Source organism: Paenibacillus hunanensis, from assembly GCF_014645615.1.
Classification (GTDB): Bacteria; Bacillota; Bacilli; order Paenibacillales; family Paenibacillaceae; genus Saccharibacillus; species Saccharibacillus hunanensis.
This window is the reverse complement of sequence record NZ_BMMB01000007.1, coordinates 57,672-115,342: the sequence shown is the minus strand read 5'-3', so window position 1 is coordinate 115,342 and position 57,671 is coordinate 57,672. Positions and strand designations below refer to the sequence as shown.

The 57,671-nt window shown below is 46.0% G+C and carries 53 protein-coding genes and 1 tRNA gene (2 of these 54 cut by a window edge); 14 read left to right on the top strand and 40 right to left on the bottom strand.

Going from position 1 to position 57,671, the window contains the following annotated elements; all coding sequences use genetic code 11:
* The 4 genes from IEX62_RS16030 to IEX62_RS24035 form a co-directional block, all read right to left on the bottom strand.
* A protein-coding gene (locus IEX62_RS16030; protein WP_188776551.1) for a type 2 periplasmic-binding domain-containing protein crosses the window boundary here: on the bottom strand, positions 1–106 show its beginning. It extends 674 nt beyond the left edge of the window; 106 of the gene's 780 nt are visible here — the first part of the coding sequence; it begins with the start codon at positions 104–106; its stop codon lies off the left edge, out of view.
* 522 nt (positions 107–628) lie between these two features.
* Complete coding sequence (gene fumC, locus IEX62_RS16025) at positions 629–2,017, bottom strand: class II fumarate hydratase (protein ID WP_188776550.1); 1,389 nt, start codon at positions 2,015–2,017, stop codon at positions 629–631.
* Positions 2,018–2,301: 284 nt separating this feature from the next.
* Positions 2,302–3,006: a uracil-DNA glycosylase gene (locus tag IEX62_RS16020; protein ID WP_188776549.1), complete on the bottom strand. Its 705-nt coding sequence runs from the start codon at positions 3,004–3,006 to the stop codon at positions 2,302–2,304.
* A gap of 348 nt (positions 3,007–3,354) precedes the next feature.
* Positions 3,355–4,236 (bottom strand): methyl-accepting chemotaxis protein, encoded by an 882-nt coding sequence (locus IEX62_RS24035; protein ID WP_188776548.1) that lies wholly within the window; start codon positions 4,234–4,236, stop codon positions 3,355–3,357.
* Positions 4,237–5,103: 867 nt separating this feature from the next.
* Between IEX62_RS24035 and fsa the strand changes: the two genes are divergently transcribed.
* From fsa to IEX62_RS16000, 3 genes are all read left to right on the top strand, one after another.
* Positions 5,104–5,784, top strand: a complete 681-nt coding sequence (gene fsa, locus IEX62_RS16010; RefSeq protein ID WP_188776547.1) for a fructose-6-phosphate aldolase — start codon at positions 5,104–5,106, stop codon at positions 5,782–5,784.
* Positions 5,785–6,012: 228 nt separating this feature from the next.
* Positions 6,013–6,444: a MarR family winged helix-turn-helix transcriptional regulator gene (locus tag IEX62_RS16005; protein WP_188776546.1), complete on the top strand. Its 432-nt coding sequence runs from the start codon at positions 6,013–6,015 to the stop codon at positions 6,442–6,444.
* A 57-nt stretch (positions 6,445–6,501) separates the two neighbouring features.
* On the top strand, positions 6,502–7,911 hold the full coding sequence (locus IEX62_RS16000; RefSeq protein ID WP_229685852.1) for an MFS transporter: 1,410 nt from the start codon (positions 6,502–6,504) through the stop codon (positions 7,909–7,911).
* 168 nt (positions 7,912–8,079) lie between these two features.
* Here IEX62_RS16000 and IEX62_RS15995 read toward each other — a convergent pair whose 3' ends face one another.
* Positions 8,080–8,532: a GyrI-like domain-containing protein gene (locus IEX62_RS15995; RefSeq protein WP_188776545.1), complete on the bottom strand. Its 453-nt coding sequence runs from the start codon at positions 8,530–8,532 to the stop codon at positions 8,080–8,082.
* A gap of 618 nt (positions 8,533–9,150) precedes the next feature.
* The gene (yicI, locus tag IEX62_RS15990; protein ID WP_188776544.1) at positions 9,151–11,469 is read right to left on the bottom strand and encodes an alpha-xylosidase; all 2,319 of its coding nucleotides are present in this window, start codon (positions 11,467–11,469) and stop codon (positions 9,151–9,153) included.
* A 317-nt stretch (positions 11,470–11,786) separates the two neighbouring features.
* Here yicI and IEX62_RS15985 point away from each other — a divergent pair, with 317 nt between their 5' ends.
* On the top strand, positions 11,787–12,728 hold the full coding sequence (locus IEX62_RS15985) for a helix-turn-helix transcriptional regulator (RefSeq protein ID WP_188776543.1): 942 nt from the start codon (positions 11,787–11,789) through the stop codon (positions 12,726–12,728).
* Between the two features lie 300 nt (positions 12,729–13,028).
* Here the strand turns inward: IEX62_RS15985 and helD are convergent, their stop codons facing one another.
* From helD to IEX62_RS15930, 11 genes are all read right to left on the bottom strand, one after another.
* On the bottom strand, positions 13,029–15,386 hold the full coding sequence (gene helD, locus IEX62_RS15980) for an RNA polymerase recycling motor HelD (protein WP_188776542.1): 2,358 nt from the start codon (positions 15,384–15,386) through the stop codon (positions 13,029–13,031).
* A 191-nt stretch (positions 15,387–15,577) separates the two neighbouring features.
* Positions 15,578–16,321 carry a type I methionyl aminopeptidase gene (map, locus tag IEX62_RS15975; protein ID WP_188776541.1) on the bottom strand — a complete coding sequence of 248 codons (744 nt, stop codon included), beginning with the start codon at positions 16,319–16,321 and terminating at the stop codon, positions 15,578–15,580.
* 361 nt (positions 16,322–16,682) lie between these two features.
* The gene (locus tag IEX62_RS15970) at positions 16,683–17,015 is read right to left on the bottom strand and encodes a four-helix bundle copper-binding protein (RefSeq protein WP_188776540.1); all 333 of its coding nucleotides are present in this window, start codon (positions 17,013–17,015) and stop codon (positions 16,683–16,685) included.
* Positions 17,016–17,099: 84 nt separating this feature from the next.
* Positions 17,100–17,543, bottom strand: a complete 444-nt coding sequence (locus IEX62_RS15965; RefSeq protein WP_188776539.1) for a MarR family winged helix-turn-helix transcriptional regulator — start codon at positions 17,541–17,543, stop codon at positions 17,100–17,102.
* Positions 17,544–17,627: 84 nt separating this feature from the next.
* Positions 17,628–18,773 carry an FUSC family protein gene (locus IEX62_RS15960; RefSeq protein WP_188776538.1) on the bottom strand — a complete coding sequence of 382 codons (1,146 nt, stop codon included), beginning with the start codon at positions 18,771–18,773 and terminating at the stop codon, positions 17,628–17,630.
* A gap of 199 nt (positions 18,774–18,972) precedes the next feature.
* Positions 18,973–19,482 (bottom strand): DUF2062 domain-containing protein, encoded by a 510-nt coding sequence (locus IEX62_RS15955; protein ID WP_188776537.1) that lies wholly within the window; start codon positions 19,480–19,482, stop codon positions 18,973–18,975.
* Between the two features lie 300 nt (positions 19,483–19,782).
* Positions 19,783–20,538 carry a glycerophosphodiester phosphodiesterase gene (locus IEX62_RS15950; RefSeq protein ID WP_188776536.1) on the bottom strand — a complete coding sequence of 252 codons (756 nt, stop codon included), beginning with the start codon at positions 20,536–20,538 and terminating at the stop codon, positions 19,783–19,785.
* A gap of 235 nt (positions 20,539–20,773) precedes the next feature.
* Positions 20,774–22,216, bottom strand: coding sequence for a serine hydrolase domain-containing protein (locus IEX62_RS15945; protein ID WP_188776535.1), 1,443 nt, complete (start codon positions 22,214–22,216; stop codon positions 20,774–20,776).
* A gap of 287 nt (positions 22,217–22,503) precedes the next feature.
* On the bottom strand, positions 22,504–22,701 hold the full coding sequence (locus IEX62_RS15940) for a hypothetical protein (protein WP_188776534.1): 198 nt from the start codon (positions 22,699–22,701) through the stop codon (positions 22,504–22,506).
* Positions 22,702–22,731: 30 nt separating this feature from the next.
* Positions 22,732–23,292: a DUF1572 family protein gene (locus IEX62_RS15935; RefSeq protein ID WP_188776533.1), complete on the bottom strand. Its 561-nt coding sequence runs from the start codon at positions 23,290–23,292 to the stop codon at positions 22,732–22,734.
* Between the two features lie 169 nt (positions 23,293–23,461).
* Positions 23,462–25,426, bottom strand: coding sequence for a bifunctional 2',3'-cyclic-nucleotide 2'-phosphodiesterase/3'-nucleotidase (locus IEX62_RS15930; protein ID WP_188776532.1), 1,965 nt, complete (start codon positions 25,424–25,426; stop codon positions 23,462–23,464).
* Positions 25,427–25,755: 329 nt separating this feature from the next.
* On the opposite strand from IEX62_RS15930, the gene IEX62_RS15925 reads away from it, so the two are divergent.
* The 4 genes from IEX62_RS15925 to phnE (IEX62_RS15910) all read left to right on the top strand — a co-directional run bounded on the left by IEX62_RS15925 (position 25,756) and on the right by phnE (IEX62_RS15910) (position 29,307).
* Positions 25,756–26,700, top strand: coding sequence for a phosphate/phosphite/phosphonate ABC transporter substrate-binding protein (locus IEX62_RS15925; RefSeq protein WP_188776531.1), 945 nt, complete (start codon positions 25,756–25,758; stop codon positions 26,698–26,700).
* Positions 26,701–26,885: 185 nt separating this feature from the next.
* Positions 26,886–27,719, top strand: a complete 834-nt coding sequence (gene phnC / locus IEX62_RS15920) for a phosphonate ABC transporter ATP-binding protein (protein WP_188776799.1) — start codon at positions 26,886–26,888, stop codon at positions 27,717–27,719.
* A complete protein-coding gene (gene phnE, locus IEX62_RS15915; protein ID WP_188776530.1) occupies positions 27,716–28,513 on the top strand; it encodes a phosphonate ABC transporter, permease protein PhnE in 798 nt (265 codons plus the stop codon). The genes phnC and phnE (IEX62_RS15915) overlap by 4 nt, the downstream gene beginning before the upstream one ends.
* Entirely contained in the window at positions 28,510–29,307 is a 798-nt protein-coding gene (gene phnE / locus IEX62_RS15910; protein WP_188776529.1) for a phosphonate ABC transporter, permease protein PhnE, read from the top strand. The genes phnE (IEX62_RS15915) and phnE (IEX62_RS15910) overlap by 4 nt, the downstream gene beginning before the upstream one ends.
* A 151-nt stretch (positions 29,308–29,458) precedes the next feature.
* On the opposite strand, the gene IEX62_RS15905 is transcribed toward phnE (IEX62_RS15910), so the two are convergent.
* The gene (locus IEX62_RS15905) at positions 29,459–30,184 is read right to left on the bottom strand and encodes a class I SAM-dependent methyltransferase (protein WP_188776528.1); all 726 of its coding nucleotides are present in this window, start codon (positions 30,182–30,184) and stop codon (positions 29,459–29,461) included.
* 335 nt (positions 30,185–30,519) lie between these two features.
* On the opposite strand from IEX62_RS15905, the gene IEX62_RS15900 reads away from it, so the two are divergent.
* On the top strand, positions 30,520–30,816 hold the full coding sequence (locus tag IEX62_RS15900; protein WP_188776527.1) for a hypothetical protein: 297 nt from the start codon (positions 30,520–30,522) through the stop codon (positions 30,814–30,816).
* 67 nt (positions 30,817–30,883) lie between these two features.
* On the opposite strand, the gene IEX62_RS15895 is transcribed toward IEX62_RS15900, so the two are convergent.
* The 6 genes from IEX62_RS15895 to IEX62_RS15870 all read right to left on the bottom strand — a co-directional run bounded on the left by IEX62_RS15895 (position 30,884) and on the right by IEX62_RS15870 (position 37,187).
* Complete coding sequence (locus IEX62_RS15895) at positions 30,884–31,381, bottom strand: tetratricopeptide repeat protein (RefSeq protein WP_308422651.1); 498 nt, start codon at positions 31,379–31,381, stop codon at positions 30,884–30,886.
* A gap of 119 nt (positions 31,382–31,500) precedes the next feature.
* Positions 31,501–32,502: an ABC transporter substrate-binding protein gene (locus IEX62_RS15890; RefSeq protein ID WP_188776526.1), complete on the bottom strand. Its 1,002-nt coding sequence runs from the start codon at positions 32,500–32,502 to the stop codon at positions 31,501–31,503.
* Between the two features lie 371 nt (positions 32,503–32,873).
* Positions 32,874–33,440 carry an SMI1/KNR4 family protein gene (locus IEX62_RS15885; protein WP_229685850.1) on the bottom strand — a complete coding sequence of 189 codons (567 nt, stop codon included), beginning with the start codon at positions 33,438–33,440 and terminating at the stop codon, positions 32,874–32,876.
* A gap of 292 nt (positions 33,441–33,732) precedes the next feature.
* Positions 33,733–35,460, bottom strand: a complete 1,728-nt coding sequence (locus IEX62_RS15880) for a helix-turn-helix domain-containing protein (protein ID WP_188776525.1) — start codon at positions 35,458–35,460, stop codon at positions 33,733–33,735.
* A 317-nt stretch (positions 35,461–35,777) separates the two neighbouring features.
* The gene (locus IEX62_RS15875; protein ID WP_188776524.1) at positions 35,778–36,317 is read right to left on the bottom strand and encodes a ribonuclease; all 540 of its coding nucleotides are present in this window, start codon (positions 36,315–36,317) and stop codon (positions 35,778–35,780) included.
* Positions 36,318–36,521: 204 nt separating this feature from the next.
* The gene (locus IEX62_RS15870; RefSeq protein ID WP_188776523.1) at positions 36,522–37,187 is read right to left on the bottom strand and encodes a P-loop nucleotide/nucleoside kinase family protein; all 666 of its coding nucleotides are present in this window, start codon (positions 37,185–37,187) and stop codon (positions 36,522–36,524) included.
* 356 nt (positions 37,188–37,543) lie between these two features.
* On the opposite strand from IEX62_RS15870, the gene IEX62_RS15865 reads away from it, so the two are divergent.
* The 3 genes from IEX62_RS15865 to IEX62_RS15855 all read left to right on the top strand — a co-directional run bounded on the left by IEX62_RS15865 (position 37,544) and on the right by IEX62_RS15855 (position 40,885).
* Positions 37,544–38,341, top strand: a complete 798-nt coding sequence (locus tag IEX62_RS15865) for an IclR family transcriptional regulator (protein WP_188776522.1) — start codon at positions 37,544–37,546, stop codon at positions 38,339–38,341.
* A gap of 68 nt (positions 38,342–38,409) precedes the next feature.
* Positions 38,410–39,054 carry a bifunctional 2-keto-4-hydroxyglutarate aldolase/2-keto-3-deoxy-6-phosphogluconate aldolase gene (locus tag IEX62_RS15860; RefSeq protein ID WP_188776521.1) on the top strand — a complete coding sequence of 215 codons (645 nt, stop codon included), beginning with the start codon at positions 38,410–38,412 and terminating at the stop codon, positions 39,052–39,054.
* Between the two features lie 487 nt (positions 39,055–39,541).
* Positions 39,542–40,885 carry an MFS transporter gene (locus tag IEX62_RS15855; protein ID WP_188776520.1) on the top strand — a complete coding sequence of 448 codons (1,344 nt, stop codon included), beginning with the start codon at positions 39,542–39,544 and terminating at the stop codon, positions 40,883–40,885.
* Positions 40,886–41,039: 154 nt separating this feature from the next.
* Here IEX62_RS15855 and IEX62_RS15850 read toward each other — a convergent pair whose 3' ends face one another.
* From IEX62_RS15850 to IEX62_RS15805, 10 genes are all read right to left on the bottom strand, one after another.
* Positions 41,040–41,327: a barstar family protein gene (locus tag IEX62_RS15850; protein WP_188776519.1), complete on the bottom strand. Its 288-nt coding sequence runs from the start codon at positions 41,325–41,327 to the stop codon at positions 41,040–41,042.
* A gap of 319 nt (positions 41,328–41,646) precedes the next feature.
* Positions 41,647–42,090: a ribonuclease gene (locus tag IEX62_RS15845; protein ID WP_188776518.1), complete on the bottom strand. Its 444-nt coding sequence runs from the start codon at positions 42,088–42,090 to the stop codon at positions 41,647–41,649.
* 377 nt (positions 42,091–42,467) lie between these two features.
* On the bottom strand, positions 42,468–42,776 hold the full coding sequence (locus tag IEX62_RS15840; protein ID WP_229685848.1) for a barstar family protein: 309 nt from the start codon (positions 42,774–42,776) through the stop codon (positions 42,468–42,470).
* A gap of 417 nt (positions 42,777–43,193) precedes the next feature.
* Positions 43,194–44,312 (bottom strand): glycerol dehydrogenase, encoded by a 1,119-nt coding sequence (locus IEX62_RS15835; RefSeq protein WP_188776517.1) that lies wholly within the window; start codon positions 44,310–44,312, stop codon positions 43,194–43,196.
* 268 nt (positions 44,313–44,580) lie between these two features.
* Positions 44,581–44,901: a cupin domain-containing protein gene (locus IEX62_RS15830; protein WP_188776795.1), complete on the bottom strand. Its 321-nt coding sequence runs from the start codon at positions 44,899–44,901 to the stop codon at positions 44,581–44,583.
* 324 nt (positions 44,902–45,225) lie between these two features.
* Positions 45,226–45,309 (bottom strand) — tRNA-Leu (locus IEX62_RS15825).
* 472 nt (positions 45,310–45,781) lie between these two features.
* A complete protein-coding gene (locus IEX62_RS15820) occupies positions 45,782–46,492 on the bottom strand; it encodes an HAD family hydrolase (protein ID WP_188776794.1) in 711 nt (236 codons plus the stop codon).
* 105 nt (positions 46,493–46,597) lie between these two features.
* Positions 46,598–47,635, bottom strand: a complete 1,038-nt coding sequence (locus tag IEX62_RS15815; RefSeq protein ID WP_188776516.1) for a zinc-dependent alcohol dehydrogenase — start codon at positions 47,633–47,635, stop codon at positions 46,598–46,600.
* Between the two features lie 21 nt (positions 47,636–47,656).
* On the bottom strand, positions 47,657–48,898 hold the full coding sequence (locus IEX62_RS15810) for an aspartate aminotransferase family protein (protein ID WP_188776515.1): 1,242 nt from the start codon (positions 48,896–48,898) through the stop codon (positions 47,657–47,659).
* Between the two features lie 702 nt (positions 48,899–49,600).
* The gene (locus IEX62_RS15805; RefSeq protein ID WP_188776514.1) at positions 49,601–50,803 is read right to left on the bottom strand and encodes an MFS transporter; all 1,203 of its coding nucleotides are present in this window, start codon (positions 50,801–50,803) and stop codon (positions 49,601–49,603) included.
* A 126-nt stretch (positions 50,804–50,929) separates the two neighbouring features.
* Here IEX62_RS15805 and IEX62_RS15800 point away from each other — a divergent pair, with 126 nt between their 5' ends.
* Both IEX62_RS15800 and IEX62_RS15795 read left to right on the top strand, forming a co-directional pair.
* The gene (locus tag IEX62_RS15800; protein WP_373289148.1) at positions 50,930–51,574 is read left to right on the top strand and encodes a DUF1349 domain-containing protein; all 645 of its coding nucleotides are present in this window, start codon (positions 50,930–50,932) and stop codon (positions 51,572–51,574) included.
* Positions 51,575–52,068: 494 nt separating this feature from the next.
* The gene (locus IEX62_RS15795) at positions 52,069–52,548 is read left to right on the top strand and encodes a YhjD family protein (protein WP_188776513.1); all 480 of its coding nucleotides are present in this window, start codon (positions 52,069–52,071) and stop codon (positions 52,546–52,548) included.
* 561 nt (positions 52,549–53,109) lie between these two features.
* On the opposite strand, the gene IEX62_RS15790 is transcribed toward IEX62_RS15795, so the two are convergent.
* The 6 genes from IEX62_RS15790 to IEX62_RS15765 form a co-directional block, all read right to left on the bottom strand.
* The gene (locus tag IEX62_RS15790) at positions 53,110–53,358 is read right to left on the bottom strand and encodes a hypothetical protein (RefSeq protein WP_188776512.1); all 249 of its coding nucleotides are present in this window, start codon (positions 53,356–53,358) and stop codon (positions 53,110–53,112) included.
* 247 nt (positions 53,359–53,605) lie between these two features.
* Positions 53,606–53,935, bottom strand: a complete 330-nt coding sequence (locus tag IEX62_RS15785; RefSeq protein WP_188776511.1) for a hypothetical protein — start codon at positions 53,933–53,935, stop codon at positions 53,606–53,608.
* Between the two features lie 340 nt (positions 53,936–54,275).
* A complete protein-coding gene (locus tag IEX62_RS15780) occupies positions 54,276–54,845 on the bottom strand; it encodes a xanthine phosphoribosyltransferase (RefSeq protein ID WP_188776792.1) in 570 nt (189 codons plus the stop codon).
* A 229-nt stretch (positions 54,846–55,074) separates the two neighbouring features.
* The gene (locus IEX62_RS15775; RefSeq protein WP_188776510.1) at positions 55,075–56,253 is read right to left on the bottom strand and encodes a glycosyltransferase family 4 protein; all 1,179 of its coding nucleotides are present in this window, start codon (positions 56,251–56,253) and stop codon (positions 55,075–55,077) included.
* Between the two features lie 174 nt (positions 56,254–56,427).
* On the bottom strand, positions 56,428–57,252 hold the full coding sequence (locus IEX62_RS15770; RefSeq protein WP_188776509.1) for a Cof-type HAD-IIB family hydrolase: 825 nt from the start codon (positions 57,250–57,252) through the stop codon (positions 56,428–56,430).
* A 58-nt stretch (positions 57,253–57,310) separates the two neighbouring features.
* On the bottom strand, positions 57,311–57,671 hold the end of the coding sequence (locus tag IEX62_RS15765) for a pseudouridine synthase (RefSeq protein WP_188776508.1). 401 nt of this gene lie beyond the right edge of the window; only the last 361 of its 762 coding nucleotides appear in the window; its start codon lies beyond the right edge, outside the window — the gene reads right to left on this strand; it ends in the stop codon at positions 57,311–57,313.

Here is a 57,671-nt window from a genome sequence, read left to right as displayed (position 1 = left end):
CCCCACTATAGCTGCCTTCCTCTCCTGCTAAAAGCAGAGCCAAAACGGAAGGATCATGCCTTAGCTGCTCGCTCAAATGGGACAGATGCTCCGAAAAGATACTCATCAAACTCCTCCTTCTATGGCGCATAGGCCAATACATATGAGCCGAAATCGATCCGACCCTTGATCTATATGGCGTCCTTCTTCTATATTCTGCTCTGGCTCGCCAGGTACAGCACCGTATTTTATTAGTACAAATGAAGCTGTGTTGTATACGTATTGCTTACCGGAGTTTATATAGATGGGCGCTTGCATGTCGCGACTCATCACACCAATTTTATTTACTTCCCTTAATTGATAATGATTATCATCTTCAATTAATAAAGTCATTGTATAGCACGTTTCACCTTTTGGCAAGAGATTGTGAGCAGATTGTGTCCCGATAGGAGTTCAAGTCCATCTTTGCGTTACTCATTTTGTAACAAAATAAACAGGCAAGCCCGACGATTGTAATGGATACCCTCATCAGACCTGCCTGTTTACTTGCTTATTATTTTCATTTGTGAATCAAGCTAAGCCTCATTTGGAAATATGGCGATGTGTATAGACAATAGGCACGTCTCCATATCCTCCTGTTGAGGATCAATTAAGCTTTAGGGTGAATCATTTTGGAAGGTACAACATATTCGTCGAATTGCTCCTCTGTCAGCAGACCACTTTGCAGTGCTGCTTCACGCAGAGACAAGCCTTCCTTATGTGCATGCTTGGCGATTTTCGCAGCATTTTCATAACCGATGTACGGATTCAATGCCGTAACGAGCATCAGTGAATTGTCCAGATTGAACTGGATTTTGTCCACATTCGCTTCGATCCCTACCGCACAATGATCATTAAACGAAATGATCGAATCGGCTAGCAGGCGTACGGATTGCAGGAAGTTGTAGATAATTACTGGCTTGAATACGTTCAGCTCAAAATTACCCTGACTCGCTGCAAAGCCGATTGTAGCATCATTCCCCATAACCTGAGTAACGACCATAGTCATCGCTTCGGATTGAGTTGGATTGACTTTACCTGGCATGATCGAGCTACCTGGCTCATTGGCAGGGATCGTCAGCTCTCCTAGACCGCTACGAGGGCCGCTTGCCAGCCAGCGCACATCATTGGCAATCTTCATCAGATCGGCTGCCAGCGCCTTCAGAGCGCCGTGTGCGTACACTACTTCGTCATGACTGGTGAGTGCATGGAATTTGTTTGGAGCGGAGACGAACATTTTACCCGTCATATCAGCGATCTTCTCAGCAACGAGGCGACCAAAGTCTGGATGAGCATTAATGCCTGTCCCTACTGCTGTACCGCCGATCGCTAGCTCCTTCATTTCGCTGGAGCTGTGCAGAATCATACGGCTAGTTTTGTGCAGCATCGCTTCCCAGCCGCTAATTTCCTGACCAAGTGTGAGCGGCGTTGCATCCTGTAGATGGGTACGACCGATCTTGATCAGGTTCATAAATTCCTTGGATTTGTTCATCAATGTATCCTGTAGCTTGGTGATCGCAGGCAGCAGATCATTTTCAACTGCCAGTACACCTGCTACATGGAGTGCAGTCGGGAATGTATCATTGGAGCTTTGCGACATGTTCACATCGTCGTTTGGATGCAGACGATCGCTTTTGCCTGCTTGCTCCAGCAGTTGATTACCACGATGAGCGATAACTTCATTGACGTTCATATTGGACTGTGTGCCGCTTCCAGTTTGCCATACGACAAGCGGGAAGTGCTCATTCCATTGTCCTGTCATAATCTCGTCAGCTGCTTTTACAATTGCATCTGCTTTATCCGCAGACAGCTTACCAAGCTGCTCATTCGCCAGTGCTGCTGCCTTTTTCAGCATTGCAAAAGCATAGATCACCTCAACCGGCATTTTTTCGCCACCGATTTTGAAGTTTTCTTTACTGCGCTGGGTTTGTGCTCCCCACAGCTTATCGGCAGGAACCTGAATTTCACCAATCGTATCTTTCTCTACACGGTATTCCACTGAACAAGTCCTCCTTATAGGTCGAATCGACTATTATCGTACCACGGATCAAGGCTTCGTTAAACCTTTATAATTGTAACGCTTACAAGGTATAAAAATCCACCTGTTTTCGTTAAAATAGATGGATCTTGCTTAGCGTATCGGATTCACTATACGATTGACTATCCAGACTATAATCGCGCTGTATCGCACTATTGATAACGCGAACATGCTGTATACGATCCCATCGTACTGCTTCATTATCCTACATATGTAGCTTCATTTGCCATTGAGTATTAGCGCCTTTAACGCGGCGAATGACTTCTTTCCAATGGCTGTGCAGGCACGCACCAATCGATCGGCTCCATCCCCTGCTGCTGTAAAAAGGCATTAGCACGCGAAAATGGACGACTCCCGAAAAATCCACGATGAGCAGATAGCGGGCTTGGATGCGGAGACTGAATAATAAAATGACGACTACGGTCGATATTCGCCCCTTTGCGCTGAGCATGACTGCCCCACAAAATAAACACAGCAGGCGTTTCACGCTGATTAACCGCCTCCACTACCCGATCAGTAAAGGCTTCCCAGCCCTTGTTCTGATGTGATGCTGCCTGTCCACGACGCACGGTAAGTACAGCATTTAGCAGCAGGACGCCCTGCTCTGCCCAGTGCACAAGCGAGCCATGTCGTGGCGCTGTGCAGCCCATGTCCTCGTGTAGCTCTTGGTAAATGTTTTGCAGGGAAGGTGGAATAGCCACACCCGGCTTGACCGAAAAGCTGAGCCCATGCGCTTGCCCTGGTCCATGATAAGGATCTTGTCCCAAAATGACCACCTTCACCTCTGACAACGGTGTATAATGAAGCGCATTATAGATGTCATACATGTCTGGATAGATCGTCGTCGAGCGATACTCTTGCGCAAGGAAACGTCGTAATTCCTGATAATACGGCTTCTCTAGCTCAGGCTCAAGCACCTCTGCCCAATCATTATGAAAAATTTTGCTCATACGAAGCGCTCCCTTCTCTCCATTTTAAGAACCATACTCATTCCTCTTATTCATCCATACTATTCTCTGTTTCCATTATCAAAAAAACGAACGTCTCTGTCAAAAATAGTACATATTCGCAGTACAAGCATACCAGGTATAACACGCATAGACATAGCAAACAGGCATAGCATACAGCTACTCACTTCCGATGAAGTCTGCTGTCTGCTATACCTGAGAATCGTTTAAAGATGACGGATAGCCTATCTATTTATTTAGCTCATTGCCTATGAAGCAGCCTGATTCGAGCTTGACGAGTAGTACACCAATCTAGCATTACAGCGGCTTCTTTACATTACAAACCGAACATTACAAGCGAGAATTCAGGAACACTTCCATGAAGTTCTTAAAGTCATGACTCACACTGTTTAGCTTATCTACCAGCTCACTGAATTCATTCACAAGTCTTGCTTGCTCTGTAGAAGAATCCGCTACAGCAGAAATTTCACGTTCCATTTGCAAAATCGATTGCTGGACGCTACCGAGCGAGCTTTCGATGTTTTGAGTTGCGTTTTTCGTATCCACGGATAGCTTGCGCACTTCAGATGCAACAACGCCAAAGCCTGCTCCTGCTTCGCCAACGCGAGCCGCTTCGATTGCAGCGTTCAGACCTAACAGATTTGTCTGCTCTGAAATTTCGCGGATAAAGCCGGTAACCTGATTAACCTCTTTGGAGTTTTCTACCGCTTTACCTGTGTTCGCTTGAATCTGGCTTGCTGTCGCCGACAATTGCTGAGACTGCGCTGCCAGCAACTGTACCATATCGCTAAGCTGTTTGCTAATACTCTCAATATCAACGGTCACATTCGCCATAAATGTATTGTGCTGTAATGTGTACGCTGAAGCAATCGCACCTACGATATTTCCGTGGCTATCTTTCAGCGGTACCGACGTTGCATCCAGTTCAAAGCCATAAGCAGACGCAGGTACGCGGTTCACCGTTATAACGCCATTTTTCAGGGCATTGTTCAGGTTTGGATCGTCCTTTGCAATCGGTGTACCCGGACGAAGACCAAGATCAAGTTCCTTGGCTGGCTTGTAATATTTGAATTCATGCAAATCGGTTACGCCCAGCATCAGGTCATCGCCAACAACATGCTCAAAATACTTCATACTTTCAATAACCATATCAACTATACTAACGTTTTCAATCGCTTTTGCATCGCTTTTACCATAACCTTGTTGGGTCATTGTTGTATCACTCCTGTTGTTCTGTCTTTCTGATCATCGTTTGTCTGTAGTCTGTACACCAAATGTTAACAGATAGATCGTGCTATCTGTCATTATGCTTAAACGTATCAAGCCAGCATACCGATGAATCAGCTATGCATGAGGAAGACGATGTACAAAGCTTGCTGGATCTTTCGCAGATAACTCTGCTCGTCTGTAGTCCATACACTTACTTAATTTATTTCGACCAAATCCAACTCATTTTTAATAGCATACAAATTTATTTTTCGTAATATGATATTTGTGAATCATCTTTCATGCAAGAAATGGATAAGTAACTAGGTGTTTGTCTTTTTCTATTATCTTTAATTATTAAAAGACTAGACACCCATTTCTATTCCTTAAAAGGATACATACAAAATCGATTGTAAAATGGTAGCGTTATCTATAAAATTTTTTAGTTTTTTTTGAAAGACTCATTTTGACATTCATAATCACGATTTTTATACCATATCTAGTTTTATCACTTTGTAAAAATCAACATATTGGTTTGGTTTTATCTTTGCTTCTTTGTAAAGCGCAGGTTAAACAAGCTTAGCCCCATTGTATGTTGTTTGGAATTGTGGTAAAAACTAAATATAGTTAATTTCACGTTTGCGGTTTGCAGCGTGAGATTTACCGGCACGCCCCTATTCTGCTCGCAGAATATCGCAGCTTGTGTCAAGCAATTTGTACGCACAAATAAACATCCAGCACGGGGTGTACATATGGCTGTTTATGGGTAATGTACACATATGCATATCCCGATTGCACTGGTGTATTGTCGCCGGCAAGTTGCCGTATGCTAGGGCAAAACCATATATATCTATTTTGAGGAGGAAGACAGCAATGAAATTTTTCTTGGACACAGGTAACCTTAACGAAATTAAACGTATCGCTCGTCTCGGTATCGTAGATGGAGTAACAACTAACCCATCTCTGATCGCCAAAGAAGGCCGCGTTTTTAAAGATGTTATTGACGAAATTTGTGAAATCATCGATGGTCCTGTAAGTGCTGAGGTTGTTAGCCTCGATGCTGAAGGCATGCTGAAAGAAGCTCACGAAATCGCAAAATGGGCTCCAAACATCGTTATCAAGCTGCCAATGACTGAAGAAGGTCTGTACGCTTGTAACCAGCTTTCCAAAGAAGGCATCAAAACAAACGTAACGCTGATCTTTACTCCAGCTCAAGGCCTGATGGCTGCTAAAGCTGGCGCTACCTTCATCAGCCCATTCGTTGGTCGTCTGGACGATATCGGTATCGACGGTATGCAACTGATTCGTGACCTGCGTCAAATCCTTGACACTTATGGTCTGAAATCCGAAATCATTGCAGCAAGTATCCGTAACCTGGAGCACGTAAGAGCAGCAGCTCTGGCTGGTGCACACATCGCAACAATCCCAGGTACACTTGTTCCTACACTGTGGAAACACCCTCTTACTGACAGCGGTATCGAGCGCTTCCTGAAAGACTGGGAAAGTGTTCCACAAGCTAAAGATCAAGTTAAAGAAGAAGCAAGCACAAAATAAGAAGCCATTGAAGCTCTCTTGATTCACTTTTAACGAGGTGAATACAATGGGGAAAGTAACAGTATGCTTCACTTATGAAACCACACACCCAGCGGGAATCGTTTTGATTCCCGCTTTTTTTATTGCAAATTTTAATTGCATTAATTATAATTGCATTAACAACTAATTATCAGGATCGTCGTTTTACGCTATTTTTGTATTACGCAAAGGAAGAAAGGAGCTTGAGGTATGACCTTGCAAGAGCTGGATTCGATCGGCTTTCTTCTTGGCAGTACGTATCGCAGAGTGAGTAATCTATTCGCTGCCAAATTGAAGGAATATGATATTACACCGGAGCAATGGGGCGTGCTGTATTACATTTGTGCGCAGGAAGGTATGAATCAGAAGGAGCTAGCTGCTCATGCGTATAAGGATCAGCCTACGACCGCACGTATTCTGGATGTACTGCATCGCAAAGGACTGATTCGTAAAGAGATTGATCCGCATGACCGCCGTGCCTTTCTCGTCTATCCAAATGAAGACGGACGCGCACTGATGCAAAAGGTTCATGCGCTAGAGGCGCAGCATAATCAGGAAATTGCTGAGCTGATCACACCGGAGCATATGGAGCAGCTCAGCCAATTGCTGCATGAGCTACGCTCACGTTTGGAAGAAGCATAAGCTTGATACTCTGAGATCAAGCGACCGTGTATTTTATAGGAAATGGAGATTTGCACTATGGAACAAACAAAAACGGCTATCCCCTCACAGGAAGCTGACGGAGCTGTCAAAGGCCCGGTCGCTCGTCTGTGGACAAAAGAATTTCTTGTCTTAACCGCATGTAATTTGCTTGTATTTTTGAATCTGCATATGATTCTATCCTCGCTCCCGCTCTATATGAGGGAGCATTTTAATGCCGGTGACTTTTATGTCAGTCTGTGTACCAGCCTGATGGCGTTATCAGCTATCGTATCTCGCCTCTTCTCTGCTAAGGCATTGGAGCTAGGGAAACGTAATATCATTTTATTTGGTGGGCTGGCGATTGCGCTACTCGGAACGGTCGGCTATTATTTTAGCGCTTCGATCATTGCACTGCTAGTTATGCGTGTTATTTTCGGCTTTGGCTTCGGGATGTACAGTACGACCTTCCCAACGATGGTATCAGATATCATTCCGCGTAATCGAATGGGTGAAGGTATGGGCTATTTTGGCTTATCCACTACGATCTCGATGTCGATGGGTCCGCTGATCGGGATGTGGATCGAGAAGCAGTACGGCTTTACACCGCTCGTTGTGCTGGGTTCACTGTTTATTATGATTCTGTTCCCACTCGCTTACAGCCTGATATCAGGTAAGCATCGAGCGAAAGAAACTGATCACTCACAGATGCAACGTAAAAGCATTGTATCGACACAACAGTCAACTATACAGGCTGATTCGCAGGCATCTGCTAATCCAGCAGCTATGGCGGCAAGCCAGCACGATTCGGCTGTACAGGCAGCTCAATCGATACACGCTGCTTCAGCCCAAGCCTCCACGACATCACGTCAAACATCCAGCTTTGAACGCAAGCTGTTATTACCGAGCTTACTTAATTTTCTGATGTCTGTAACGTATGGTGGATTGGTCAGCTTTATCGCTCTGTTCGGCAGTGAAGCGCATATTGCGAATCCAGGGTATTTCTTCCTGTTCAATGCTCTTGCCGTTATTCTCATTCGTCCGTTCTCCGGTAAGCTGTATGATCGTTTTGGGCCAAAGGCTTTACTCGTTCCCGGTGCGATTCTGTTGATCGCGGGTCTGTTACTGCTTTCAATGGCACATTCGACACTTGGCTTGTTAGCTTCCGCACTCTGTTATGGACTTGGCTGGGGAGCATTACAACCAACGATGCAAACATGGATGATCCAAGTCGTGAACCCTCATCAACGCGGCATGGCAAACGGAATGTTCCTTAACTCGCTTGATCTGGGTGTCGCCCTTGGCGCAATGATTCTTGGTACGATTGCCAGCGCGACAAGCTATACATCGATGTATCGTTATTCGGTCATTTTTATCGTGCTATATATTGTGATCGGTGCAATCTATATGGTACGTGCCAAAAAGACACCTGCACAGCAAAGCCCTTCTATCCATATCAAAGTGGACTAAAACCAATTCACGCTCATTGCAATTGAGCTAATTGTTGTTTATACAAATGTTCAAATAAAAGAAAAACGACTATCTCCTTTATGATGGGATAGTCGTTTTTTGGTATCGCTATTTATTTATGGTATGGAGCTATATTATAGGATTGCTTATCACTTGCAATGATCTGTCTCAAATCGATGCGGGTTGCTGGGAGTCCGTATTCGTCTCGCTCGACAGCTCTGGAGCAAGTGCAATATGTATCGTAATACGTCCATCCGGCTCATACTGCTCATAGTCAAACGTATAGGCACGACTCAGCTCGCCCTGCTCTTCCAGCTGCCAGATCTGCTTCCACTGCTGGATCACGCCTTGAGGGTCACTGGTTGCGGCTTCAAATACGCGATATTGTGCGGTAACGGGCAACTCCAGTGCTGTAGCTCCATCGTAGCTTTCTGCTATAGCGGTAGTCAGGGAATAGTCACCCTTGTAATCGCTCTCATAATCGTGATACACACCATACAGTGTTAGGGGTCTACCATCCAGATGACTATAGGCTTGCTGCCATACCTCCTGGATCTTTTCCAGCATTTCGGTGTCTTTGAAGTTATTCGTGCGGATGGAGTGAATGGTGTACAGTTTCATAATGAAGCCTCCTTGTGAATGGGTAATGAGCAATACACGATACTTAATATGAACTTCTTTGCATAGCGTTTCCTATTATCTTAGAACATTCGTTCTTTCATTTCAACTTTTATACAGTTGGTGGGGAAATGATGGGTGATGGTGCATTATTTGTGCTGGGGCAAACATCACTTTCGGTAAGGAATAAGGGAACGTCCTTCGGTGGAGCCGAGGAATCTACTGGATTAAGAGTAAAGGTAGATTCCTCAGCTCTAAAAAAGTAAGATATTTTGCTTAGCAAAAATCACTTCTTATTGAACCCCGTGTTAGAACATCGCTAACACTGCAAAGCGTCCTTTTCCCTTATTTCCTTCCCTCCGTTCCGTGCTGCTCACAACAAAATAAGCAGCCAGGTGGGAGTAGCATGTTTTGTACGATCTTTATTATGATCAAATTAGAGTAGTGAGTTCTATAGTATACATTTAATTACACTGCGAAAAAGACAGCCTGCGTATAAAGCAGTAGCTGTCTTTTCGTGTCGTGCCTTTTTATGTCTAGTAGCTTGTTCATTTACTTCATAGATTCATAGATTCAAAATTATTATACCGACTACAATTCATTAAGCATATTAAGCAACACTTACAGCTCAATGCGAATCGTGGTTGAACCTTGCTCTGCGGTGATGAGGGTGCCTTGTTCGCTGGTCGTGGATGAGCCGCCTGTCGTTGAGGCTACGTTGGAAATGCCGCGCAGGACGATTGACCAGTTGGTGATGGAGCCAGTTGCTTTGAATTCGATGGTATTGCCAGTACGTGCTGCGGTTACATTGCCAGCAGCTTCACCGTTTATGGTTACGATCTGTGCGTTAGCTGTTTGTCCAGCTTCAAGCTCGAACAGATGGAACTGAATGCCATCGGCATAGTTGTAATCTGGCTTGCTATCCTCCGCGCCAAAGGCGATCAGGCTACCTGGTTTGACGAGCAGAGGCAGGTTCATATAATCGAACGTTTCCTGCATCCAGCGTCCACCCTCTACGATGTCGCCAGTCAGCAGATTTGTCCATTTGCCTGCCGGTACGTAATAGGTTGCTTCGCCATGCTCATTGAAAATAGGAGCGACGAGCAGGGAATCTCCGAACATGTACTGGCGATCCAGTGTGTGCGTTGCAAAATCATGATGGAAATCGAGCACCATGGGGCGCATCATTGGTACACCAGTTTGAGTAGCCGTTACAGCCGCATCGAACAGATAAGGCATCAACGAGCATTTTAACTTGGTAAATTTGCGTAATACATCGACAGATTCCTCGTCAAATAACCAGGGTACACGGTACGACTCATTGCCATGCAGACGGCTATGAGAGGACAGCATACCGAACTGTACCCAGCGTTTATATACCGATGGCGCAGCTGTCATTTCGAAGCCGGAAATGTCATGGCTCCAGAAGCCAAAGCCAGACACGCCGAGCGACAGTCCACCACGTAGTGATTCTGCCATCGATTCAAATGTAGAGGAGCAATCACCGCCCCAGTGTACCGGGAATTGCTGTCCACCAACGGTTGCCGAGCGTGCGAATAATGCCGCCTCATTCACACCGAGCTGTTCTTCCAGCAGCTCGAATACGACTTTGTTATACAGGAAGGTGTAGTAGTTATGCATTTTCACCGGATCGGAGCCATCGTAGTATACGACATCGGTTGGAATGCGTTCGCCGAAGTCAGTTTTGAAGGAATCCACTCCTTGATCGATCAGCACCTTCAGCTTGGATTGATACCACTCTACGGCTGCTGGATTGGTAAAGTCCACTAATGCCATTCCTGCCTGCCACATATCCCACTGCCATACGCTTCCGTCTGCACGCTTCACCAGGTAGCCATGCTCCATGCCTTCGTCGAACAGGTATGACTTCTCGGCGATATACGGATTAATCCAGGCGCAGATTTTCAGCCCTCTGTCTTTAAGGCGCTTGAGCATGCCTTCTGGATCGGGGAACATGCGCTCATCCCATTTAAAATCGCACCACTGGTATTCACGCATCCAGAAGCAGTCAAAATGGAAAACTGACAATGGCAGATCCCGCTCCGCCATCCCATCTACAAAATGATTCACCGTCGCTTCGTCATAATCCGTCGTAAACGATGTGGTCAGCCATAAGCCAAATGTCCATGCGGGTGGCAGGGCGGGCTTACCTGTCAGCGTTGTGTAGTTATCCAGCACTTCCTTCGGATTGCTACCGCCGATAATAAAGTATTCCAGTGTCTCGCCTTCTACGCTGAACTGCACTTTGGATACATTTTCCGAAGCGATCTCATACGATACACGCTCTGGATGATTGACGAATACTCCATATCCACGGCTGGACAGGTAAAATGGAATATTTTTGTACGCCTGCTCACTGCTTGTACCGCCATCCTCATTCCAGATGTCGACGGTCTGTCCATTTTTCACAAACGGGGTAAAGCGCTCGCCGAGTCCATAAATATATTCGCCTACCCCCAGCTCTAACTGCTCACGGAAAAATACGCTATCCTCCGGCCCATTGATATAGCCTGGTCCACGATGCACACTGCCTGTCAGATGACGATCGCCATAATCAAAGCTAATGTTCCAGCCTTTATTTTTCTGTACGGTTGCTTTGATCTCACCGCTTTGAAGGGTCATATGCTGCTCGTTATCTTCCACCTGAATAGTCGTATCCAGCGATGTCAGCTCAAACTGTGGCGATTGGACAACACCGCCTTTATGATGATTCAGCGTGACTTTGATTACATTCGGTATAGGGGAGCTTAGTGTCGCCTTGAGCAGCGTACCATTCAGGGTATCGCCCTTACGCTCGATGCGCTTAGTTGCGGCGTAAAGAGTCACTTCATCTCCTTTACGCACGATATCGCGAATATCCATAGGGTGCTGCATCGTATAGCCTTTTCGAGTCATCCAGTAGCCATCAGTAAATTTCATCGTTTTCGTCCTTTCCAGCATTTCGTTTGCTAGTCGATCGGGTGGTGATTTGTTTGTTGTATTTGTCTATGTGTATAATGATATTGATTAAGAAAGCGCTTTTCTTCTTTTATTTTGATGAAAAGTATTAAAATTTTGATCGTTGATGGTATGATGTGAGATCGTTAGATCTGTTCAAAGATTAAGACTCCGAGCTTAGCTGAATGACACGATGCGGAATCGTTTGATCAATGACAGACTAAGCACAGATACGCAGGGCGAGCAAGTAGTAATCAATCAATACTATACGCATCGTGCATGATCAGGGGGAATGAATAATGCAAAGCTTTGAGCCATTACGTGAGCGGCTGCGTGAGGATCGGATTCATGGTAGTCTGATGTATCCAGTTAGCATTTATGAGATGGGTAATTTGCATGATGATATTATTTTGGAGTGTCACTGGCATGAGGAACCGGAATTTATTATCGTTACGGAGGGAAAAGCGCTTTTCCAAGTAGGTGCTGTAAGCTGTGTGGTGAATGCCGGGGAAGCGATCTTCGTGAATAGTGGTGAGATTCATACGGCATATCAGATCGATGATAGTGTGTGTAGCTTTGCGGCGATTGTATTTGGCATGTCGCTGCTCGATAGCAGCTCGTATGATACGATTCAGGCAAGTTATCTTGATCCACTGCTGTCACGCGATACCCATGCCCTGCTGCATATCGATGGGGCTGCGCACTGGCAGCAGGATATGCTGCGATTGCTCCAGCAGATTGTGCATGTGAATCTGAACAGACCTGTAGCCTATGAGTTAACGACGAAGGCGTACCTATGTCTGATCATTAGCATGATGTATGAGCATATGGATCATCAGCGCGAGCCTGCGCCTGCTATTGCGTATGATCGCATTGAGCGCTTGAAGACGGTGCTTGGTCATATTCATGAACATTATGGACAGCCACTGCGATTACGGGAGTTGTCAGAGCAGGTGAATATGAGCGAAGGGCACTTTTGCCGCTTTTTTAAAAGTATGACGCAGAAAAGTCCGATTGATTATATTAATCGCTATCGGACGCAGCAGGCATGTCGTTTGCTGAAAAGCAGTGATCGTAAAATTGTGGACATTTCACTGGAGGTTGGGTTTGATAGCTTGAGCTATTTTATATCGGTATTCAAGCAGCATCATGGGTGTACGCCTTCACAGTATCGGAAGGAGCTGCATCGGTTGTATGCGGGAAGAACGACAGAGTTGATGGTGGATGCCGGGTTGAAATAACTGCTTTTATAATGCGCTGAGAGTAATAGGCTAGGGATAAGTGAACCTCCACCTCCATTCAGTATGGATCGCTTGTAGTTATTGTTCACATCAAACTAATGAGTAGTACTCAATTGAATACACGAGGATACAACAAAAACAGGCAGCCTTCCTACATTTATGATGTAGAAGTTCTGCCTGTTTAGTTGAATTTATATTATTGCTCTGTGATCTTCCATACTCGCTTCCAAAGCTGTAGCTCAGCGTAAGCATAGACCTGTACGTTATATTCGATATTACCTTTAGACTGTTTGCCTTCCATCAACCTCGGTAGTCGTTTTGTTCGTACAGCTGTGCATCGACATTGCTGATGAATGGTGTGACTTCGCCGACAGAGTAAGCATAGAGCAGGTGCATGGCGCGAGTGCAGGCAGTGTAGAATAGCTTGCGCTCGGCTTCACGATGGTATTGATCGGCGGATGCGTTGTACAGGATAACAGCGTCGAATTCGACGCCTTTTGCCAGGTAGGCTGGGATGATGATCGTTCCCTTTTCGAATACGGGCGTGTTCTTGGTCATTTTGCGCATCGTGATCTGATCCTTGAGTGCTTCATAGGCTTGTGTGCACTCGCTCTCGGTTTTACAAATGATCGCGGTGTACTGATAGCCTTGCTGCTGTAGCTCGTGAATATTACGCACGATCTCTTGATGCATATCCTCACGATCGTCATACAAGGCGACAACAGGCTTATGACCGCGTCGATTGAATGGAATAATCTGCTCGCCACCCGGTAGCATGGCTCGTGTGAAATCGACGATTTCATAGGTCGAACGATAGCTACGTGTGAGGCGAATAAGCTCCGTCTGCTCACGTCCGTATAGCTCCATCAGTGGCTCTTCTTCATCGAACACAGAATTATGGCTGTAGATCGCCTGGTTCAGATCACCAAGTGCAGTCATGCGTGCACGTGGAAACAGGCGCTTCATGAATTCAAGCTGGAATGGTGAATAATCCTGCACCTCATCGACGATAATATGCTTGATCGCTGTGTTAGAGCGGAAGCCCTGTAGCTGTTCTTTTAAATACAGATAGGGCGTTGCATCCTCATAGCCGAGTTCGCCCTGACGTATGCGGTTAACTGTCTGTGGAGCAAATTCCTCCCAGCCGTCTGGCAGTGCCCCATTGTTAATGCGCTGGAACCATTCCGCATCTTCAAATAAACGACGATACAGTCCACCCAGATCGATAAAACGCAGACGTTTCACCCATTTACGCAGCGGCTTGAGCCAGTTGTTCACTACCATCCGTGCTGCCATTTCCGTTTCTAATTGGAAATCGTCAAAGGAGACAGTCTTGTTCTTCTGCTTGCGTCGCATCATCGTATACGCGCGATGATAGTCGTCCGTTGTGAGCATCTGAATCTGCTCCTCTACCCACGGCTCCTTGCGCTCGCGGCGCCCAAACTCATTCACTTCCTTGAGCAGCCAATCACGCATCAGCTCCATCCGATTCCCCAGCTTCACAGCCGGATCGTAGCTATAGAACTTCTCCTGCATTTGCTGAGACGATACGATCTCATGTCCTTGAAAACGAACCGATCTGAACTTCATTCCATCCTGTAGCAGCAATTCAGCATAACGTCGAATGGCACGGAAGTAATCCAGTGACGACTTGTAGCGAATCCCCTTCACACGTGCCGGATGTCCATCATCATCTGACCAGGCCAACAGGTATTCCATCTGTGAAAATACGTCCTCCAGATCGAATTCACGCCCGATTCGGATTTCCAAATATGCTTGAAAGGTCGTTTGCAGCATATTCTCTTCGCCCAGCTCTGGCAAAACGGTCGACACATAGCTGTTAAACATCGAGTTGGGTGAAAAGAGCACCATCTGATCAGCGCGCAGGCTATCCCGATAGCGATATAACAAATATGCAACACGTTGCAGCGCAGCAGACGTTTTACCACTTCCTGCCGCTCCCTGCACGATCAGCATTCGACTCTTATCGTTACGAATAACGTTATTTTGTTCCTTTTGAATGGTAGCGACGATATTTTTCATCTGGTTATCTGCGCTGTGACTCAGTACTTGCTGCAATAGCTCATCGCCAATCGTCACACCTGTATCAAACAGTACCTTGATCTCCGCATCCCGAATAACAAATTGTCGCTTCAGCTCCATCTCACCTTCAATGCTACCTACCGGTGTGCGATACGTAGCATGCCCGGGTGCACCATCGTAATACAGGCTCGATACAGGCGCACGCCAGTCATAGATCAAGAAGTCCTCTTCGTTATCATCTAAAAATGAACCGATTCCTAGATAAATACGCTCAGTCTGCTCCTGTCCCTGCTCCCGAAAATCAATCCGTCCAAAATAAGGGGAGCTGGACAAGCGACGTAGCTTATCAAGCGTAAGGCTAGAACGACGGTGACTCAGCTCCAGCTCGGACAGAACCTGCGATTGCTGACGCAAGCTGGTGGATGTCTCACCTACATCATCCTGCTCACTAAAGTTAATCGAAACCTCGTCCCAGAAGTCCTTCCGCATACCGACTACATCGCCGCGGCTCTCACCAACCTCCTGTTCAAGTACGGACATTTTGCGATTGATCTTGGCAGTCACGTCATCTACACGTTGCTGCTCTATTTTCCAATCCTGCTCCTCCGTTGCCATACTGCCATCCCCTCCTAAATTATCTATTGACAAATCTCTATCATGTATGTTATGATTCATGAGTATATAAATGAACCGAACTGTTCTGCTTTTAGGCAGAGCATTTTTTATTTTACGACTTTTTTTTCATATTTGCAAATAACAAAGCCGCACGACGGAGATTTCACTTCTGTCATGCGGCTTTTTCAATATTATCGGGTCAAAATGATCGGCTCACCCTTGGTAATAATCAGGGTATGCTCATATTGTGCAACATAGCTACCATCATCGGTTTTCAATGTCCAGCCATCACCGGATTCATATACTTCCTCGGCTTTGGTCGAAACGAAGGGTTCAAAGGCGATCACGCTGCCTTCCTTCCATAGATCATTATCCGTTGGATCATAATAGCTCAAAATATATTCTGGATCATCATGCAGTGATTTGCCGATACCATGACCGGTCAGGTTCGTAATCACGGTAAAACCGAGCTTGCGCGCGGTATTATGGCTTGCTTTACCTGCATTGCTGCGTTTGGAGCCTGCTTTGATCTTTTTCATCGCTGCATCAAATGCTTGAATGGAGGCATCGCAGAGTGCTTCCAGCTTCGGATCACCTTTACCAGCGACAAACGATACGCCTGTATCTGCAAAATAACCATCCAGCGAAGCCGATACGTCAACATTCACCAGATCGCCCTCTTGAATCACACGATCGCCAGGAATGCCATGCGCTACCTCTTCATTGATGCTAATACAGGTATAGCCTGGGAAGTCATAGGTTGATTTGGGTGCAGAGATTGCACCGTATTGTTCAAACAATTCACCAGCACGGCGATCCAGATCGATCGTACGCACGCCGGGCTGTGCCATATTTTTGAGTTCGTCGCGAATGATCGCAACGACTTTGCCAATTTTCTTTAATCCTTCAATATCCTGTTCTGTTTTTGCAATCATAAGTAATCTCCTTTTCCGTCAACATCATATTCTACTATACTCTATTATAGAGGGTTTTGCACGGGGGATGGGTGTAAGTTAGGTGTTGAGTCATATAAAAAGGAGCTCATAAACAGATACATTCATCTGATTATAGGCTCCTTTTTCATACTATTCGACTTTCTTATTATGCTTTTATAATGCTACCTCAGTAGTATCCTTATAGTATCTTTTACAAGCCTATCGCTATGGAATCGATACCTTACATAAGAAATATCATATTGCTTGAATACCTCTCAAGTGGATGCTGTAGCATTATTGTTTTTGCGTTATTCGTGCATGTACCGATGCGTTCTTTAAAGAGACTAGACTGGATCTGTACTCAGGCAACCATGCTGCGACAGGCTTCTGCGCAGTGACGACATGCTTCAGCACAGCGTTGGCAGTGATCATGCTGATGTTTGCCACATTCCTGAGCGCAGTCTTCGCAGATTTGGGCGCATAGTTCGCAAATTTGCTTCATATACGGGCTATTGGAGCTCATTGCCTTGATCGCAAGCTGGCATATATCTGCGCATTCACGGTCGAGTCGGATGCATTCGCGCATCATATCGACATGTTCTTCTCCCAGACAGGATACGTAGCAGTTGTTACAGGCCACCACACATTCCATACAAGCTTCGATGCAGCGTTGTCTTTCCTCGGTTGATATCATCGCTTGTCCCTCCTGTTGTTTTCTTATTGGCCATCATCATAAATTTAACCATAATGGCAAAAAGATAACGGTAGGGGCAAATATTCAATCCATGTTTTTGATGATACGATCGATCATTTTCGCTGTGAATTCGCGTTCCTCCGAGGTAAAGCCTTTGAAAATTTCTTCAATCGTCTGGTACGCCTTGGCAGCTAGATCATCCAGAATACTGCGACAATAATCCGTCAGATAGATCAGATTGGTACGACGATCGTCTGGATGGGGGACGCGAATGACCATTCCCCGACGAATCATATTGTCAATCAGCCTGGATACGCTCGGCTGATCCTTGCGTGATAAGCGAGCTAAACGGTTTTGCGTCTGGCCATCGCGTTTCCACAAATAGGAAACGAGTATCCATTGCTCATAAGTTACTGGATAACCGGCATCGCGAAACTGCTGATTAAGGCGATTACTTGCAAGGCGTGAAGCAATTGTAAGTTTGTAACCGATAGACTTTTCTAATTCGTATGGGATCCCATTGATCATTCCCGTCGATCTCCTTTAAACCGAATACTTAATTTTTAGTTTTAATTTTAAATGTAAAATAGTAGATGAGCCTGGCCCGAGATATCACTTCCAGGGCCAGGTTGGAAAGCTCCTTCTGGAGCGCTTGGAGCGCGCTTCTGCATCGGATTGCAGCTCCTCATGAAGCTTCTGAGCAGAATCGTCATCTTTGGAATGATCCTTATCACGTCCAGAAGAGCCATTCACATGGTCAACCAGTCGATTCAATCGCTCCAGCTGGTAACCATAATCATACATGACTGCGGCTACGATCGACAAACGTAGCACACCGCCAAAGTTTTGCTGATACCGCTCGATCATCGTATCCAAAAATTTGTCATTGGCAGCGTCGACTTCTGTCGCCTCGCTACCGTTATTTTTAATTTTGTTATCGGATTTGAGCAGGATGTGCTCATGGAATTTGATCAGCTTTTCCAGATGGGAGTCGAAATATTCGTCAATCTCGGGACTTCGCTCCGCCTGAAAATAATGCTGCTCAATTGCCGTCAGCACGTCCATTCCTTTTCGCAGCGTTGTGACCATCTGCTTATTCACAACCAGGTGACGCTGCGTCGTCATTGATGGACGATTCAACTTACCAAGCTCTTCCTCCATCAGATTGTACTTATCGGACAACGATTGAATCGAGCCTTCCAGTGCACGCTTTTCATCACGAAATACAGCTTCCTTAATCTCATCCGATACCGCTGTACGTAGCAGTAGCGACATTTTTGAAAATGTACCTTCAATCTGTGACTTAAATTGCTCTAATGGCTTGGGCGGCGCAACGAGCACGTTAATAAGAAATGCAGACACAATCCCAATAATACTGAGTGTAAATCGATTCAACGCAAACTGCCATTGTCCCATACCCGATACTTCCATCACCGAAATAACGGTGACGAGCGTCAATCCGATCGTATCGCCCATATTCAAGCGTAGACAGATCATGATGACGACAATACACATCAAACCAACCGCAATCGGATCGTTAGAAAATACCATCCCACCCAGTAAAGCAAGAATAGCGCCCAGTGTATTGGTCTGAATCTGATCTAGAAAATAGCGAAACGAGCGATAAATCGAAGGCTGCATTGCAAAAATGGCAGCAATCGCCGCAATCACAGGTGGTTTTAAATCGAGCCAGGAGCTTACATATAGGGCAAGCGTGACCGCGATACCGGTCTTCAGCATGCGGGCTCCGAAGTTCACGGATGTTCCTCCTTTAGAACCGAGTAGTAGATCATAAGCTGTGTTGGCAGTCTACACCTATGCACGTCATCATAGCGCGCATAGGACAGACTGCATTTCTTTCATACGAATATACGGAAAATGCAATCATCATATCGTACTTGAAAGAAATAGCAGTATACATTAATACCCTTGTTTGGCTGACTGGTTGCAGGAAGAATTATTTTTTACCGCGTAGCCGTTGAAGTAATGGCTTGCGGTATTTGAGCATCACCCATTTAATCACCACATAAATCAAGACGGCAAAAACAATACTGTTCACAGCCGCACCAGTTGCAAAGTACACACCCGCATCTCGCAAATGATGAGACGCATGGAGCGGCTGCATATAATCCTCTGGCCAATCTGGCATTTTAATATGAAGCATTCGAGACGGCCAGCGTGCCGAATGAAACAAGCTGATGAGCAGATGACCTGTATGATAATTCAGGAAAAAGGTGAGCGGCCAGACGAACGAATCCAGCGAAGCAGCAAAGATTGCTGCTGGTAATGCCCCTTTAAATAAACGATTAAGTCCAAGTGATAATAGCGGCCCGACTCCAAGCAGTGGATACCAGCTTGGAATAAGTCCTACTGCAAATCCGATTGCGACCTGATGCGCGCCCTTCCGCAATCGAAGCAGCCGAATGGTATTAAGCTTCAAGTAGCGTCCAATCCGTAGTTTTCTCATTGCTTATCTCCCATGCGGCGCCAGGATCATGGATATTCATTATTGTAACCATTTCTGTTACGCTTGGAAAGTTTCAGTTTGGTCATTATTATCCGTTATTTCCGTGGCATCTAGTGTGGTTTAACCTCCGCTGTCCAGTGTCAGCAATCAGCAGGGGCAGAATTTAAACATACCACAAAATAACCAAAAACACAGCTTCATCTAACACAAAAAGCACCGCATACTCTATATAACGTACGCGGTGCACATATGTTGAATAGGTAAAACGTGTAGGATGATAATTTTATCATACCTTCATAATTATAGCGGCTTATTACTCTGTGCTACTACGCTTCTCAAAACTTCATCCAGACGGTCAGGATAGTCCGTGATGATGCCAGCACAGCCCATATCGATCAGCTGTTGCATCCGCTCGGGATCGTTAATTGTAAATGGATTGCTCATAATACCAGCCGCATTCGCATGACGGACAATAAAGGACTCCATCGTCAGATGATACGGATGTAAAGCTTCTGCACCGATATTGCGTGCATAATTCCACGGATCGACCAGATTCTCTACATACAAAATACCTGTACGAATTTCGGGGGCAATTCGCTTACACGTAACAAGAGAATAGTGGTTAAAGCTGGAAATGATCGTACGCTCCTCTAATCCGCGCGCACGAACAGCCTCAATCACCTTTTCCTCCATACCCGTATACGGCTCGATATTATTTTTAAGCTCCAAATTTAAGGTCAGTTCTGTCGATGCTGCCCAGTCTAATAGCTCATCCAGTGTAGGAATACGCTCACCCGCAAATTCCTGACTATACCAGCTTCCTGCATCCAGACGGCGAATCTCGTCACTATGTAGCTGGCTGATCTCTCCGTGCTGTCCCGTTGTACGTTGTACACTCTCATCATGAATAAGTACCAGCGCGCCATCTTTACTCATCTGCACATCCGTTTCGATACCTGTAGCTCCTAATTCTAGCCCACGACGAAAGGCAACCATTGTATTTTCAGGACAATGACCTGATGCGCCTCGGTGCGCATAGTTAATAACGGAATTCATCAGGTGATTCCTCCTTTGATGTATGCTGCTCTGGAGCAGCGAGCTTTTAAATGAGAAAAGCATGCTGTGTTCCATTGTTTATTATGCTGAGCGAGTGTTTGGGCAATATCAAAAGGAACGGATTGGGTATGAACTTTTGAAGATTATAGTCGATTAGCATGCGAAATCATCCATATTTCTAATACGTGACATATTTCCAATACGCGACCCTCCACTACGTGATTTTTCAGTACCTTTACTTAGCCAGTGCATGGTTCGCCAGCGTTTGAGTCTGGGTTAGCATGGTAGCGATATCCATACCATAGTGGTTGCCCAGCAGAATCACCATCACATCGTCGTCTAGATTATAGGTAAAGCCTGTAGAATAACCGGTGCCGCTGCCGTTGTGGTAGATAGTACGCTTGCCATCAATGTTTTTGATTAAAAAGGCGTAGCCGTAGGGCTTCAGATTAGAGTATGGTGTGAACATACGATCTACGCTGGCTTGACTGAGGATCGTATGGTTTGCAAAGGCTTTGTACCATTTCATCATGTCATCCAGACTGGAATAAAATGTACCTGTACCGGATTGAGACCAGTAGTAATCACCTTCGATCCAATCTCCTGTTTTTTTATCTTTGACAAAGCCGGCAATTGTGTTGGTCGTCTTCGTTGCTTCTCCGGTATGGTTCATCTGTAGCGGTTCAAGGAATGTATGCTGGATGTATTGACCGTAAGTCTCACCGGAAACGAGCTGTACGATATAGGCCAGTAGTACATAGCCTTGATTGCTATAGTTAAACGTGGTGCCTGGTTCAAAGCGCAGTGGCTTGGTCTTGATCTCATTTACCGTATCTTCTAATGTGGTGCCTTCACCACGTGTAAAATTGGAGTTAAAGCCTGCGGTATGGGATAACAGCATATGTACCGTAATCTCATCACCACGTGGGAAATCCGGGATGTATTTAGTTAGCTTATCATCCAGACTTACCTTACCATCCTCGATCAGCTTCATGACAGCAGCAGCGGTAAAGGACTTGCTTAACGAGGCGATACGCGAAATACTATCCGGGCTGGTGACTTTATCTGTACCGGATAGACCGTAGCCTTTTTTCAACACAACCTTACCCTTCGATTCGACCAGTGCCAGACCAGAGTAGCCTTGCTTTTGCAAATACGTATCTACACTTTGCACAGCATCGGTCATCACTGTGGCTGCATCTGGTGTTAGATTGATGGTGGCCTGCTCAGGTGTGGAATTCAGGGTAAGTCCAGCTTTGAATGCATCTGCGAGAAAGCGTGCTGGAACCATCATCGTGCCATTCACATTGCGCGATGCTTCAGGCATCTGGAGTGTGAATCCATCTAATGTAATCGTAGATGTACCCGGTACATGCGCGATTCGGTCGCCATGATTGTACATCACTACAGAGCGTGTAGCTGTATCCCATGTTGCCTGTGCACCTAGCTCGCGTGCTGCTTCACGAAGTGGAACCATCGTTGTTCCTTTCATCACAAATGGAGCAGTAGACCAGTTCACTTCTTTGCCTGCAATAGTAATTACGGCTGGTTTCTCATTATTAGCGGCGTGTGCCTGTGGATTGGCATAAGGAGCAATTCCAAGTGATAGGGTAAGCGCGGTTACGGCGGCTAGCTTGACTGGGAGTGCGAGCTTAGCGGTGAAGCTTCTGAATGTCATGTCGTTGTTGTCCTCCTGATTCGGTATGTAATAGCTTGTATTTTCGTTCGTCCAATTGTAAAGTTGTACGTTATCACAGGGTAAAAGTTGTGCTTTTCAAGCGAATACTATAGCTGTCTTTCTATAGCAAAATCCCTGCATTTTATTAATGAACGCAGGGATAGAAGTATAGCAAACGTATGGGGATATACTATAAATGATATAGATAACTAGAGCGGATATAGCCACAATGGATCCTATCGATCGTTTGCCTATGCTGTGGAGCTTCTTCCCTTAAAAACCCTCATTTAAAAGCAATGATACACATACAGCTTCCCTTCCATGCTACGCTGCTCTGGGTCATAGACCTGCGCATCAAGCAGTTGCTCTACAGTTAGAGTGAGAATGAACTTCTGTAGCTCACGCTGGCTTTCAAATTGTAAACGGAGGCGTTGCTGTTGTTCGTCCGTTAGTTCGATATCCCATGTCGTTTGTTGCTGGCTCATCGCTTCTCCTCCTTCGTTTTCCGGCTAAAATTATATACCCTCGGTAAAATGACGACGTTGCCGAGGCTGGTCGAACTTGTTAGCGTTATACTGTGCCGAACGCTGGCGAGGAATAGACAGACTGTCCCAGCTCGTGGATTTTAACATTTTGGCTGCGTACACGATCTGTCCTACATGATAAGGATAATGGCATAATTGACGATTGATCGCCTCCAGCACGGTATGCCCTTCATTACGAATATAGATGATGGTCATCAGCTGCTCTGGCTGTAACTGCTGCAACGCATCGAGCAGACAGCGCCAGCCTTCTTCCCAGTATTGCCATACCTGAGCCGGGTCCGCCTCTGCCCATTCGAATTCCTCATCCCGCAGACGCCATGGCTTCTCCCCATCACTGGTGAGCAATTCTGTCCAGCGGGACAGCATATTGCCCCATAAATGCTTCACAATGACGGCGATACTGTTACTATCTTCATTGGGAGCGATAAACAGTTGCTCTGGCTCCAGCTGGCGCATCGCCTTCTCGCCTAATTCCTTATAATGGGTAAACTGACGAATCGCACTCTCAAGCATATTGGACTCTACACTCATCTCCTCGCCTCCTGGTTTAATTTTAATATATAGCTGATACCCTCTGCAAAGCTTATGTTCTTAACAACTACACTCTTCCCATGTCTAACTAACACGGCAAAAAGGACAGCCTCACTCATCGAAGCTGTCCTTTTACCATTCCAACGACCGATATCGATCGAGCGAATAATCATTCTTTTACAGGTACACTCATACGATACGTTGCAAAGCCATCTGGCTCTAGCTGCACAAAAGCAAGCTCTGGATGCTGATTTAGCCACTCCCGAGCATCCGGTGAGGATTGAAATACAGCATGTACTGACGTAATCGACTGCTCTCCACCATAACAGAGCGACCAGTTATGATCCGCGATAGGTGCGATATGCTCATACTGACGTACATAATCGATTAAGACCTCGCGATTTTCAACACCTGCGTCGACAATCACACGCTGTCCATCTGGATTGGCAAGCGGTGTAGAGAACGCACGATATTGATTCGTTGCGACTGCAAATTCCATAGCCGCTGTCACGGGCTCACCCTTATACGTCATATCGACAATCCGATGAGAATCGGCATGGAGTAGCTCGCCCTCTGCACTATAACGCGGCGGTACACTGACATCGATTCGATACGACAAACCATCTATCACATCAAAGTTAAATGGCGAGAACGCCGCGTCCAGCAAAGATTGCTGCTCCTCATCAGCCAGCAGTGTAGTGTATAATCCTGCTGACCATTCCAACCATTCACGTACTTCATCACCATCAAGCCGTACGATGCAAAATGTATTCGCATAGCTGTAAATGTCCGACATATGCTGCAACGTCAGTCCACCCGGAACAATTGCTGTATAATGTAGCGGCCCATAGCGACCTCCTGTCTTAAAGGGCGCAGCAGCAGATAATAATGGTAATGCTGCATAGGGCGTTTGCTCCAATAAACGAGCCCCTGCATAGCGCTGTGCTTCATTAATAAGCTGTACTACGGGTGTATCCGTCACCAGTGAAAAGTAGCTATGTAGCGGCACATCCAGCTGTCCTACTGGCGTATGAATATAGTCCAGCGTTTTCCTGTGTGCCTCAGCAGCAGCTTGCTCTAGTGCAGCGATCGGCTCGACCAGTGCACGATTAGATACAGGATCAAATATAGGACGTACCGTACCGCGTCCGGTAACGACTGACCAGCCCTCTGTTGTGTGCTCTAGCTCCAGATCAATCAGACCGAGATGACTTCCCCATACACCGGGCTCAGCCGCAGGAATACCATGAATCGTGCCCTGCTCCAGGTCGACACCCGGTCGTCCAGCAAACTCTTCGCCTGGGAACAGCTTATGCGCATGTCCAAAAAATAGGGCATCTACACCCGCCAAACGGCTTAGCGGCAACACCGCGTTTTCACTAATCGTTGGTGTATCCTCTTCTGCATAGCCGCAATGCGCCAGTAGTACAACGATGTCTGCACCTGCCTGACGCGCTTCTTTGACCGCTTGCTTTGCTACAATGACCATATCAAGCGCTTCAATATGACCCTCCAGATGCTTGCGATCCCAGTTCATAATTTGCGGTGGTACTACCCCTACTACACCTACACATAGCTCAGCAGCAGCTCCATCCGCATCGTATAGCTTGCGATGCAGCAAAATATACGGTGCCAGCAGCGGCTGATATCGCTCCTCCTTCACCTCGTATACATTGGCATTGGTATATGGAAAGTCAGCACCTGCTATACATTGCTCCAGATACGCTAGCCCATAATTGAACTCATGATTGCCAAGTGTAGCTGCATCATAATCAAGCATATTCATTAGACCGATCAATGGATGCACACCCTCGCCGGTCTGTTCATTGTGCCAGTAGCGATGCTCGGCAGCATAATCACCTAATGGATTGCCCTGTAAAATATCGCCGTTATCAAACAGCATATGATTCGTCGCCTCACTACGCGCCTGCTCGATCAATGCGGCTGTTCGCGACAGCCCCATATGCATCGTATCCTGATCGCGATAATAATCGTATCCCGTCAAGCTTACGTGCAGATCGGTAGTCGCCATCAAGCGCAAGGAAAAATGTCGTTTGGATGCAGGTGTGAACGTTGCGGCTTCACTCCCGGATCGATATTCGGCTGACCTGTATATAAAAGAAGCTGGTTTCATGCGGATCGTTCCTCTCTATTTGAATCAAACGACATCACTTTATCATATGAATATTATTACATTGTAAACGAAGCGGTTTACATTACGAAAAGCGTTTACGTTTTTATTACATAATTCATCTTTTGTTTTGACCCTTCCTTTTTCGAACGCTGGTAGAATACGATTTGTGAACCTTGCCAGTTTCCAGCTTCACTGTATTTTATCGCCAATCCTTATTACTATATTCCAGCTATCGGATCTGTAATAGGGCAGCATAGGGTCTGGTCGCTGAATCTGTTCATAGGCGTTACATAAGCTTATATTCTATGACATCCTAGGGGGAAATAACGTTGTTCAAAAAAGTATTAGCAATTGGTATGACTCTGGCTTTTGCCGTTGGCTTGACCGCTTGTGGCGGCAATCCTTCCACATCCGCAAGCTCAGGCACAGCAGCGAGCACGGCGTATGTACCTACTGAACTCAAGGTTCAATTCGTACCTTCACAAAATGCAGAAACACTTGAAGCAAAAGCAAAGCCACTAGAAAAGCTGCTGGGCGACAAGCTAGGCATTCCAGTAAGTGTGTCCGTATCTCCAGACTATAACACAATCGTTGAAGCGATGGCTTCCCGTCAGGTAGATGTAGGCTTCCTGCCTCCAAACGCCTATGTACTTGCTCACGACAACCGTAAAGCGGCTGATCTGCTGCTGCAAGCACAGCGCTACGGTGTGAACGACGAGACAGGTCAACCCACAACAGAAAAAGTGAACTACTATAAGTCCATGATTATCGTTAAAAAGGATTCTCCGATCAAATCGTTGACTGACCTGAAGGGTAAAAAGATCGGCTGGCAGGATGTAACCTCTTCCGCTGGTTATGTATTCCCAGCTGCTGAGCTGAAAAAAGCTGGCATTGACCCGGATACAGACGTTCAAGGCGTAACGATCAAAGGTCACGATGCAGCTGTTATGGCACTGCTGAATGGCCAGGTTGATGCTGTAGCTGTATTCCAGGATGCGCGCAACACAGTCAAAAAAGATGTGCCCACCGTATTTGACCAGACTCGTGTGATTCACTTCACGGCTCCAATTCCAAACGATACGATCAGCGTACGCTCGGATATGGATCAGACCTGGAGAGACAAAATTAGCCAGGCGTTCATTGATATCGGTAATGATCCAGAAGGACAAAAAATTATCGAAGACATCTATACTCACGTAGGCTATGAAAAAGGCGATGACAAAAACTTCGATCCAGTACGCGAATATGCAAAAGAAGTCGGTCAAGCTCAATAATTCTAGCTTCTTATAGCGGTATACAATATAGCGATATCCATGACATCACATGATCCATGATTAAGGCAGCACCGTCCTTCTTTTGCGGGCGGTGCTGCCTGTTCGCTTCTATGAGCGTATCGCTGAATGCAACGATTCTGGCGCTACAGATAGGCACGATTTTATACAGAAAGTTGGGCTTTATGATGATTGAATTTCAAAATGTATCGAAAGTATATCCCAATGGAACACGTGGTCTGAACAATATTAATCTAACGATCGGTGAAGGCGAGCTGGTCGTCATTGTTGGACTTTCCGGTGCAGGTAAGTCCACATTGCTTCGCTCGATCAACCGTCTGAACGATATTAGTGAAGGCAATATTATCATCAATGGACAGTCGATCACCCATGCATCAGGTGCGGGCTTGAGACGCATTCGCCGCGGCATCGGGATGATCTTCCAAAACTTTAATCTGGTGAAGCGCTCGACTGTGCTGCGCAATGTATTATCCGGACGTGTCGGTCACCATTCGACGCTACGCACAATGCTGGGTATGTTCCCAGCAGAGGATACCCAGCTGGCCATGGATGCGCTAGAACGCGTCAATATCCGCGATAAAGCGTATAGCCGTGCAGATCAGCTATCCGGTGGACAGCAGCAACGTGTATCGATTGCAAGAGCACTCGCTCAAGAGCCACAAATCATTTTAGCTGACGAGCCGGTAGCATCGCTTGATCCGTTAACGACTCGTCAGGTTATGGACGATCTACGCCGAATTAACCGCGATCTGAAAATTACAACGATTATCAATCTGCACTTTATCGATCTGGCTCGCGAATATGCGACACGTATTATCGGTCTACGCGCAGGTGAGATTGTATTCGACGGTACGCCAGAGGAAGCGACCGACGAAGCATTTGCTCATATTTATGGACGCTCTATTCATCGTGATGAGGTGCTGGGTGCAAGCTCGCCTGCTGAAGAGGTCGTTACGCTGGATGGCAAACCCATAGTAGCATCGGTTGGTGAGCCCTCATGAGTGCCAATACCAATCAAGCATCACCTGTGATCGCTGCACCGCCGCGGTATAAGCGCTATGCAACTTGGGCACTATTCCTTGCTCTGATCATCGTCTGCTCGATTCAAACGGAGGTTACTCCATATCAGCTCATACGCGGCTTACCTCAAATGGGCTTTCTTTTAGGTGAAATGGTGCCCCCGGACTGGAGCTATTTACCGAAAATCTGGGAACCGATGGTCGAAACGATTCAAATCGCGCTGGTCGGTACAATGCTCGGTGGACTGCTGGCTATTCCATTTGCCTTACTATGTGCCTACAATGTAACGTCCAATCGCTGGGTGGCGATGCCAGTTCGCCTGATACTCAACCTGGTACGAACTATTCCAGATTTGCTATTTGCCGCTATTTTCGTTGCGGTGTTTGGTATCGGGCCATTTGCTGGTATGCTGGCGATTTTATTCTTCTCCTTCGGTCTGATCGCCAAGCTTACGTTTGAAGCAATCGAATCGATTGATCCAGGCCCACTGGAAGCCATGACCGCTGTTGGTGCGAATAAGCTACAGCTGATCGTGTTTGCTGTATTGCCACAGGCGATGCCTTATTATATGTCGTACCTGCTGTATGCGTTTGAGGTCAATGTTCGTGCAGCCTCGGTACTCGGACTTGTAGGCGCAGGTGGAATTGGCTTGCTGCTGGATCGCTCGCTCGGTCTGTTCCGCTATGATCGCGCGGCTATTATTATTTTACTGACGCTGGCTGTGGTGCTTGTGATTGATTATGCCAGTACAGTTGTACGGAGGAAGCTGCTATGAATTCAATCTCTGCTAGAAGACCGCTATGGCATCGCATTCGTCCGTGGGTGTGGATTGCTGTACTGATCGCTGTATATTTGTGGGCATTTAATGGACTGAACTTTGAGGGTGTTCAATCGACAGCCAAGTCGGTATCCTTATCGATCCTGAATGGCTTTATGCATCCGGATTGGGATTATGTATATGATCCAGAGGGTGAGGATCTTCTGCGTGGCTTGCTAGAGACGCTGACCATCTCTATTCTCGGTACATTTGTATCGGCATTTCTATGTATTCCATTTGCCTTCTGGGCAGCTGCCAATATGAGTAAGCTGCGCGCAATTTCGGGTACAGGTAAAGTCGTGCTGAGCGTGATTCGTGTATTTCCAGAAATGATCGTAGCCATTCTGTTCATCAAGGCGGTTGGCCCTGGCTCCTTCGCCGGGGTGCTGGCGCTAGGTGTACATTCGGTCGGTATGCTTGCCAAGCTATATGCCGAATCAATCGAAAGTATCGATCAGGGACCATCGGAAGCACTAACCGCTGCTGGCGCGAGTAAGCTACAGGTGCTATGGTTTGCCGTACTGCCGCAGGTCATTCCGCAGTTCTTCTCGTATGCTCTGTATCGGTTTGAGATCAATATGCGTTCTGCCACCACACTCGGTCTGGTTGGCGCGGGCGGTATCGGTACACCGCTATTATTCGCCCTTACCTCGCGTAACTGGAACCGTGTCGGCGTAATTTTACTCGGGATTATTATTCTGGTTATTTTGACAGACCTGATCTCGGGCTGGATTCGGAAGAAGATTGTGTAATCGTCCCCGATGAGTAGGTTAACCAGGTGCATACATGCTTAATCGAAATGGGAAAAAGCGCTCTGTTTAGCTAGAGCGCTTTTTCTTATTTTATGCTCGGTATTTATTATTATTTATCATTGTATTGTATAAGCTTTTTCCTCATTCATATCTATTTACTCGCCCTGATGATTACAAACGAAGGCTTCCGTAGCTCATTCACCAGCTGCGGCATTTTCTCCAGTCCTTCCGCAGTCGGCTCTGGCTCCAGTACAGCATCGATCCGTAGTCCGCTCTCAATCACTCCGTTGATCAGTGTTGAGATACGGCGATGATATGTAATCACATCGTCGACTACCCAGTGAGCACGCCTGATCCCCTCCTGACTGTAATGATCGACTGCATAATACAGTCGCTCTCCTTCTTCATCCTCCACCCAGCCTTCCTTATCCAGCTTGGCGGTCACAATCGGATGCTCGGTTGAAAAGACCAGCTGACCACCATCCTTGAGCCAGTCGGCGATCTTCTGCATCATCACTTCATAATGCTCGATATAATGTAGGGCAAGCGAGCTGACGACCAGATCGAATGAATTTCCTGGGAAATCAAGTTCCTCCATTGGCGATTGAATATATTCAATCTGCGGGTGCTGTGGTGCCAGACTAAGCATACGAGTGGAAATATCGGTGCCAATCACCTGTGCTGCGCCCTGCTCTAGCATATAAGCAGCTAGTTGACCTGAACCACAGCCTAGATCAAGCACTCTTTTGCCTTGCAGTGATGGTAATAAAGAACGAAAGGCAGGCTGTTCTACAAAATCATTAAAAGTAATCTTCGATTCACGCAAACGGGTATAATATTCGAAAAACTCTGGATTATCGTACAGATTTTGTTTCATGTCTGTCGCATCCTTTCTTGTCTTATTCCACGATGGTCGAATAGATCAGCTCAAACAATATCCAGCACTTTCCAGACGTGAAGATAGCGATACAGGTTGCAGGAATGAACGGATTATTACATAGCAACCCCGATGTACCTAGCTACTCCATGATATGCTTCCCTCTATCATTACGTTTTATTCCTATCCATAGCTATTCATGCACTTCTCTTATGGCTGCATGTAGCCGTAGCACGACTACAGTACAGTGTTGATTCAGCCTGTGGACGGATGCACAGGCGCATGAACTTTGATATGTTGGAGTTAACTAAAAGCTCGAACCGGAGTGATAGCGTATGAGAAGACTCATTTTACAAATAATCGTTATAGCCATTATCGCGTTCATTGCTGTGACCTTTGTATATCGGAGTAGCATTCAGGTTACAGAGGGAACCTACCAGATCATTGGTGTTAACGATAAGGGCATCGTGATTCAGCTTGGTAATAAGGAGCAGACCTTACGCACAACCGACGATATTGTGCAGCTGGTGAAGCTGGATCAGTATTATGATATTCGTTTTGAAAAAGCTCCATTACAGCAGCCAGAGCTCGATTATATTCGTCTTGGTACAGCAAATAGCCACAAGTCGTAACTATCACGACTTGTGGCTATTTGCATGTATCGATAGATCAGCTTGGCTTCCGTAGGTTCACAGAAACCTATGTCCACACCTGATCGAGCTTATCCGCGTAAAAACGCATGGCCTTGTTGTATTGCGTGATCCCCGCATCTGCGCTTGTAGCTGCCAGCTGCTCAAGTAGCAGCCCGACTGCCTCATGAGATCGCCCCAGATTATACAGCGTCATCGCATAAAATACCTGCAACTCTCTGCGCTCGGGATATTCAGCAATAGCTGCCTGCAACAAGCGCTCCGAATCTTCATATCTACCGAGTGTACGATACGTGCTACCCAGACCGAGCAATGCATCCGGTCGATCCTCACCTCGTAATCCATGCGCTAGTGCTTGCTCATAATAGGGTACAGCTTCGCGTTCCAGTCCAAGATGATCACATGTCCAGGCAAGCTGGTACAGCACATCTGGCTGAGTAGGATGAAGCTGTATCAGCTGCTCCAGCATTTCTTTTGCCTGTGTTGCCCCTCCATTGCTACGCAGATCGGCTGCATATTGAATCGATTGCTCAAGTGTCATATTCATTAGATCGCTCCTTCGTTTACGTTGAAAACTCGTATGTTCGCTGCTCAACAATATATGTATCCTTTCTATTCTAGCACAGCATAAAAAGACAGTGCACCTGAGATGCACTGTCTGCGTTATTATGGAGCAGCTACTAAACGAAGCACATCCTTGATCTGCATCGTGTTCGCAATCGCTCCGCTGGCAAGCCAGTAGTTATTTTCGACCTTGTATGCATGACCCTTCTGTACAGCAGGTAATGACTTCCAGATCGAGCTGGACTGAATCGTCTGCTCATTGCTTACCGCATCATCGCCTTGAATCGTATAGAAAATGTAATCGGCGTTTAGCTGTGATAAGCCTTCTAATGATAAGGTGGCAAACTTGTCCCAGGATTTCTCTTTGACCAGCGGGTCTGGTGTTAAGCCCAGATCGTGATACAACGTAACTCCGCTAAAGTAGATACCCTCCATCAAGTTAATTTCCTTCGGCTTGATGCGGATAATGGCAAATGTTTTACCCTTTGTGATCGGCTCAAGCTGTTGACGTGCTTGCTTGACCAGTCCATCATAATCGCTAATCGCTTTTTTGGCTTCGGTCTCTTTACCTGTGAGCTGACCCAGCACTTGAACCGTTCCTTTCCAATCTCCAGCTGCGTCTGGAAATACATAGGTCGGCGCAATACTCGAAAATTGCTCATACGCACCATTCGCTGCCATTTCCGAGCTATACAGCACGATCAGATCAGGCTGAGCAGCAAGCACCTGCTCATAATTGTTACCACCGGAAAAGTCAATTTTCGGTACATCTGCAAGCTGCGGCTCCAAATATTGCTGCACGAGTGGGCCATATGACCATTTCAGTACAGGCTTAATCCCTAGCGTCAGCAGCGCATCCTCCATATAAGGTGCATAAATGCGCTTCGGCTGCTGCTCCAAAGTGATTTTGCCAGATGCTTGCTTGATCGTCATGGGATAGGTAGCAGAGGAGTCTTGTGCTTCATTGGCAGATTGGGTCTGTCCTGCTGTTTGCTCATTAGAGCTGGAGGCAGCTCTATTGGATCCACTATTGGCTCCACCACATGCGGTAACAATCAACAATACGGTAAAGATAAGCGCGATCATGCCAGATATTCGTTTCACGTTCATGATACCCCTTTTCACTGATAATAATTCTCATTCATTAAGGCATGCAGGCGAACTTTTATGGATGGGGTCAGTACTTCACTGCGAAAAGGAAATTAGGGGAGATATGATCTTGGAGCACGAGCATCTACTATGAACTCCTACTCTGCGAACCCCTACTCCGTAAATTCATATCCAAATACAAGACCAAAGTCCCTCTCCTTATTCCTTGTCCCAATGGTATGTACCTCAGCCAAAAATGTTTGCGCACACGCCTTAGTTATCTAGTTGTATATACTATCGCAACTTGTATATCTTCTATACGACAGCGCAAAGCCCAAAACAAAAACTATCATCTTCGTTACGCTATACCAAACTCTATACAAAGCTTAAACTGGCTGATCCAAATCAAGCCAAAACTCAATTGGCTTCATCGAAGCAAAATCCATACTCTGATAAGGCTTCTTATTAAATTCAATTTGAAAATACTCCTCCAGGTGGGTACCATAGGCAATGACATCGGTCTGATGTACAGACAGTACTGGATTGCCAGCTTCACAAGGCTCCATCGGCATATAACGATGCATGTATATAGGGATGAGTTTTGGCACATTAGCATAGTGCTGTATAGCGATTTCCTGAGCTGCCTTGTTATCTTCTGGACGTTCACCCCAGTCGGGATACCAGAATTGGTTATGCTGAATATCAAATAAAATGCCTTGCAGTGGCTCATTTAAATACTGCTGCATAGAGGCTGTACCGTGCTTAGATAAGTCACGCCATTTCGGACATCCTGTTCCTATGGGCACCATATGGGATAACATCTCGCGCAGATCAGGAGGAAAGCGTAGACTGTAGGTCTGTTCGATTTGTTCGAACTCTTCATCAGTCAATCCACGATCAAATGATAACCTATTCAATTTTAACAACCGCTTCATTTCTGAAATATTCAACATTCCTATGCGCTCCTTACAATGATAAATATGTAGTAGAGCATGTACAGAACGACATATCAGCGAATCCTTTTTTAATAAAATGAAAAATTATCCGTACTTCGACTTAGCTACTTGTGATGAACAAACGGCGAATATGTTTAAAACTTTTTTGACCCTGCTTTCGATTCGGTTATGACCCCAATGGAGTTGTGTACATGCCATAATACAAGATGATAGCATCCGCTTTTGCTTGGCACCAGAACGGATTGTGCGAAGTTGACTCGGTACGATTGTGTGGTCGGCATAGCACAGGCTAGCTTGGATAGGACGACAGTAAAATAGACGGCAGCCGCTCTGCGATCCACTGATGTGCGAGCGGGCTATATTCCAGCCAGGGCATTTCCGAAAGTCGATGTACTCGCCCTGTACGTACCGCTGTAAGCTCCAACCAGCGTTCATCCTGACGAATACGCTCCCAGTGAGCAATCGCTATCGGCTCCTGATCGATCACGAGTAATAAATGATGGGGATCGCATTGCTCCACAAAGTCCAGCTCGATAATATGCTCCACCTCAATCGTCTCGCTATCATACGGACAGTGCAGCTGTAGATCATCGTACAGCACCGCGCCTACATTGCGTCTACCATACACAGCGAGCTGCTCACCTGTAATGCGAAGTAACATAATGCTGTCACCCGCTACCGTGCGCTCAAGCTGCTGACGAACAGCATGAATGCTTTGCTCATAGCGCTCCAGCCATAGCGATGCGGTCGATTCATGATGCACATATTCGGCTACCTGACGTAGCTGACTGCGCCAATCCAACTGCTTCCACGGTACATACAGACACGGTGCGATCTGCTCAAGCTGTTGTCGATAGGGCATCCGTTCCTTTCCATCATCACATAGAATGACACTTGGAGCCGCAGATGCCAGTAGCTTCATATTGTGCTCCCATAGCGCTTCGGTCATCTGCCGTTGACGTGGTAAAGGTACTGTAATCGACGCATGGTATGGACGGCGATGCACATCACGTTCCTCATTGACCATGGCGGCATAAGGAGCAACCTGTAGGGCTAGCAGATGCGGAACATACGCATAGGACATATCCGCCACACGCTCTCGCTTTTGCCCGGCAAAGTGTAATGGCGTTACACCGACCGAAGTCTTGAAGCGACGGCGAAAATAGCTCTCATCTCGAAATCCACATTGATCTGCAATATCGCGAACAGGTAGCTTGCCGATCACTAGCTGCTCCTTCGCTCGCCGCAGGCGTACTTCATTCAAATACGTCATCGGACTCATCCCATAACGCTGCTGAAAGGAAGTCGAATAATACCACGGACTGAGCCTGGCAATGCTGGCTAGCTTATTGCGCGTGATCGTTTGTCCATAATATTGCTCCATATAGGTAATGGTCTGTTCCAAATGCGTATCCGAATCTGGTAGTGGCTTTGCAGCAGCCTCAGGCTGCACACAGAGTAGCTCATGAATCATGTGCTGAAATAATACAGCTTCCATGTTGCCCTGATGATTGAATCCATTCGTTGACGACTCCTTACTCGCCGTCTGTTGCTCCATCTCAGTACGCAGCATGAACACACGCAAAGCAAGTCGCTGCACTTCACGACTTTGCCTTATGGATAACACACCAGTACAGGCAAATGGCGCTCTGGTCGTCATCCATCGTCTTTCCCGATTGTGTGAATGGCTCGTGCATGCTGTCCGATCATCTTGAAGCTCCATCTCCCCCATATAATCAAAGGTGATCTCAAGCCAGCTGAACGATTGCTTTTGACTTCCGTTAGCAGAAGTTGATCTCGTACTGTTACTGTTAGCTTCCTGTCGGTATAGCTCAGAGTCTGTATATTTTTCCGATTCCGAAGATGATATCTCTTCTTCTGCATCCTCTATCGTATAATGACAATCCGGTTCTAGCAGTACACATTGTCCCCCTGTTATCCGTATCTTCGATTGCCGCTCCAGCGTAAGCCATGCCGAGCCATTTTGAATGATCCAGAGTGTATAACATTGGGTCATAGCAGCGATTGGCTGCTTCGTATTTATGGTCGATGTCGATGGGTCAATGGGTAGAAGTAGACTGTGCAGCGCATCATTCTTCCTATGTAGCAGCTGAGACTCCATTGTCTTATTACCCGCATCTATTGTGGACTCATATCGCTTTATATCATGTAAAACATACATCCTTCATGTCCCTCCTTAGCAAAACGACCATACGATTCCCTGTTCGGAACCCTATGGTCGTCTGTGCATGCTGTATACTGGTTCTTTTGCTTTGCTTATCTAAACTGACTTCATTTCATTACATGTAATGTACTTCATTCTACAGTAGCTACTTACTTGATCTGCTGGAAGGATTGATAATGATCCGTCGTTTTGTAGATCAAGCCATCACTGGAATATAAAATACGATCTGCACCGCGGAAACCGGAAGTATAGTTAATATCCGCTTCATGCCATTTGCGGCCAGAGGCTTTGGGTAATAAGCCTTCACGGTTGCTGAAGGTGTCGCCACCGATACTTTTACCTGGCGCAACCTCGGTTAGATTCCCCTTGGACGATTCCCAGCCTAATCGTTCCGCTTGCTTTTTCGTAATATAATTGCACGGTAGCTGCCCGTCATGCTGACGCAAATAATTAGCTACACCATCAAAGGTATTAATAATCGTACACGATTCTGAAGTGGCTGGCTTACTACCGGATGTGCCGCCGCTGGCTGTATGGGATGCATCTGAATTAGCTTCATGTGTGGCTGTCGTTGAAGTAGACGAATGAGTAGGTGTCTGCTGTTGCCCATTCCATTCATTGGCACCGAATAATACCGCTACAATCGCAACAATTACAAAAAGAATACTGGATAACGTTTTTCTGGACATAATTTCTCCTGTCTGTTGTATAGTCTGCTATATTGATAAAAAGTTTGCTGTTCAAGCAGATGACGATCAATCGTCTACTTGAATCCCCATCACACTTCTTATAATTATACCAAAGTATACAGCAACACTATCAAATGTTATACCCCATTCCTGCTCATCATCCAGGCATTTCATCATAAAAGCATCGTCTATCATGAATGGCGATCATATCATCGGCTTACATGATGTCCGGTTCCTTGCATCATCGGCTGAATTCATCTCTGCCTGCATAGAAGCATAAGGATAGTGAGCAAAATGCACCTGCAATTGCTGCTTCAGCTGTTCCTCATCCAGCGCATCTGCACTGTTATCATATTCAATTCGATCGACTGCATCCCACAAGCATACCTTCTGTCGTAATCCTTCTACAAATTCATCCCAGTGCTCAAATTTCCATCGGTCACGTTCCAAATTCCGTTCCTGTATACGCTTACGTAAAACGTCCACATTTACATTTACCTGTAACACCAGTGGATGGACAAGATTCGAATCCCATCCATAATGCTCGACAATTCCTTTTACATAATCCCGCTCTGCGAAATAGCTAAGAAATGGCGCATCCAGTATGACAGACTGACCTAGTTGCACATTCTCATTCGCAATATCAAGCAATGCACGATATTCCAGTGGCATGACGACATTACGATAATAATCGCAACCATCCCGTTCGTAAGCAGCATATCCATTGGCTTCGAGTAAAGTGCCAGTAAAGGTATTGCACACGATATCTTTATCCAAATACGTACAACCATACCGACTCGCAATATATTTGCCGATTGTCGATTTCCCTGAACCTGCGGAACCGATCAAAAACATAACTGTAGCTTTCATTTAATTACTCCCTTTCCCACTGAATAACCATTGGGCAAACGTTCGACTAATGATAAAATAGCATGGATGAGGCTCGTTGTAGCATTCATATGTAACACTGAATACGCATACAACAACAAAAATAGATCACAATATTAAGTTCACATATGCGAACTCAGTTCCTCATATCGAATAATTAGATTTAGCGTATAACGTTTTCATTTTTATTTCAATAACTTTTTCTGTACATAATCGCAAATTTTTTTTGCGTAAAAGTTATTGAATTTCAAAAATGTTGTCTATATAATAAGCCGTATATTCGATATAGCGAAACTAGTTCACATATGCGAACTTTAAAACATATTAAAGGAGTCCATATGGAAAAATTTCGCGTGAACAAATCTGCTGAACGGGTCGTCGACCTGCTTGTATTACTCGCCAAAAGCGAAATGCCTCTGACGTTAAATGAAATCTGCAAACAATTAGAATTGCCCAAAAGCAGCGCTTTTGAGCTCGTTCAAACTTTATTGTATAAGGGTTTCATTGAGTTGGATGATGCGCGCCTGAAAACGTATCGTCTGGGGCTTGGTATTTTCGAAACAGGGATGTCCTATGTATCTAATCTGGAGATTCCCCATTTGGCAAGACCATTCATGCAGGAGTTGAACCGACAAACGGGCAGCACTGTTTTTTTAGGTATCGAAGATAAAGGAAAAGTCGTTTATTTGGACAAGGCGGAAAGCTATTCCGTTATGCGCCCTACTGCTAATCTTGGTTCCCGACGTTATATTCATACAACCGGTCTGGGCAAGTCGCTGCTAGCAGCAATGTCCGATCAACGTGTTACGAATCTACTCGGGGATGGCGATCTGCCTTCACGTACTTTATATTCCAAAACGACTCTACCTGCCTTGCTGCAAGACTTGCATGCGATCCGCAAACGCGGCTATTCCATTGATGATCGTGAGGATAATATGGAAATGTATTGTATCGCCTCAGCCATTTATGATCAATGGAATCAACCGGCAGCCGCAATTAGTGTTGCGAGTATGTATTCCAGTATGAATGAAGAACGTGAGCAAATGATTGTAACACTGGTGAAGGAAACGGCGCTCAAGTTATCCAATCAGCTTGGCTACCGTGGACAACAATTGTATACCCATCTGGCTGATTAATCGTTCTTTTTATAGTACACCTACTACAACACAATACGCAGGCGAATAACCAACTGGAGGATATGACAATGTGGAGAAAGCTAGATAATCTAAACCGAATTGCCGAGACTGGCATCGTGCTGATCATTCGTCTGGACAGTGAAGAAGAAGCGCTGGCAGTTGCCGACGCGGCTGTTGAAGGCGGGATCAAAGCACTGGAAATTACAATGAGTGTTCCCAATGCACTTGGCATCATTCGTACACTATCGAACAAATATAAAAACGATGATGTACTGGTAGGTGCAGGCACGATATTGGACGCTGAAACCGCACGCGCTGCCATCCTGGCAGGTGCTGAAATGCTTGTCAGCCCTCAGCTCAATCCGGATATGATTCGTGTGGCTAATCGGTATCAGGCTGTAACGATCAGTGGTGCTTATACACCAACCGAAATTTTCGATACGCTACAAGCAGGTGCTGACATTGTGAAGCTATTTCCTGCCGAAACGCTGGGGCCACAGTTCGTCAAAACGGTCACTGCTCCCCTTCCGCAAGCGCCAATCGTGCCAACTGGAGGCGTAACTCCGCAAAATGTGCAAGAATGGCTGCAAGCAGGCTGTATCGGCGTCGGTGTTGGTAGCTATATTACGAAAGCTGCACAGCAAGATGGCGATTATAGCCGGGTCACTGCTGCTGCACGAGAGTTTCTGGCTGCTGTAGCCGCAGCACGCTAAACGGAGTATACACATCTGGAATAAATAATAACGAGTAGTTCCGGTACAGGCACGTACAGGCATTAGCAACGTGATCGCTTACATTGGACGGAGCATGTTCAATAGCATATGCTCCGCATTTCCCAATGTGCCGACCCCATATATACGGTACGAAGATTGTCTATTATTGCTAAGTCATCGTATTGTTTTGATCCGTTTTGTAAACGCAAACATTTGGTCGGAGCTATTGAATTCGGTATCGATCTAGCGGTGTATTTCTGCTAAACGATAAACGATGCCTGACAATGTACTGAGCAACTATAATATTCAATCATTAGCTGGATATTAGCTGAATAATTTTAATCTTTTCAATTGTTTCAATCTTTCCGGTCATTTCGTCGCACAGTGGATTAAGATTAAATTTCTTATAACAACCTATTTTAGACATTAAAAAGATTATTTATATGCTTGACTCAACTATTTATTCAACAATAAGGAGTGTTAACCAATGGCTATTCCTTCTACTCCACCGCCGGGCAAAACCTCACCGCAAACCCCGATGACTTCCAAGCCAAAATTGCGTTGGGGCATCGTCATCCTGTTATTGATTGGAGCGGTCATCAACTATTTAGATCGTTCGAATCTGAGCGTCGCCAATACGACGATTGCTGAGCAATTTCAGTTATCCTCAACACAAATGGGTCTGTTACTATCGGCATTTTTGTGGCCTTATGCTATTGCTAATTTGCCTGCCGGCTGGCTGGTGGATCGCTTCGGACCTCGTAAAATGTTTGCCTGGGCTTCCGGCTTATGGTCAATCGCCACATTGATAAGCGCGTTTGTTAATTCCTATTCGCTGTTGTACGCCATGCGAATGCTGCTTGGTGTATCAGAGTCGCCATTTTTCACTTCAGCATTGAAGTCCAACGAACGCTGGTTTGCCAAAAAAGAGCGTGGCTTGCCCACTTCCATCATTAATACCGGATCACAGATCGCCAATGCGATTGCTCCACCATTGTTAACTGCTTTGATGCTCACAATGAGCTGGCGCGGGATGTTTATTGTGATCGGGGTCGCAGGGCTGTTACTTATGATCATCTGGCTAAAAATCTATCGTGATCCTACATTTGCTGAACAGCAGCTCATTCATACATCCGATCATGAACAGACCAACACAACGTCCGTGAATCAGCCCCAGCGCGAAGCACAGACAAGTCAAACGCCTACTGCGAGCTGGTCTTCTCTATTCAAACACAAAAGCACCTGGTTTATGATTATTGGCAACTTCGGCATTATGTTTACGATCTGGGTTTACCTGACGTGGCTACCAAGTTATCTGGAGAAAGAACAGGGCTTTACCCTCAAAGAGACGGGCTGGATCGCTTCCATTCCATTTATCGCCGGCATTATCGGTGTACTGGTTGGTGGTATCATTTCAGACTATTTTATCCGCAAAGGGGTACATCCCATTACATCACGCAAAGTACCGATTGTAGGGGGTGCGATACTGGCAGCTGCCTCGGTTGCACCAATTCCATTTATCGATAACACTGTACTCAGTATCGTTCTGTTGTCAGTAGGCTACTTTGCTTCTCAGTTGCCATCCGGTGTAATCTGGACGCTGGCAGCGGATATCGCCCCGGGTGATCAGGTCGCTTCACTGGGTGCCATCCAAAACTTTGGCGGCTTCCTCGGTGCTGCACTCGCACCGATTATTACCGGTTTGATTCTGGATCAGACTGGAAGCTTCAATAATGTGTTCCTGCTGGGAGCCGGGCTATTGTTGCTTGGTGCTATATCGTATGGCTTTTTCCTCAAAAAACCGATTGAACGCACAGCATCGCCTACATGATCTGTTTGCTTATTCACCATAGTACATGTGCTCACTAAAAAACCGACCCATCAGGGTCGGTTTTTAGTCGATTGGTCGATATATAATAGTGCTCCATGCCAATATGCAGCAACATTCAATAATGACAGGCAATAACATTGAATCACGAGTTAGCTTACACATGTGCTTCATCTTCAACGATAAATGTAAAGCCGATATTTTCATTTTGCGCTTCTTCCAGCACAGCACGTACACGATGCGCCTTTTCGCCAAGCCGCTCCTCACTAACCTCATAATGCTTCCAATGCAGCTCCAGCGGTAGCTCAATCATGCCGGTTATACAATCCCATAATGCATCCAGATTAGCCCCGTAAAAGTCAGGGAACTCCAGCTTTTTCTTTAATAGCTCATGCAGCTCTTTATAACTTGAAATATAACGTCCATCAATATTCACTTTTTTCATGTGTTCACGTCCTTATGTGGTATCTCTATTAAGCATCTTAGATCGCTCACGATCTACGTGAGGCAACACATTGATTCTACTTCACCCGGCAAAATAAATGCAGCTCCCTTAAAACAGATGCTCATTTGCTCCTATACTACCATATCTGTATGTAACAAGCCTATTCCCACATCAGCTATGTAATGAGAGAATAGGCTTGCCTGCTTGATTGTTTGCCTGTTATACGCACGTCACACGATTTCGATCTACATATATCGTTGTAATGCCTGTACATTACTGTATAAACGACAATGTATAGACGACGATACGCTCATCGATCTTATCTCATACGAGTGAAGCTCTCATAATGATCCGTTGTTTTGTAGATCAATCCATCGTTTGAGTACAGGATTCGCTTGGAATTACGGAAGCCAGACGTATAGTCAATATCTGCTTCACGCCATACGCGTCCGCTTGCTGTTGGCAATAAGCCTTCACGGTTGCTGAACGTGTCGCCACCGATACTTTTACCAGGAGCGACATCAGCCAGATTCCCCTTCGAGGATACCCAGCCGAGTGAGCTTGCCTGTGACTTGGTTATGTAATTGCAAGGCAACTTCCCATTAGCAGCTAGATAATTAGCTACACCGTCAAATGTGTTAATAATCGTACATGTTGCCGCAGACGCTTTGTGCGTGTTTGCCGCAGGCACTGCCTGTGATCCTGCAAAAAAGACTACCACCAGCATCATTGCGAGTAAAGCTGTTGACCAAAACCGTTTCATCCTATCATCCTCCTGTACCCTACATAATGTTGAATTCGATACCCTAAATCAATTCATTGTTTTATAGATATCAACCTTCACTTACCAGTTATACCATATGATATCGCTAAAATCTTTAATTTTATGATTTAATTTTGTAAAAATTGAAATAATTGTTTGTAGGATCGTCGTTGATTACGATGTATGTACTAAACAGGACGAAAAAAAGCCGCTGCCCCTTTACCTGTCATGTACACTCACTGGGTCTACCAGCAGCATACAGCATAAGCAAAGGGCCATGCGGCTTTTCAATGTATTCATTCATCAGTATGGTGTCCGCACGATTGCGGATCCTTGTATGTCGTTCTGGCTGTTCACGCCGAGCGTGTAAGCTATGCTTAAAATGCTACGGCATCGCTGCTTTGCAGCACCCAGACACGGAAGCCATTGCCTTCGCCCTGCACTTCCTCCATCAGTCCAAGCACCTGCTCGGCATAGCTACCGAGGCGTTCATAGCTTAGCTCGTAGTTGAGCCATTCAATTTGCAGTGGCAGCTCGATCTGCCCGGTTAATCCATCCCAGAGTGCATCGAGATTGGCACCATAATCAGCAGGTAAGCAAAGCACCTGCCGCAATGTCATATGCAGCTCTTCCACCGTTGCAAAATCTTCCCCATTTAATACGACTGTCTTCATATTCGTTCTCATTGCCCACACCCTACCTTGTTCAACATTTGTATACCTTGTTTAGAGTCTCCGGCATCTCAACGTGAACCTGTACGTCTGCAGTCGCCCACTCCTGAGCGTTGCTGTAGCGTGACAGCCGTCCTGTACCTGACAGAATCGGTACTGCCTTTTATGCCTGTGTCATGAATGACGCTTTGCTTGCTGTTTAGTTCCCCCTATCTTTTATATCATATTCAGGCAAAAAATAGACCGATTTTCTTGCGAATTTTTGTAAAAAATAAAACGATTTAAGCAGAAGCAAAACCCTGCTACCCGATAGCTGGCAGCAGGGTCTGCACAGGTGCTATTTTTCATGATTGGAAGGATACGGCATGCTTCGATGACAAGTCGAAGCATGGTACACTCAGAGCTCTAGCATATCCATTCATGCCACTAACATCAGTGACGTCCATGCTTTTGCTTGTATGCTAATGAATATTGATCAGCGGCGATAATCGCGTCCTTCACATCCGCAGCCGTTACCGGGAATGGCAGATTATGTGCGGTTTCATCCGGTTTGGTGGCTGCCTCTGCTACGCGGTACAGGTCCTCATCAGACACATTACCAATATGCAGCTCCTCCAGCGTTACCGGCAGACCGAGACTAATATAAAAAGCGATATATTTCTCAATCTCATCGATTGGACGCTGCTCCAGCGCAAGCTGTGTTAGTGTACCAAAGGCTACCTTCTCACCATGCGTCATATGGTGAATATCCCCCTCCAGCACGGTAAAGCCGTTATGAATCGCATGCGCGCCTGCCAGTCCACCACTTTCAAAGCCCAGACCGCTGAGTAGCGTATTCGCTTCAACGACCGACTCCAATGCAGGCGTAACGACTTTACGCTGCACCGACTCATAAGCGAGCAGACCGAAGTCGAACAGCGTCTCTTCACATTTACGAGCGATCGCTTCCGCTGCCAGTGTCGGCAGACCGCCCGCCATCGTTTTGGCGCGTGCTTCAATGACAGCTCGCGCTTCCACCCAGGTTGCCAGCGCATCCGCAATACCAGAAGCGAGGAATCGTGGTGGTGCGCCTGCGATGATTGCAGTATCCACCAGAATCAGATCAGGATTTTTATTATAAAATTTATAGCTTTCAAAAATGCCCTCATCCGAGTAAATAACCGACAATGCGCTTGTTGGCGCATCTGTAGAAGCGGTGGTTGGAACGATCACTGTATAACCGCCGAGCGAATCGCTGACTGCCTTTGCTGTATCCAGCGTTTTACCGCCACCTACGCCGATCACAATTCGTGCATCCTGCTCGCGTCCGGTAGACGTCAATCGTTCGATCTCATTCGTAGAGGCTTCACCGTTAAATACTACCTTCACATACTCAACGGACGATTGCTCCAGACTACTCAGCACCTCATTACCAGCGATATCCCAGACAATCTCATCCGCAATAACTAATGCCTTACCACCATCAAGCGCCTTTACATACTCGCCTGCCTTGGCGATGACACCGCGACCCTGTACGTATTTACCCGGACTAATGAATACTCGTTCTGTCATTGAAATTGCTCCTTTCAATTATAGACATCGTATCAACGCAAGAAGGCTACGCACTCCAAATATGTACCTGTCCTGATCATATGCTCTTTTCCACTCAACTTCTGGATATTATGCGGACGGCTGCATGAGCATAGCCCTCTTACTCTATTCACCATAACAGGCCGCAGATAACCGGGTCATTACGCACAATCGTGTGACGAACTTTCCCATTACCTACGGCCTATGAAGTTGTCCATATCCAGATAGCTATTCCAGATAGCTATTCCAATTACTGTTTCAGCAGATCCTCGCGAATGGGTGTAAAGGCATCCAGCAAAGCTGAATTTTCCTCCAGTGCTACCACACCATGACGGGCATTCGGTGGAATCGCAATCGTCTCGCCTGCGCTTACAGTCGTCTCTACATCATCAATGGTGAAAATGAAGGAGCCACTCAGACAATAGCTCATCTGCTGATGCGGATGACTATGCTGATAGCCTTCTGCTCCCTTTTCAAAATGAACCTCCATCATCATCAGCTCACCAGCAGCATTCAGAATACAACGTTTCACTCCCGGCTCTGCCGGCTCCCACACTCCAATATTGCTCATCATGCACAGCTCCTTTTTGTTTATCATTTCAAAGCATTCCAGAGCTGCTCTAGCTGATCCCCATGATCACTTATCGCAGTCTCCCTTGCTCCATTATAAAACATATCTTTCTAGAGATGACACGGACAAATGTATTATGAAGGGGGGATAAAACAACTCAACTTACTCCTACAATAGATAGGAGCATAGCTATGCGCTTGTTGGATGGCTAATCAGTGCAAGACGGATGATCACGAATGAGAATAATAAGCACAGGAAACCTATAGAGAATAAAAAAAGTTCACCATTGCTTACGCAATAGCGAACTATATGGTTAAAAGTAAATGCGGTCGAGAGGACTCGAACCTCCACGGGGGTAAGCCCACACGGACCTGAACCGTGCGCGTCTGCCAATTCCGCCACGACCGCATAATCGAATGTTACCGGATCAAGATGCTTATGATCCATTTCCCGGCGACAAGAAATAGAATATCATATTAGTTAGCAAGCGTCAAACATTTTATTTCATTATCCATTGATACGAACCTATACAAACGATGTTCACCATAAAACAACCAGACCGGATACTATCTCGGTCTGGTTGTTCAGTATGATGATAACGTCAGTAATTGTATCAATTGTTGGGTGATGCCTGACGCTATAACGAACAGCATGATACACTATTGTCTTCCTTTATAAGCAGCTGTGACTGGGATCATAGACAGAATATGCGACTGTTCGCAACTATTTCTTCCTACTCTCCTGCTACCCACCCACATTATCTTACTTCATTGAAACGGATAAATTATGCTAGCAGATCGTCAACAATCCACCTGCATCGCTGCTATTCCAACTATGAATAGCAACTTTAACGCCTATCCGTCTTCTGATCGCGATACGATCACTCCGCGTTTCTTCTATAGAAAGGGAGCTGCTCACGAAGTGCAAACAATTCAGTATAGCTGTGAATTACGGTGTTCGCCTGCTCCAGGTTTTGAGAGCCTGAGCCTGGATTCTGGTGACCGATGCAGCGCATACCTGCTGTACGGGCTGCCTTTACCCCGTTACGCGAATCTTCAATGACGATACAGCGTTCTGGCGCAATGCCGAGCTGCTTGGCAGCATGCAGGAAAATATCCGGTGCTGGCTTACCATGCGCGACTTCTTCTCCGCTAACCATCCCTTGAAAATAGCTTCGCAGCTCTAATCGCTCCAAAATAAGCTCAATCAAAGCACGTGGTGAGGATGAAGCGACAAACATCGGTACACCCGCTTCGTGAAGCCAATCCAGCCATGCCACTAATCCGTCAAATGGACGTAGCTCCTGATGCTCACGGATCACATCCATCACATGTTGTACATGAAAGGACAGCATGTCCTCTACTGTGCAATTTAGACGATGACGCTGCTGTACCTGCTCGAACATGGACGCAAGCGTGACACCTACATACGTATGATGCTCCTCTTCCTCTACCTGTGCGCCGAAGTGAACAAACGTACTTTTTTCAATATCAAAATAGATCGGCTCACTGTCAATCAGTACACCATCCATATCAAAAATAACACCCTCGATCGGCTCAACTAGCCAATCTGCACGTTCACCTTGCTTCATATCTGCAATTGCCGATGCGCCTGATTGTTCCGTTGTCATCTTCATTCCTCCTGTGCTGTCATGCTATTCTATCGCTTCTCAGCTACTGCTCGATCTATTTTCGCATCAGGTGGATTGCAATACAACCTTGATCGCACCGGAAGCGGTTTTCAGCGTGCCATCATCCAGATCACAGCCGAGCATACGGAAGGCTTCCTGATACGATTGCAGCGGATACGTATGGGTAATCAGCTTTTTCGCCGGAACCAGACCGCGCTCGATCATATAATGAGCCGTTGCAAAGGTACCGAGTGAATCGATCGAGCCGATAATTTTCAGACTGCGATCGACCACCTCCTTCGGATTGAAGCTGCTCACGCCATCACGCAAGCCTACAAGCATCAGATAGCCACCGTGTGCCAGATTCGACAGCACCTGCGTACCGATCGCTCCCGTCGTATCGACAATCAGATCGACCTGATGATCATCTGGTGAGATGCCCTCTACAGCTGCATCGAAGGATGCATACGTATCCCATTGATCCGGTGCGATGGAGCGTGCCAGCTCCAGACGTTCCTCGGAAATGTCCACGATGCTGCCGATTACACCTTTCGATGCAAGCGCATAGCTATACAGCATACCGATCGGGCCTGCACCCAGAATGATCGTACGGAAATTAGGCAGCAGCTGAATCTGGTTAATACCGGTCAGCATACAGCTCAGCGGCTCCGTTAATGTCGCCTCTTCATAGCTCACATGATCAGCCAGCTTGTATAGAAAACGATCCTCTGTCACATAATAATCGGTAAATGTACCATCGCTGCTCACGCCAGTCTCTGTTGTACTTTTGTGAAGGCAATGATTCTGACGTCCGGTGCGGCACATTTTACATTGTCCACAGTAATAGGTCGGATCGATTACAACGCGATCACCCACCTGTAGATTTTGCACATTCGGTCCAATCTCGATCACTTCACCTGCGGATTCATGACCAAGAATAATCGATGATTTGGCGTGGTATTTACCGCTAATAATACCCAGATCCGTACCGCATACACCTGTAGCGTGAATGCGCACAATCACATCATGATCACCTCGAATTTGTGGGCGTGGGCGTTCTTCGAGTGCCACATCCCAGGCTGAACGATAAACAAGTGAAAGCATAGTCATTCTCCCCTCTATTGGTTAACCCATTTTTTGCAGAATGCGTTCCAGACGACCCACGATCTCTACAATCTCATCCTCTGTGACCGTCAGAGATGGACGAACCTTCACAACATTACCGAATCCATAACGCGAGCCGCGCAGGATCAGGTTTTCATCACGGAATGCCATATCGATAATTGCATTCGCTTTGCGTGAATCCGGCGCTCCATCGGCGTCAACGATCTCCAGTCCCCACATCAGACCAACACCCCGCGCTTCGCCAATCGTGTCTGGATACAGCTCTGCCAGTGGTGACAGCAGGTTGCCGAGCAGTTCACCCTTGCTACGAACACTTTCAAGGAAGCCTGGTGCCGATACGACTTCCATCGTCGAGCGTGCAGCCGTCAAGGAGATCATATTGCTACCGGAAGTAAAGGAATGCTCGTGCTTTTCCAGTATATTCAGACGAGACTGCATAAGTACTGCTGCTACAGGTACACCAATACCACCCAGACCTTTTGCCAGTGTAATAATGTCGGGCTTGATATCAAACAAAGTACTCGCATACATATAGCCTGTACGTCCGATACCTGTCTGTACCTCGTCAGCAATCAAAATCATATTATGTTCATCACACAGCTTACGAAGCTGTTTGAAATATTCCATCGGTGGGATGATATTACCGCCATTGCCAAGAATCGGCTCAATAATCATACAAGCAGTGGAACCAGAGCCACCAAATTCAAGCTGATCGGATAGCGCTTCAATACATTGCATCGCGCAATGATCCGGATCACTCTGGAATGGGCAACGATAGCAATACGGTACAGGAACATGGAGTGAATTTGGTACAGTGGAGTTCGGGAAGCCTTTACGACGGAATGCATTACCCGAAATGCCGGTAGCAAACTGTGTCTGACCATGGTGCGAATAGTACAGGCTGACAATATCGCGCTCACCTGTATACTTTTGCGCAATTTTAGTGGCACATTCATTTGCGGTTGAGCCTGTAATATCGCGCATCCAGCCTGCATCAATACCATTCGGCGCTTCCTCCAGCAGCAGGGATAGCACTTCCTCCACATACGGCTCGGTAAACGAGGAAGACATATGCGTCAGATTACCAACCTGCTCCTGAATCTTCTCCACAACATAAGGGTGATTGTAGCCTAGTGACAGGTTAAACGTACCGGACACACCATCCAGATATTCATTTCCGGCATCATCGATCAAACGGATTCCCTGGCCCATCGAAAAACGGCTTTCTGTAGTTGTTGACATGTATAATCCCTCCACATGGATAGAATAGCAATACAATCGAAAACCAATATTACGACATGATCGTCTGTTTATAGCCGAGCTGCGCTTGTCTTTTTTATACGTGCTCGGTCTGCTGCCTGCCCCTTATGACACCACACCGTATTTGTACGCCTTTACAAATCGGTGTAGTCTGTTGTCTACGCTGGCTTTATGAATGGAAGCATGTCATCGCATCGCTTGATTGGGTATCGCCTATCAGACATCACTTATTTTTAATATCATCTGTACGTTGTTAACAGAATTATTTTCCTTTAACACCATCAAAACAATATAGCGACATTCAAAATTGCCTTTTGATATAGTGATGTCTCTAGCTATGTCGATGATATGATCAGCTGATCGCCTGTCTCTTTCACATTCACTGCCACACTACCTGCATACTTCATCCTCCAGCATACATGCGCTCCCTGACGGCTTCGCCAGCTGCATGTCCCTTGTCTATATTTTGCATGATGATATGACCGATCCCCTTTTCGGCTGCCTTATAACCGAAAAGGCAGGCACCACCTCCTTCACGTGTACATGGTCTATGGATTCATCTCTATGTTTTATGCAATATAGCTATCCATCGAGTAGCGACTGACATCGTATCCCTGCTTCAAGCACAGTATGCAAATAGCTCAAGCTGTACCTGTCAGCACGTTATGGCTGGGTACGATGACATTAGTACTTAGATTCCATGCCTGCACGTACAGCTGCATTACCTGTACGAAGCTGCTGTACAAGCACAATGCTAATGAGCAATACCAGTGCGAATAGGGCGAAGATCCATAGTGTTGGTCGAACCGACCAGTGATCCATACTCCAGCCGATCAAGTATTGCAGTACCGATCCACCAATACCACCAGCAGCGATCAGTGTACTTGTCGTCCGCTCCACCATGCCCGGCATTAGCGTATTGGCAAATACGAGCGCAATCGAGAACAGACCCGAGATACAGAAGCCTACACCGAAGATCAACACATACATCATGATCGGACTGGAAAAGAGTGCTAGCGCAATAATGAGCAGCATAGAAGCAATCGTGCTGCCAATCAGGAACGGCGCATAGCTCATCGATTCTGCCATCCGTCCTACAAATAGTCGTCCAATGGTGATCGCGCCCCAGAAAAAGGTCACACTGAGCGAAGCAGCCGAATCGCTAATTCCAATGCTTTCGATCAGAATCGATGGCAGGAAGTTCATCATTCCCAGCTCAATTCCCATATAGACAAAGAAGAACAACACGAAGATCGATAATACTTTGAATTGACCGGATTGATATTTGGGCTTGGCTGGAGTCTCGGTCTGATCGGTTTTCACCTGATCCTGATGCAAATGCGCCGAGCTATCCGCAGGCATTCGCATCCAGAACAGCAGCAGTATGAATGTGGATAGCGCAACCGTGTAAAACGACAGATTCCACACACCCAGATAAATATACAGACTTGCCAGCGCTGGTAGCAGCATCGATCCTACACCAAAATACACATCCAACTTGGTCATCGCAACTGCCTTCTGCTCCTCGGCAAATTCAATCGTGAACGCACCGATGGAGGATTCGATAATCCCAGAGCCAAAGCCAACGAAAACCGTCATCAGCACCATCAGCCCCCATGCAGGAAGCGTTCCCATCACTGCGTAAGCAAGCGTAATTGCAGTTAACGCAATCAAGAGCAAACGTTTGCGTCCAACTCCCGCAGAGAGCGCTGGCGAGATAAGCACCCCTGCCAGAAACCCGATAAACTGTAAAAATAACAGTGTCCCACCATCGCTGTAGCTACGCTGATAATGCGGCAAAATGACCGGCAATAGCGCACCAAGCATAACGCTCGTAATCCCAATCAAAAAATAAAATGCACAGCTTAACCTGAAAATTCGTTTCATGTTCACCTTCACCTTCCCATAATTATGTTTAGGAGCTTGATATTTCCAGTCAATTTCAACATAATGAATGAGCGCACAGCCCGAATGGGACTGCTGCCCATACTAAATCGATGCAAAGGAGCAACTATGATGACGAACGTGCTGGAAAATTTCACTGAGACGACATTGGACGAACGACTGCAATGGCATTCTCCGCCTGAAAAATGGTCAATCTCTCCGCAAAAGCAGGTACTCACCTTTGAGCCGCTAGCTGAAACTGATTTCTGGCAAAAAACGCATTATGGCTTTCGTGTAGATAACGGACATTTTCTGTTTGCAGAGGTCAAGGGTGATTTTCAAATGACCACTCGTGTCCGTACATACCCGGTGCACCAGTATGATCAAGCCGGGTTGATGGTTCGATTTTCGGATCGCTGCTGGCTGAAAACCTCTGTTGAATTTGAAACAGATGGTCATGCCAAGCTGGGTGCAGTCGTGACCAACAATGGCTATTCCGACTGGTCAACGCAAAATTTCAGAGCAGGCTTTACAGAGCTGATGTTCCGTATCACCCGTGTCTCTGGCGACTATACGATTGAATATGCAGAACCAGCAGACGATGAAGCATCAGAACCGGCATGGCATCAAATGAGAATTGCGCATCTGTTTGATGATGTGGATGACCAGACCCCTTTCCAATGTGGTGTTTATGCATGCTGTCCACAAGGGCAAGGCTGTCAGGTCGAATTCGACTTTCTGCACATCGTCCAACAGGGCACATCCACCATATAATCCTATCATTTAATTTTATGTATATTAATTATATATATTACAATTATTAACTATAGTCGCTTTTATGATGACGTTCAATGTAAAATTTACGTCAGTTTTTACATGTGAAAGTTGTTAGATACTCCGGTAATTGGATTACCCATGTCATAATATGGAAGACGGAAGCTTGTTGCTACGATTATTTGATGACCAACATGACCGACATCCGTTTACCTATATAATGTCGATACAACAAAACAGAAAAGCAGGAGCAAACACGAGCTTGTTCGTGTCTGTTCCTGCTTTTTTCATTGCGTTAATCATTCGATAAAAAGTCTCGAAAAAGGGGCTTCAATCAAGCACCTATTCGCCTGTTTGCAGCATTCAAGCCATTGTTTAGGAGCGCATAATATTTTAACTTTTTTATGCCAATAAAGCTTGCCATTATTCCCCACGTTCGCTATAATGGGAACATAGGTTCTCAAAACATTAGTTCCCATAAGGTGGTGACATGAATGGCTGTCTTTTTATCCGCAGAAGAACGTTCCCTGGTAAAAAGCTATTTGCTGCTAACGTATATTCAAAAGAAATTTGATCGTGATGCCCGCGCTATGGAGCATCAAGACTCACTCGATAATCATGCATTGTATATGGAAATCATCCAGGGTGGTACAGATCGTACCAATTTGCTACTGTCTGAAGTACGCCGAGATTTACGTAAGCATCAGCTTCGATTATATGAGGTTAATCAATCTGAGAATAGTGTGGAAGCGCAGATCCTTTGTAAGGGTCATCATGGAACCTTTCGCATCCCTGCTGACGAATTCCGACTTGAGGCTTCTGCACGTATGCGTGCCTATGTTGGCTTAGGGCCGATCCATACCGCATCTGCTGAAGCACGTCCAGGCAAGGATACTCCGGCTTCGTCTCCTTCACGAGTGCGTGAGCCAGCACGTTATGCAGGCGGTTATGCGCCTTATCGTACAGGAACATAAGTAACGTCATTAGCATGTATATTATGATGGATAGTATGGAATCAGTCCCCTTTAATTCAACTATCATTCCACATGCTAATCATTCGGTGTTTGCCTCTGTCTCTGCCTGTAGCACGATAACTAACTACCCGGCTTTACAAATATATGAATAGCTTGACCTTAGTACGTCATCCCGATAAGGAATACGACCAATATCATAACTAGCTTCCTAACTAGCAGTAATGCTATACCGTGACAACATGGTATGGCAACTAAGATTGTCCCTTTATAATTTGTTTAATATACAACCAGTGATTATCCCCCTATAATCGCTGGACACACCTACGACGACGATATTCAGGCTCTGGCAGAGACAGTTTGAGCATATGTAGCTTGGCAATCCCCTCTTGTACAGTCTTCTATAGCTACACCAAAGACCTTGCAATCCGCTAATGCGGTGCAAGGTCTTTTTTCGTATAGCCCTACCTAAGCAAGGATTATGGCTTTGATTTCGAGCAATTCCGAACGTAACAGAACAAATTTGGAACAAATTCAGTCCATATTTATCCAAACGTAGAACTTTTATTCCTCAGTCGCTGCTTCCTCTGGAGCTTCTTCATCCAGCGGGCTGCGACGTGCTTCCTTCGATGGCTGAATGATGTAATTACGACTGAGCTTGACTACGTTTCGATTCGGACGACGAATTAACACATGCTCATCATCCCATGCAATGACAATCCCGCGGATATCATTTTCACGAATATCATCACGAACGACCCTTACCTTTTCGCCAGATAGACGATAGGCATCCAATTGTTCCTCGCTAATCATGTTATGTCCTCCCCTCTAATCTAGAATCTAGCCTATACATCGCCGCTTAACGGCGTTACCTTGTATTGTGCCCGTTTATACGGGACAGCATTTATGAACGGCTGATATGCCGCAAGCTCTATTGTACCGAAAGTATACAGGATGTGTACACCTATCCAAGCTTATTCTACGAATACACGCAAAAAAAGACCTAAATGAATAATCATTTAGGTCTTGTTAAAGCAAATGGAAGATGATCCAGATATGATTAACGCTGTGCGTGCTCTTTGGAATCGTTTTTCTCGAACCAATAATCTAGCACTTTAGCGGACATCACACGCTCGTTAACGTACTCTACCTGATGATCGGAAAATTGTGATTCCCAGGCGAAGTCCAGTTCTTTCGACAAATTCACGATGGTTAGCAATTCAGACCATGCGACATAGCGTTTGTACCAAAAGAACTGAGGATGCTCAATCATATAGGGATACAGGTCATCAAATTCAGTGTGCTTACAATCCAAAGCACGCTCGAAGTGTACTTTTGCGTCAGCCAGTTTGTTCAGGAAAAACTCTTCAGTGATCGGCTCTTTGCTCATTAGTCTGCCTCCCCTCCCTAACATATCTTTATTATAAGACAACGAGACCCCATTTGGAAAGAGTATATCGTATTTCGGTAAAATTGGTGTAAGGCAATGACGTTCTAATGTTGATTCATGGGGTTATATTTACACTATCGGTCACGTATGCCTATATCTTAAGATAAACCATAATAAAATGCATGAATAATTTTTGGTGAATTATTCTGTTATAAGTTTGAATGGTGTTGGGGTTGTTAAAGCATCCTATTCGTTTCTTCGTCGTGTAGTCTGTATTCCTATTATGCAGTATATGAACATATACCTTTATAGCACTACTGCATTTCTTACCCCGGCTTGATTAACCGAATGTAATCTTGCCATCCTCTAACGAAGCAATTTTAACGAGAGAATCGAGGCGGATGCCCTGTTCTCGGATGGCATTTGCACCATTTTGGAATGCTTTTTCGATAACAATGCCTACGCCTACGAGTGTAGCGCCAGAGCGTTGGATGATTTTGACCAATCCGCGAGCGGCGTCGCCGTTGGCGATAATGTCATCGATGAAGAGAATGCGATCATTTTCAGTTACGAACTGCTTGGACAGCATAATGTCGGTCACGATGCCCTTGGTAAACGAAGGTACGCGTTCTACATAGGCATCAGGATCAGCGAGCAGTGTTTTTTTACGGCGTGCAAATACGAGCGGTACGCCTAGCTCCAGTGCTGTTGCAAAAGCAACCGGGATACCGGACGATTCGACGGTTACGACGCGTGTAATGCCTTCTGCGCGATACAGGTTAGCGAACTCCTGTCCCATTTTCATCATTAGCTGTGGATCGACCTGCTGATTGAGCAATGCGTCCAGCTTGAGCACATCGCTCGATAATACGGTTGATTCTTCCAAAATACGTTGTTTTAATTCTTCCATCATCCGTCCTCCGTCACTCATATCGATCGTGCCGAATGCCTACGAGCATATCGGCTCCTTTTAGTGGTGCTGTGTTGCTTACAGAATTGCGTCTTGTAGCAGAAGCTTATCCTGATCTAATGCTGTGTTGCTGCTTGAGTCGATCCTATTTTGCATGGTACACCCTATACTCTTGTAATTCGTCACCTGGTATTCATTTCCTGCCTATAACGGCAAGCTAACACCGATATTACTCATTCTCTGCTGGTTGTGCAGTCAGATCGGTCATACTGACGATCGATTCCTCTGGCACTAATTCCAAATATAGCTTCTTCAGCTCGTTGACCACATGTCCGAGTGAATAATGATTTTTAGCCTTTTCCCAGCCGGTACGGGCTAGCTCATAACGGTAGGATGGATCGGTAATTACTTTTTCCAGCGCCTCAGCGAGCTCCTGCTCATGATCTGGCGGCACCAGTAGACCGTTAACGCCGTCTTCAATCTGCTCAGCAATACCGCCTACATTCGTTCCGACAAGTGCTAGCCAGCACAGTGCAGCCTCAGCAAATACCGAGCCAAATGCCTCTGCTCGTGATGGCAGAACAAAAATATCGAAAAACGGCATGAACTCTTCTGGATGAAGAGTGTATCCATAAAAGATCGTATCCTCATAAATACCAAGCTCACGCGCCATATCCTCCAGCTCGGTGCGGCTTGGGCCATCTCCGATAATGTGCAGCACATACGTATGTCCACGTTGCTTGAGAATCGCACATGCTTTGAGCAGGGTATCGAGCCCTTTTGCAGGTACAAGACGGCAGACGGTCATAAGCTGTGGTACCTCATTTTCATGTGGAATCGGCTTGAAGCGTTTTTCGTCAAAGCCGTTCGGCAGTACAACGATGCGCTCAGGATACTCCACATATGGTGTCAGATAGCTCTTAAATGATTGCGATACGGTCATCAGGCGATCGGTACGAAGCTCTAGCTCACGATAGAGCGAGATGAGAAACTGCTGCTCCATGCTGCCTTCTTCGATTTTCCCATTCAGCATTAGCTCGCGCTCGTAGCTAGAGTGGATGGTTTGAATGATCGGTGTCTCTGGAAATACTTCTCGCATCACCAATCCAACCAGCGGATGGTGGGAATGAATCAGGTCATACGGCTTAGTCAGCCTCAGCTTCGCCCACCAGCGATAATCACGATAGGTTTGAATGTATTTCTGTACGATCGGGCTTTCACCATAGATCGTCCAGTCAAAGGTTTCAAATACGACATCGTCCTTGCCTTTATTGCGAATGCGTTTGGGCAAAGAAAATAACTCCATTTCCCAGCGAGCCGAGCTAAAACGCTCTTGCAGGTATGGAATCATAGATGATACGCCTCCCGGTTGTTCAGGAGGAAAAAACAGGGCTTGCAGCAATCTCAAGAATATTCCTCCTTTCCTGCCAGTTCATTGTCCGATTCATCTGTAATCGGTACACACGTCTGAGCTTTCTACTACCCGATTGTATCACGGATTGGCATGAACCAACACAACAAAACCGCTCAAACATCGAGCGGTTCCAATGAAATATGCCATTTGTCGTTGCATTCTCTGCCATTAAAGGTCGGATACATCACAATATTTTTTCAGCATATGATACACACCATCGTCATTGTTAGACCGTGTCACCTCGTCAGCAGCTGCCTTCACATCGACAGGTGAATTATCGACAGCAATCCCCAGACCTGCATAACGAATCATCGACAGATCATTGTAATAATTACCGATTGCCATAATATGCTCTGGTGCAATCCCTTTTTGCTGAGCAAAGGCTTGTAGAGCAGCGCCCTTGGATGCCTGTGGATGCATCAGATCGATGAAAAATTCACCGCTGCGCTGAATATTAAAGGTTGGTTCCCATAGATTCCAATCGGTATACGCCTGATCCAGCTTTTCTGGCTCTGCAAATACACTGAGCTTGAGCACAGGCTCACTCAGCTCACTCCAATGCGGCAGCAGCATCGGCTTCATATCAAAGCCTTGAAACTGAGCATACATCTCCTGAGCCGCCACCTGCATCTGTTCAAGCGATTGGACATAGATGCTATATGCCGTATTCACATCAAAATGCAGATCATGACTGCGACAATAGCTCATATAATTTTCTAATGCAGGTACATCGAGTGGGAATTGATGCACAATCTTGCCTGTCCCCGTATGAACGGTAGCCGCACCATTATGCACGATTACATGTCCATCCTCATGAAAGCCAAGCTGCTTCATGTATGGAATCGAGTTGGTTGGCGTGCGTCCGGTACAAAATACAATTTCTACGCCTCGTCCAGCCAGCTCCTGTAGTGCCTGCGCTGTACGTGGTAAAATTTCATGATCATCCGTTAATAATGTACCGTCCATATCCAGTGCAATCAGTTGATAGTGCATCGTTCCATCCCCATCCTTTGTTAGGCTTGTCTATCTTTTTTGGTAATCTGAACAGATTTCAGGCTGTAGGCTCTTCACTTCGACCAAGCAGCTCCAGCTCAATTGCGGTCAATTCGCGATAATGTCCCAGCGGTAAGCCCGGATCAAGCTCTAATGCACCCATCGAAATGCGTTTGAGATAGATGACCTTTTTCCCCACCGCTTCGAACATACGCTTTACCTGATGGAACTTGCCCTCTGAAATCGTAAGCTGAATTTGCGAAAGGGTACCGTCCGGTGTTTGAGACGAGCCTGTAATCTCCAGTGCAGCAGGCATCGTCCGATATCCATCATCCAATGTGACACCTTCCTTGAAGCGCTGTACATCCTGCTCATTCACATCGCCCAGTACATCGGCGATATACGTTTTCGGTACATGC

Coding starts and splice junctions, on each gene's coding strand:
- IEX62_RS16020 (WP_188776549.1), bottom strand. CDS start 3,006: ATGAGCAAAATTTTTCATAATGATTGGGCAGAGGTGCTTGAGCCTGAG.
- IEX62_RS24035 (WP_188776548.1), bottom strand. CDS start 4,236: ATGACCCAACAAGGTTATGGTAAAAGCGATGCAAAAGCGATTGAAAAC.
- fsa (WP_188776547.1), top strand. CDS start 5,104: ATGAAATTTTTCTTGGACACAGGTAACCTTAACGAAATTAAACGTATC.
- IEX62_RS16005 (WP_188776546.1), top strand. CDS start 6,013: ATGACCTTGCAAGAGCTGGATTCGATCGGCTTTCTTCTTGGCAGTACG.
- IEX62_RS16000 (WP_229685852.1), top strand. CDS start 6,502: ATGGAACAAACAAAAACGGCTATCCCCTCACAGGAAGCTGACGGAGCT.
- IEX62_RS15995 (WP_188776545.1), bottom strand. CDS start 8,532: ATGAAACTGTACACCATTCACTCCATCCGCACGAATAACTTCAAAGAC.
- yicI (WP_188776544.1), bottom strand. CDS start 11,469: ATGAAATTTACTGATGGCTACTGGATGACTCGAAAAGGCTATACGATG.
- IEX62_RS15985 (WP_188776543.1), top strand. CDS start 11,787: ATGCAAAGCTTTGAGCCATTACGTGAGCGGCTGCGTGAGGATCGGATT.
- helD (WP_188776542.1), bottom strand. CDS start 15,386: ATGGCAACGGAGGAGCAGGATTGGAAAATAGAGCAGCAACGTGTAGAT.
- map (WP_188776541.1), bottom strand. CDS start 16,321: ATGATTGCAAAAACAGAACAGGATATTGAAGGATTAAAGAAAATTGGC.
- IEX62_RS15970 (WP_188776540.1), bottom strand. CDS start 17,015: ATGATATCAACCGAGGAAAGACAACGCTGCATCGAAGCTTGTATGGAA.
- IEX62_RS15965 (WP_188776539.1), bottom strand. CDS start 17,543: ATGATCAATGGGATCCCATACGAATTAGAAAAGTCTATCGGTTACAAA.
- IEX62_RS15955 (WP_188776537.1), bottom strand. CDS start 19,482: ATGAGAAAACTACGGATTGGACGCTACTTGAAGCTTAATACCATTCGG.
- IEX62_RS15950 (WP_188776536.1), bottom strand. CDS start 20,538: ATGAATTCCGTTATTAACTATGCGCACCGAGGCGCATCAGGTCATTGT.
- IEX62_RS15945 (WP_188776535.1), bottom strand. CDS start 22,216: ATGACATTCAGAAGCTTCACCGCTAAGCTCGCACTCCCAGTCAAGCTA.
- IEX62_RS15940 (WP_188776534.1), bottom strand. CDS start 22,701: ATGAGCCAGCAACAAACGACATGGGATATCGAACTAACGGACGAACAA.
- IEX62_RS15935 (WP_188776533.1), bottom strand. CDS start 23,292: ATGAGTGTAGAGTCCAATATGCTTGAGAGTGCGATTCGTCAGTTTACC.
- IEX62_RS15930 (WP_188776532.1), bottom strand. CDS start 25,426: ATGAAACCAGCTTCTTTTATATACAGGTCAGCCGAATATCGATCCGGG.
- phnC (WP_188776799.1), top strand. CDS start 26,886: ATGATTGAATTTCAAAATGTATCGAAAGTATATCCCAATGGAACACGT.
- phnE (WP_188776530.1), top strand. CDS start 27,716: ATGAGTGCCAATACCAATCAAGCATCACCTGTGATCGCTGCACCGCCG.
- phnE (WP_188776529.1), top strand. CDS start 28,510: ATGAATTCAATCTCTGCTAGAAGACCGCTATGGCATCGCATTCGTCCG.
- IEX62_RS15905 (WP_188776528.1), bottom strand. CDS start 30,184: ATGAAACAAAATCTGTACGATAATCCAGAGTTTTTCGAATATTATACC.
- IEX62_RS15900 (WP_188776527.1), top strand. CDS start 30,520: ATGAGAAGACTCATTTTACAAATAATCGTTATAGCCATTATCGCGTTC.
- IEX62_RS15895 (WP_308422651.1), bottom strand. CDS start 31,381: ATGAATATGACACTTGAGCAATCGATTCAATATGCAGCCGATCTGCGT.
- IEX62_RS15885 (WP_229685850.1), bottom strand. CDS start 33,440: ATGTTGAATATTTCAGAAATGAAGCGGTTGTTAAAATTGAATAGGTTA.
- IEX62_RS15880 (WP_188776525.1), bottom strand. CDS start 35,460: ATGACCCAATGTTATACACTCTGGATCATTCAAAATGGCTCGGCATGG.
- IEX62_RS15875 (WP_188776524.1), bottom strand. CDS start 36,317: ATGTCCAGAAAAACGTTATCCAGTATTCTTTTTGTAATTGTTGCGATT.
- IEX62_RS15870 (WP_188776523.1), bottom strand. CDS start 37,187: ATGAAAGCTACAGTTATGTTTTTGATCGGTTCCGCAGGTTCAGGGAAA.
- IEX62_RS15865 (WP_188776522.1), top strand. CDS start 37,544: ATGGAAAAATTTCGCGTGAACAAATCTGCTGAACGGGTCGTCGACCTG.
- IEX62_RS15860 (WP_188776521.1), top strand. CDS start 38,410: ATGTGGAGAAAGCTAGATAATCTAAACCGAATTGCCGAGACTGGCATC.
- IEX62_RS15855 (WP_188776520.1), top strand. CDS start 39,542: ATGGCTATTCCTTCTACTCCACCGCCGGGCAAAACCTCACCGCAAACC.
- IEX62_RS15850 (WP_188776519.1), bottom strand. CDS start 41,327: ATGAAAAAAGTGAATATTGATGGACGTTATATTTCAAGTTATAAAGAG.
- IEX62_RS15845 (WP_188776518.1), bottom strand. CDS start 42,090: ATGAAACGGTTTTGGTCAACAGCTTTACTCGCAATGATGCTGGTGGTA.
- IEX62_RS15840 (WP_229685848.1), bottom strand. CDS start 42,776: ATGAGAACGAATATGAAGACAGTCGTATTAAATGGGGAAGATTTTGCA.
- IEX62_RS15835 (WP_188776517.1), bottom strand. CDS start 44,312: ATGACAGAACGAGTATTCATTAGTCCGGGTAAATACGTACAGGGTCGC.
- IEX62_RS15830 (WP_188776795.1), bottom strand. CDS start 44,901: ATGAGCAATATTGGAGTGTGGGAGCCGGCAGAGCCGGGAGTGAAACGT.
- IEX62_RS15820 (WP_188776794.1), bottom strand. CDS start 46,492: ATGAAGCAAGGTGAACGTGCAGATTGGCTAGTTGAGCCGATCGAGGGT.
- IEX62_RS15815 (WP_188776516.1), bottom strand. CDS start 47,635: ATGCTTTCACTTGTTTATCGTTCAGCCTGGGATGTGGCACTCGAAGAA.
- IEX62_RS15810 (WP_188776515.1), bottom strand. CDS start 48,898: ATGTCAACAACTACAGAAAGCCGTTTTTCGATGGGCCAGGGAATCCGT.
- IEX62_RS15805 (WP_188776514.1), bottom strand. CDS start 50,803: ATGAAACGAATTTTCAGGTTAAGCTGTGCATTTTATTTTTTGATTGGG.
- IEX62_RS15800 (WP_373289148.1), top strand. CDS start 50,930: ATGATGACGAACGTGCTGGAAAATTTCACTGAGACGACATTGGACGAA.
- IEX62_RS15795 (WP_188776513.1), top strand. CDS start 52,069: ATGGCTGTCTTTTTATCCGCAGAAGAACGTTCCCTGGTAAAAAGCTAT.
- IEX62_RS15790 (WP_188776512.1), bottom strand. CDS start 53,358: ATGATTAGCGAGGAACAATTGGATGCCTATCGTCTATCTGGCGAAAAG.
- IEX62_RS15785 (WP_188776511.1), bottom strand. CDS start 53,935: ATGAGCAAAGAGCCGATCACTGAAGAGTTTTTCCTGAACAAACTGGCT.
- IEX62_RS15780 (WP_188776792.1), bottom strand. CDS start 54,845: ATGGAAGAATTAAAACAACGTATTTTGGAAGAATCAACCGTATTATCG.
- IEX62_RS15770 (WP_188776509.1), bottom strand. CDS start 57,252: ATGCACTATCAACTGATTGCACTGGATATGGACGGTACATTATTAACG.